Source organism: Candidatus Limousia pullorum (genome assembly GCF_057405065.1).
Genome location: NZ_CM171614.1, coordinates 1,436,265 through 1,493,501, shown reverse-complemented (window position 1 = coordinate 1,493,501; position 57,237 = coordinate 1,436,265). Strand labels below are relative to the sequence as shown.

Sequence of the window (57,237 nt, the reverse complement as noted above, 5' to 3'; positions counted from 1 at the left end):
GCCTGCAAAAACAGAAATCATCATTGCAAGGAACAGTACGAGAGATACAATTTTTGTTCTACTTTTCATTTTTAATACTCCTTAAAATATATTTTTCAATCAGGTATTCTTGTCAACCTGATGAAATTTCTTTAAGTTTCCTTTTTTAGCACTTCTCTTGTCCAGCTCTGCCATAACTTCTTCAAGAGTTATGCCCTGCTGAACCATCATAACCATAAGGTGGTAAATCAAATCAGAGATTTCAAGAACAGTTTCGCTGTTATCACCGTTTTTAGCTGCGATTATTGTTTCGCTGCACTCTTCTCCAACCTTTTTCAGAATCTTATCCAGTCCCTTTTCAAAAAGATAGCAGGTGTATGAACCCTCCTCGTTGTTTGCCTTTCTGTCAAGAACTGTTTCGTATAAGCTTTTCAAAACTTCGTCTGTCATTTATGTTTACCTCTCAATTACTTTATTTTAGTATAGAAACAACTGTGGTTTCCTGTGTGACATGCAGCTCCTGTCTGCTCAACTGTTATAAGCAAAGTGTCGTCGTCACAATCGGAAAAAATCTCACATACCTTCTGGAAATGTCCTGAAGTAGCTCCTTTGTTCCAAAGCTCCTGTCTGCTTCTGCTGTAAAACCATGTATAGCCTGTTTCAAAGGTTTTTTCCATGGACTCACGGTTCATATAAGCAAGCATCAAAACCTCACCGGTGGACTTTTCCTGAATAATCGCCGGAATCAATTCATGCTTTTTAAAATACTTATCAAAATCCATTTTCTACTCCGCTCTGCAGTCAACAGCTGTTATCTATTATATATATAGTATAGCGTGACTGCACTTTTATTTTAAACTTTACTGCAAATCTGAATTGCAAGGCGCAAATCCAAATCCCCTGTATAAATAGCCTTGCCGCATATTGCACCGAAAATATCAATTTCTGCAAGGTTAATAATATCCTTAAGATTGGCAACGCCGCCGCTTGCAATAATATTACAGGATACAGCATGTGCCAGCTGATCCAAATCATTGAGATTAGGGCCGGCAAGAGTTCCGTCCTGGTCTATGTCGGTGTAAATAATTGTATTAACGCCGAAGGACTCCATTCTTTTTGCAAGCTCTATATAATGAATCTCGGAAGAATCTATCCAGCCTTCCGCCTTAACCATTCCGTTTTTGGCGTCAATGCCAACGACGATTTTATCGCCGTAAACTTTCAAAGCTTCTTTTACAAACTCAGGTTTTTTAACGGCAGCAGAGCCGAGAATAACCTTTGATATACCGTTTGAAAGATAATATTCTATGGACTCCATATCTCTTATACCGCCGCCAAGCTCAATTTTAAGATCGGTATTTTTTGCAACATCAAGAAAAATCTGAGAATTAACCCTTTTTCCGTCCTTTGCACCGTCAAGGTCAACCATATGAATCCATTTTGCTCCTGCATTTTGGAACGCAAGTGCTGTTTCTACCGCATTTTCAGCAACTTTATGTACCGTTGAATAATCACCTTTAAATAATCTAACACAATTTCCATCCTTAATATCAATGGCAGGAATTACTATCATTTACAAAACTCCCTTCGCAGATAATACCTCATTACTTCCTCTTTGTTTTACGGCAAGTCTCATGGCATGAGCCACGGCCTTAAACATAGCCTCAACCATATGGTGAGAATTTTTTCCGTATTCAGCGGAAACATGAAGAGTTATTCCGCCGTTAAAGGCAAAAGCTCTGAAAAACTCTTCAGTCATACAGCAGTCATATTCTCCGCACCTGTCCTGCGGAAAATCGCCTTTAAAAACAAGATAAGGTCTGCCGCTTATATCGACGGCGGCAAAAGCCAAAGCTTCGTCCATAGGAACGTAAAAGCTTCCGAACCTTTCAATGCCTCCCTTGTTGCCCAAAGCCTGAGAAAAAGCAGAACCCAAAACTATTCCCACATCCTCTATTGTGTGGTGGCAGTCAACCTGCAAATCACCCTCAACCTTTACACAAAGTCCGAAACCTCCGTGAATTGCAAAGGAATTGAGCATATGGTCAAAAAAGCCAACTCCCGTGTTTATGGAAATTTCGCCTCCGTCCAAGTTAAGAGACAGATTTATTTTTGTTTCTTTGGTATTTCTTTCAATCTGTGCGGTTCTCATAATTTTCTCCTAAAGCTAAATATATTCAAAAATCAGAAATCAATTCTTCTTTAAATTTTTTAAATAGTTTTCAATCTCTGCAAGAACAAATGCAGTTTCTTCGTCTGTGCCGGCAGAAATTCTTATATATTCTCCCATATACCTTATAGCTACGGATTTCGACAAAAGGTATTTCCAAATGTCCAAAGCCATGGTTGTTTTTACAAAAACGAAATTGGTAACTGTTGGATAAACCCTAAAGTCATCGGTAAAACAGCTACAATTTCTCAATCCATTATACAGCAAATCTCTATTGTATACAATAGATGAAAGAGATTTTTTAAAATATTCCTTTTCCCTGTAAATTATTGTGCCTACTTTCTGAGAAACAGAGTTTACATTATATGGGGATTTTACAGCTTTCATGGCTCTTGTAATTTTCTCATTGGCAACAGCAAAACCAAGTCTTAAAGCCGCAGAACCAAAAGCCTTTGAAGCGGTTCTCAGAACAATCAGATTGTCGTAATTTTCTGTTTCGCCTATCATTGACTGATCCCAGAAATCCATGTAAGCTTCGTCGTCCACAATCAAAGCGTCAACGGATGAAACGATTTTTCTTATCGCCTCTCTGTCAAGTCCCTGACCTGTCGGGTTGCAGGGATTTGAGAAAATAACACATTTTGCGCCGCTGTCCTTAATTGCCTTTATCATTTCGTCGGCGGTGATTTCAAGTTCAGGATTTTTGTTAATCTGAACACATTCAGCCTCGCATATTGAGCTGTAAAATTTATACATAGAAAAATCCGGAGCAATAAAGAGAAGCTTTTCCCCTTTCATTAAAAAGGAAGTTTCAATAACGCTTATAAGCTCGTCTGAACCGTTGGCGGCAGTTACAAGCTTTTTATCAACTCCGTAAAAATCCGCAAAAGCTTCGCAGAGCTCCTCAGCCATAGGGTCCGGGTATCTGTTGTAATCAATAGTCTTTACGGCTTCGGCAATTTTTTCTTTGATTTCATCTGTATATGAAAAAGGACTTTCGTTAGCGTCCAATCTTATTTTATATGTACCGCTTATGGGTTCATAGGGTTCAAGGTCTTTGATTTTCTGATTAAGACTATATGCCATTTATATCACCTTCATAGTTTTTAATGTCACTGAATAAAAAGAAACCCGGCAGGAAAAAACTTTCCAAAGCAACTGCCTGCCGGGATAAATTTAAAATCAATCTTCAAATCTGACTGTAATACTGTTTGCGTGAGCGGTAAGTCCCTCTTTTTTCGCAAACTCCTCTATAAGCTCTGCGTCCTTTTTCAGAGCATCCTCTGTATAGTAAATAAAGCTTGACTTTTTAACGAAGCTGTCAACGGAAAGCGGTGAGAAAAATCTGGCTGTTCCGCTGGTTGGAAGCACATGGTTAGGGCCTGCAAAATAATCGCCCAAAGGTTCAGGACTGTAATTTCCCAAAAATACAGAACCTGCATTGTGAAGCTTTCCAACATATTCCATTGGATTTTCACAGCAAACCTCCAGGTGTTCAGGTGCAAGCTCGTTTGCAAAGTCCACAGCCTGAGTCATGTCACTGCATACAATTATAGCTCCGAAGTTTGAAAGGGAATATTCTATAATATCCTTTCTTGAAAGCTTTTCAACCTGTCTTAAAACCTCTTTTTCAGTTTCAACTGCGATTTCATCGCTGGTTGTAAGGAGAATTGAAGAAGCAAGTCTGTCGTGTTCGGCCTGGCTCATAAGGTCAGCCGCAAGGAATTTCGGATTTGCTGTTTTGTCAGCCACAATCAAAATTTCGCTTGGGCCTGCAATCATATCTATGTCAACCACTCCGTAAAGGAGCTTCTTTGCAGTTGCAACGAAAATATTTCCAGGGCCTACGATTTTGTCAACCTTTGGAACTGTTTCGGTTCCGTAAGCCAAAGCCGCTACCGCCTGAGCGCCGCCCATAAGGAATACCCTGTCAACACCTGCGATTTTTGCCGCCGCCATGATGTTGGGATTAGGTTTTCCGTCCTTACATGGAGGAGTAACCATTATAACCTCTTCAACACCGGCAAGCTTTGCAGGAATTGCGTTCATAAGAACAGATGATGGATAAGCCGCTGTGCCGCCCGGCACATAAATTCCCACTCTTTTAAGACCTCTTACACGCTGACCCATAATAACGCCGTTTTCCTTGGTGGTAAGCCAGCTCTGCTGAACCTGTCTTGCGTGGAAATCCTTAATATTTGCCGCCGCTTTTGTTATGGCTTCCATAAATAAAGGCTCGCAGTCTTTGATAAGCTCTTCTATTTCATCCTTTGTAATCTCTGTTTTTTCAGGGGCTTTGCCGTCAAACTTTACGGTGTAGTCATAAACCGCCTTGTCGCCGTTTTCCCTTACATTATTTATTATCTCTGAAACAGCAGGCACAACATCCTTGTCGGAGTTTTCAGCTCTCAGTTTCAGTTCTTTTATAAAGTCATATTCCTTTTTGCCGTCGGCAATAACCTTTGGTATCATTTGGAAATTTCCTCCTTTATCTTATCAACCAAACCTTCAATCTCCTGTTTTCTCAGCTTTAAGCTTGCAATATTTGCAATAAGTCTTGCGGAAACAGGAACAACGTCCTCAATAACCTCAAGTCCGTTTTCTTTAAGGGTAGAGCCTGTTTCAACTATATCAACAATTCCGTCGGAAAGTCCAACAAGCGGTGCAAGCTCCACCGAACCCTCTATTTTTATAATTCTTACGTCCATTCCCTTTTTCTCGAAAAAGTTCTTTGTGACGTTTGGATATTTAGTAGCTATTGTTTTTTCTGCGTAGCCCTGGTAAAAATCCTTTCCCTTTGGAGCCGCAAGGGCAAAACGGCATTTTCCGAATCCCAAATCCAGAAGCTCATAGAAAATTCTGCCCTGTTCCAAAATTGTATCTTTTCCTACAACGCCTAAATCACATACGCCGTGTTCAACATATGTGATAACGTCGGCAGCTTTGGCGAGAACAACCTCAATTTCTCCGTTTCCTATTGGAAGAATAAGGCGTCTGCCTTTATTTATAACCTGTGAGCAGTCATATCCGATTGCTTCAAAAAGCGCAATGGTGGATTTCTCAAGTCTGCCCTTTGTGAGTGCAATTCTAAGTGGTTTCATCATTTTATCTCCGTTACATCTTCGCTTACTTTAATTATTTTTCCTATATTGCCGGCTTTTGCATAGGCCTTTGCATCCTCTTCCTTATCAAAGGAGGAAAGCTCAGCTTTAACACCTGTCTTTCTCAAAGAACGGGCATACTTTACAGCTTCAACCTCATAGCCCTTTTCCGCAAAAACAAGAACCTGCGAAGGTGTTGAAGGCTCGAAAAATCCCGATTTAAACTTAACCTGAGCCATTTCGTCTATGTTCAGGGCAAAACCTGCCGCACCCATAGGAACTGAGAAATTATCAAGAAGTGTGTCGTATCTTCCGCCGGAAAGAATAGCCGCTCCGCTTCCGTCCACATATCCGGAAAATACTATACCGCTGTAGTAGTCGTTTCTCTGCACAAGTCCCAAGTCTATTGTAATTTTGTCGCCGTAACCCAGTTCACAAAGACCACGGTACAAATCCATTATATAGTTAAGCTCGCCGCTTGCAGGAGAAAATTCTTCCATTCCCAAAGCCTTTTCCAAAACATCAATTCCTCCGAAAAGCTTAGGAAGGCTTCTCATAGCTCTGACGCTGAGACTGTCCTCAAGTCCGTCCAAAATATCGTTAAGAGCAGGATAGTTTTTGCTCTCAATAGCAATTCTTATATCCTCTCTAATCTCCTCGGAAACATTCAGATTATCGGAAAGCACCTTAAACAGTCCTGCATGACCTATTTCAATTCTGAAATCCTCAAAAACAGAGGAAAGGCTCTCGATAGCCGCCGATATTATGTCAAGGTCTGCGCACTTTCCAACAGCGCCAAGATACTCAACGCCCATCTGCAAAACCTCGCAGCTTTTTCCCATAAGGGATGGCTTGTTCTGGTAAATCGCCTGTCTATAATAAAGCCTTATAGGCAATGTATGGTTTTTTAGTCTTGTAGCTGCCATTCTTGCGATTGGCAAAGTGGAATCCGGACGCATAACAAGAATTCTTCCCTTGCTGTCGGTGGCTTTGAACATATCCTCCTGAGGAATACCCCAGCTGTCCGCCGAAAACAAATCGAAAAACTCCACACCCGGAGTTATAACCTTTCTGTATCCGAAGTCCTCGAAAACATTTTGTATCTTGTCACAGATACTGTCAAACACATTACATTCCTCAAAGAGAAAATCCTTAGTTCCCTCGGGAGTTATCATCATATATTTTTTCATAACTTTCTCCTGACAGTTTATTTCCAATTATATAAAAAAGGCAGAACATACCTAAAACGCTTTAGCGTGCTAATATGATATCATAAAAAATTATCTTTGTCAACATTTATTCTTCATTATTTTCTTCTGTATCATTTTTAACATCAATCTTTTCTTCACTTTCAAGTCCGTGATTTACCACTTTGTATTTCAATCTTGTTTTTACATTCTTTCCCAAAAGATCGTAAATCACAGCAAACACCGGAACTCCCAGCACCATTCCGGAAACACCGAAAAGTCCGCCGCCTACCAAAACACTGAACATAATCCAGAAACCGGAAACACCTATCTGATTTCCCAAAATCTTCGGGCCTATTACGTTTCCGTCCAGCTGCTGCAAAACTATAATAAACACAACAAACCACAGGCACTGGATAGGGTCAATAAGCAAAAGCAAAAATGCGCTTGGGATTGCTCCGATAAACGGGCCGAACACAGGTATAATATTTGTAAATCCCACAATAACGCTGATAAGGGGAGCATATTCAAATCTGAAAATACTCATACCTATAAAGCAAAGAATACCTATGATAATTGAGTCAACTAATTTTCCTATTAAAAATCGTCCGCACATATTATTTGAAACGTTAACTATTTCAATAGCTTTATTCAAAGCCCTTTTCGGCATATAAGCATAGGAAACAGCCTTTACCTGAGCGCAGAGCTTTTCCTTGCAGGCGAGGAAATATACAGAAACGATAATTGCAATAAACCAGTTGTAAATATTTGAAGCTGTATTGATAGCAGCCGGGAAAATTGCATTTAAAAGATCCTTATAGAAATTCTGCATGTCACTGCCTGTAAACAGTGAAACCATTCTTTCAATGAATTTGTTTAACTGATTTTCGCTGATAAGATTTAATCCAAAGGTATTGTCAAAAAATTCAAGAACTTCGTTGAGCGTTTCCTCGGCGCCGTTCAAATACCCCTGCATATTTTGATACAGGGACTCAAAGCTTTTAGATACCTGAGGAACCAAAATCGCCACAAGGAAAGTGACAATACCGAAAGCCACAATGTACGTGCAAATCAAAGACAGGGTTTTATTAAGACTTCGCAGTTTTCTGTTTTTCTCTTCTATTTTGAAAAACACACGTTTCTCAAAAAACAGCATAAGGAAATTAAGAATATAAGCCAGCAAAAATCCGTATATAAAAGGCGTCATTATTGAAAAGAATTTCAAAATTATATCCCATACTGTCTTAAAGTTCAGCATTACAAATAATAGCAGAACTGCATATGTAATCCATAAAATAACATTTTTAAACTTATTGTCTTTCAAGTGAAACAACCCCGTAAAGAAAAATTAAAATACGGTTCTATCATATTACAATAATCACCATAATGCAAGAGTTTATCTACATTTTCTCACTTTATTCGACATAAATCTGTATATTTTGAGTAATATAAAAATTTAAAACCCCAAGCAGACATTTAATCTGCCTAGGGTTTATAAAATCAAAACAGTGACATCTGGGAGCTTTCCGGCAAATCCTTCAAGGCTCCCACCGCTCTCAGAGTTTCGATAACAGATTTTGAAACTTTTGTTATTCTCAGCATTTCCTCAACGGAAAGATACTTTTCTTTCTCTCCGCACTCCTCAAGGCTTTCGGCAGCCGCCATTCCAACGCCTGACAGAACACAGAAAGGAAGTCTTATTTTTCCGTCCTCGATAACAAACCTTTTCGCCTTTGATTTATAAATATCAATAGGCAAAACCTCAATGCCTCTTGCAAGCATTTCGTTTATTATCTGGAGCATAGGAAGCTCCGCCTGCTCCTTCATGGAGGCTTCCTTTCCCTTGTTCTTAATAAGCTGCATCTTATTTAAAACCGCCTGTCTGCCCTTTATAACTGTTTCACCGTCAAAACCGTCGTTTCGCACGGTAAAATATGCGGCGTAATATTCAACAGGCTTGTGAACCTTGTACCAGCCCAATCTCAAAGTGGCTATCATATAAGCCGCAGCATGGGCTTTCGGGAACATGTACTTTATCTTCATACAGGAGTCTATGTACCACTGGGGAACATTGTGCTCCTTCATTGCATTAAAATGCTCCTCTGTGAGAAGCTTTGTAGCTTTACCCTTTCTGACAATTTCCATTATTTTAAAAGCCATGCCCGGCTCCAGTCCCTTATGCATAAGATAGGTCATAATGGAGTCACGAGTACCGATAACCTCTGAAATTGTGCATGTGCCGTTGTGAATAAGGTCAGCGGCGTTTCCAATCCAAACGTCGGTACCGTGGGAAAGTCCGGAAACCTGCAAAAGGTCGGAAAAAGTTTTCGGCTGTGATTCAACCAGCATGTTTCTAACAAAGTGAGTTCCAACCTCAGGCAGTGAGAAAGTACCTGTCTGAGAGTCGATATCCTCGGGAGTTACACCCAAAGCTTTTGTGGAGGTAAACAAGGACATAACCTCGGGGTCACTCATGGAAACATCCATAACTGAAATTCCGGTAAATTCTTCCAAATAATGGTAAATTGTCGGAACATCGTGTCCAAGCTCATCCAGCTTACAAATTGTATCATGGATGGAGTGGAAGTCGAAGTGTGTTGTTATATTGTCTGATTTCATATCGTTGGCAGGGTGCTGAACCGGACAGAAGTCGTAAACCTCCATACCCTTAGGAACAACAACCATGCCTCCCGGGTGCTGACCGGTTGTTCTTTTAATACCGGTGCATCCTATTGCAAGTCTTGCCTGCTCCGCCTTGTGGAAAGCAATTCCCTTTTCTTCTTCATATTTTCTTACATATGCCAAAGCGGTTTTATCAGCAACGGTGGCGATAGTTCCCGCCTTAAACACGTTGTCCTTGCCGAAAAGCTCTTCCGTGTAGCGGTGAGAAAATGACTGATACTCACCGCTGAAGTTAAGGTCGATATCAGGAACCTTGTCGCCCTTAAATCCCAGGAATGTTTCAAATGGGATTTCGTGTCCGTCACGGTGCATTTCCTCGCCGCAGTTAGGACAGTTCTTAGGGGGCAAATCAAATCCGGAACCCACACTGCCGTCGGTAATAAATTCGCTGTGCTTGCACTTAGGGCAGACATAGTGAGGACAAAGAGGGTTAACCTCGGAGATACCGGACATGGTGGCAACAAAGGAAGAACCAACGCTTCCTCGTGAACCAACCAGATAACCGTGAGCCTCACTGTCGGCAACAAGCTTCTGAGCGGTCATATACAAAACGGAGAATCCGTATTTTGTGATTGAATTAAGCTCCTTGTCAAGTCTTTCCTTAACAATATCAGGGAGAGGGTCGCCGTATTTGTCCTTTGCCCTCTGCCATGTGATGCTTGTGAGCTGTTCCTCCGCACCCTCAATAAAGGGCGGGAAATTTCCCTCAGGAATAGGACGGACACGCTCTATCATATCGGCGATTTTATTTGTATTTTCCACAACAACCTCGTAGGCTTTTTTCTCGCCCAAATAGGAAAACTCCTTGAGCATTTCCGCTGTGGTTCTGAAATACAGCGGCGCCTGATTGTCAGCGTCGGTAAATCCCTTGCTGAACTGGAGTATTTTTCTGTATTCGCTGTCGTGAGGGTCAAGGAAATGGACGTCGCAGGTGGCAACAACCGGCTTGTTAAGCTCTTTTCCCAGCTTTACAACAGCCTTGTTAAAGTTCTGCAAATCCTCAACAGAGTTTACCATTCCGTCACGAACCATAAACATGTTGTTGCCTGTAGGCTGAATTTCCAGGAAATCGTAAAAAGAAGCTATTTCTTTCTGCTCGCCTATGGATTTTCCCTCGATTATAGCCCTCATAAGCTGACCCGCTTCACAGGCAGAACCGATGAGAAGTCCCTCTCTGTGCTTTATAAGCTCCGACTTAGGTATTCTCGGAGTTTTATAAAAATATGTGAGATGAGCCATTGAAATAAGCTTGTAAAGATTTTTAAGTCCAACCTTATTCTTTACAAGAATTATCTGGTGATAAGGCTTCAGCTTTTTAAAGTCGCCGCCGTTTATCTTAGTATTTATATCGCAGACATGAGTGATATTGTAGTCCGCCTCAAGACGGCTGCAAAGGGATACAAAAATCTTAGCCAAAATCATGGCGTCATCACAGGCTCTGTGATGATTAAAATCTCCCAAACGGAGATATTTAGCCACAGTGTCCAGCTTACAGTTTTTAATATCCTTTAAAACCGCACGTGAAATAGCCACAGTGTCTATATAGGTATAATCAAAGGCTTCCCCCATATTGTTGCAGGCGGCTCTGATAAATGATGTATCAAAACCGGCGTTGTGGGCAACCAATACATTTCCGTCGCAGAACTCAAGGAAGCTTCTCACAGCCTCCTCCTGTGACGGTGCATCCGCCACCATGGCGTCGGTAATTCCCGTAAGCTCCGTGATTTTTGCAGGGATAGGCATTTCGGGATTTGCAAAGGTGTTGAATTCATCGACAATTTCACCGTTAACAACCTTAACAGCACCGATTTCGGTAATCTTATCCCTTGCCGCAGAAAGTCCCGTTGTTTCAATATCGAAACAGATAAATGTGCCGTTTAAAGGCTCATCCCTGTTTCCTACAACAGAGTTTACCAGGTCGTCAATAAAATAGGCTTCCGTTCCGTAAATAACCTTAATATCGTTTCCGCTTTTGTTCAGAGCTTCAACTGTGTTCATAGCCTCAGGAAAAGCCTGGGCAACACCGTGGTCGGTGATGGCAACAGCCTTGTGTCCCCACTTGGCGGCTCTTTTTACAATCTCCTCAGCAGAAGAAACACCGTCCATAGATGACATGTTGGTGTGCATATGAAGCTCCACACGCTTTGTTTCTGCGTTGTCAACAACCTCTTTTTTGCTTACAGTGCCGATTGAGTCGGCGTTGAGAACAATTTCTCCGGCATACTTGTCATACTCCATGCTTCCGGCAACAACAATAGTTGCGTTTTTGCTTATGGAGTCCAGCACTTCGCAGTCTTTAATGGAATTAAAAACCTTTACCGTGGTTGAGCCGGTGTAGTCGGTTATGTTTATGGTTATGATATTCTTGTCGCCGGACTTGGTGGTTTTCTTTTCAAATCCGAAAACATCGCCCCACACAACGGTTCTTCCCGTATCTGCCGCCAGGGTTCTTATAGGCACAATCTTTCCCTTAATAACCCTGCCGTAAAGTGGTCTTATAGTTGAAGTGACAATACCCGGAGTAAGATCGTCCCCTTCTCTTATTTCTATGGTGGGATTTTCCACCGCTTTTTCTTTTACTTTCTTTTCGTGAACCTTGTTTCTGTTTTCCTCTTCCTCAATATAGAACTGAGCGGCTTTTGTTTCAGCCTCTCTTTTTATTGTTTCCTGGGCGTGCTGCTGTTCCTGAATGTAGACCTCGTTTTCTGCGTCCATTTCAAGAACACCTTTATATTCAATATCAAAGTGCTGGGAAAACTCCGCCTGCACCAGCTTTGAAAACTCCCTGTCAAAATTACAGGAGTCAAGCAGAGCCTTTCCCCCGTGCTTTAACTCAATGGTTATAACCTTTCTTTCATCGTCGCATTCCGCTTCGGCGTTTGCAAAGGTTCCGTTAATTCTTGGAATATGGCGTTTTAAAGCCTCCACCATATCGGGAAAATACTCTGCTTTAAAATTGTCGTTTATAAAACGTGGATTGATATTTGCACCCATAAGATTCAATCCGGTTTTCTTAATTTTTTCTTCCCCATTGAATATTGTTTTTCTCTCTATGTACTGAGAAAAAGAAACATACAGATTCAGTGTTCGCTTAGATTTATTTATTTTAACCCCGGTGATTTCTCCACGGGCAATTCTTTCATCAAACGGTTCTTCCAAATAATCGGAAAACACTCTTCCTAAAGTATTCATCAAACATTCCTTTTCTAAAAATTACAGCTTTTCAATTTCTTCAATCAGTGCATCTATAAGTTTATCCTCGGGAACCTTTCTCAGAATTTCGCCTTTTCTGAATACAAGGCCGTTGCCGTCGCCTCCGGCAATTCCTATGTCGGCTTCTCTTGCTTCTCCCGGGCCGTTTACAACACAACCCATTATGGCAACCTTGATATTTTTCTTGCAGTCCCTCAAACGTCTTTCCGCCTCGTCTGCAAGGCCGATAAGGTCAATCTTTGTTCTTCCGCAGGTTGGACATGAAACGAACTGTATACCGCTTCTGTCAATATCCAAAGCCTTTAAAATATCCTTTGCGGCATATATTTCCTTTACCGGGTCGGCGGTAAGGGAAACTCTTATTGTATCGCCTATTCCCTTCAAAAGCAGAGAGCCTATACCTGCGGCGGATTTAATAAGTCCCATTCTCTCAGTGCCTGCCTCGGTAACTCCCAAATGCAGAGGATAATCGCACTGTTCAGCCGCAAGCTCATAAGCCTTTACCATTGTTGCAACATCTGAGGACTTCATGGAAAGCACAATGTCGTCGAAATCAAACTTATTTAAAAGTGAGGCATGATAAAGTGCGCTGTCACAGAGTGCCTGAGGTGTGGGATGACCGTATTTTGCAAGTATCTCCTTTTCAAGAGAACCGGAGTTCACGCCTATTCTTATAGGTATATTTTTTCTTCTGCAAGCGTCAGCCACAGCCTTTACCCTGTCGTCAGAGCCGATATTTCCGGGATTGATTCTTATCTTATCAATTCCCGCTTCAACCGCCTCCAAAGCAAGACGGTAATCAAAATGAATGTCGGCTACAACAGGAATACTCACAGCTTCTTTCAAAGCCGGAATAAGGGCAACGGCTTCCTTGTTGGGAATAGCCGCTCTTATAATCTCACAGCCGGCTTTTTCAAGCTCAACCGCCTGCTTAACGCTGTTTTCAATGTCGCTTGCAGGAACATTCAGCATTGACTGAATGGTAATTTTTGCTCCGCCGCCTATTTTCACATTTCCCGCAGTAACCTGTTTTTTACTTGCCATAGCTCTAACCTCCTATTATCTGCCAGATATCCTTCATGGAAATAATCAGCATAAATCCTATCAATATAATAAATCCGGACGCATTTATTGCGTTTTGTATCTTCATAGAAACCGGTTTTTTTCTTATAGCTTCAATAATAAGCATAACAAATCTTCCGCCGTCAAGAGCCGGGAACGGAAGCATATTGAATATGCCCAAGTTTACCGTAATAAGAGCCATCATAAATATCAGCGTGTTAAGACCATCAACAAAGCCGCTTGAAGCAAGACTCTGTGAAGTAACCTGAGAAATTGCAGAAGCCGTACCTATTGGGCCTGAAAGCTCAGATAAACCGAATTTTCCCGTTACAATTCCCACAAGACTGTCCCATACCATCTTTCCTATGGAAACAGTCTGTTTGAAACTTTCACTGACAGCGGTCAAAAAAGTTCTCTCTACAGGAACCGTATAGAAATCCACCGCAACCATAGGCTGCTGTGTTTCTGAATTTAAGTAGGTGTAAAAGTCCACATCCTCCAAAAGCACCTGTCTGCCTGCTCTCTCCACAAGGATATCAACACGGAATCTGGTTCTGCTTTCCTTAACCTCTATCTGAGGAACCTGTGCTTCTTCATCGGAAACATAAGCATACAAAGACTTGTATCCATCTTCATATGCGCTCTGAGCCTCTTCCAGAGTTTCAGCGCTGTTCACGTTTTCGACAATCTGCAAATATTCGCTGTACATTGCCTGAGCGTCTTCATCGCTCATATAATCGGTTTCACCGTTTTTTATGGCCTCATTTCTTTCGGAAAGAGTTGTTCCCAAAAATGAGAAGAGATTTACAAGGCAGTCCTCCTGATAAACGGTAAGCTCTGTTCCGTCAACCTCAACGGGCTTTGTGGTGGCAAGGGCAAAGGAAATATCCCTGGAGCTTACAATAGAAGTTCCGTTTATCTTCAAAAGCTTGTCGCCCGCCTGCAAACCGCTGTTCTGTGAATAGGAAAGCTCCGGAAAAGAATCAATGGTGGTGGATGAATAGGTATACTGCTGAACAACCACAACAAACATGAGAATAAATCCCAAAAGTATGTTCATAACTGCACCGGCTATTACAACGATCATTCTTTTCCATACTTTAGCCTTTTCAAAGGACCTGGGGTTTTCGCTGTCCTCGTCCTCACCCTCCATGGCGCAGTAACCGCCTATAGGTATAAGCCTCAAGGAATACTGGGTTTCACCCTTTTTAAATCCGAAAATCTTCGGGCCCATGCCCAGCGCAAACTCGTTTACCTGAATTCCGCTTTTCTTTGCGGTTATAAAATGTCCGAATTCGTGAATACCAACTATCAATTCAAACAGTAAAACTCCGATAATAATAAGTATAACAGCTGTGATAAAATCATCTCCAATTTTATATAATCATTCACTCTTATTATCTACGGCAAACCTTAAAAAATTATGTCGGCATTGCGACGGTTTTCTTAAAATTCACCTGTAACCTTGCAGACATACTCTCTTGCTCTTTTATCTGCATCCAAAACCTCTTTCAAGGTTGTGTAGTCGCCGGCAGCCACATTTTCCACCGCAGACTCAACAAGGTTTCCGATATCCAAAAACTTAATCTTGCCTTTTCTGAACAAAGCGTTTGCCGCCTCGTTGGCTCCGTTTGCGATAGTCGGCGCAAGTCCACCTGCCTTTATGGCTTTTATGCAGGTTTTAAGGCACTTGAAAGTTTCATAGTCCGGCTGGTAAAAGGACATTGTTCCGATTTTAACCAAGTCAAGCTCCTGAGCCGGAGATTCAAACCTTTGTGGATATGTTATTGCGTACTGAATAGGTATTCTCATGTCTGCAACGCCAAGCTGAGCTATTACGGAATTGTCCACATATTCAATCATGGAATGAATAACGCTTTCCCTGTGAACTACAACGTCTATTTTCTCAACAGGCAAACCGAAAAGCCAGTAAGCCTCGATAACCTCAAGCCCTTTGTTCATCAGTGTAGCAGAGTCGATGGTAATTTTTGCTCCCATGCTCCAGTTAGGGTGATTTAAAGCCTGTTCCACAGTGACATTTTCAAGCTCTTCTTTTTTCTTTCCGAAGAAAGAACCGCCGGAAGCTGTTATTATAAGCTTTTTAATCTCCTTTTGGGAGTTTGCGCCCTGAATACACTGGAAAATCGCAGAGTGTTCACTGTCAACGGGAAGTATTGAAACTCCCTTTCTCTTTGCGGTTTCCATAACAAGCTTGCCGCCTGCCACAAGTGTTTCCTTGTTGGCAAGAGCCAAGTCCTTACCCTCTTCAAGTGCCGCCAAGGTAGGCTCAAGTCCCACCATTCCCACAACAGAGTTTAAAACTGCCTGTGCCTCTCTTACGCAGGCGGCTTCCATAAGTCCGTCCATTCCGGCAAGAACCTTTGTATTTGTGTCAGCAACATTCTGTTTTAGCTCCAAAGCCTTTTTTTCGTCAACTACAGCCGCAATTTTCGGCTTATACTTTCTTATCTGCTGTTCCAGCATATCAATGCGGCTGTTTACAGTAAGCGCCCAAACCTTTAAATTAAGCTTATCTACAACGTCAAGAGCCTGAGTTCCTATAGAGCCTGTAGAACCCAGAATAGAAATATTTCGCATCATAAATATCACCGTCTTTCGGATATAAAATAATATTCACTTTTATCTGTTACAATGCTGATTTAATTACTTAATAAAAACATCATAGCGGTCATCGAAAAACCGAAAACCGCTATCCTATAATACAAAAGCCTTATGAGCTTTTGTTTAATTTTTTAGTATGTTATATTGATACTGCCGGAGCGATAAGAACCGCATATCTGCAAAACAGATACACAAGGGGTGCTGTAAAAATAACACTGTCAAATCTATCAAGCAAACCGCCGTGTCCCGGCATAATTGTTCCATAGTCCTTTATGGAACAGCTTCTCTTGATAAGTGAGAAGCAAAGGTCACCCAAAATAGCTATAACGGAATTTAAAACTCCGATTAAAGCAAGTCCGCCGTAATTGATATAAACCTTGTCTGCTCCGTAAATAAAGGAAGAGAAAATCATTCCTGCCACAATACCGCTGAGCATACCGAAGATTATACCGCCCACAGCTCCCTCAACCGTCTTTTTAGGACTGATGTTCGGGCAGAGCTTATGCTTGCCCAAAAAAGTACCGGTAAAGTACGCACCTGCGTCTGAAATCCATGGAACACACAGACAAATAACAACATAAAAGGAAGTATACTGTCCGCCGACACACATAGCAGATATACTTGTCATTCCGCATGTAATAAGAAGGGTTCCCACTATGGCAAAAGCCGTATCATCGTAACTTAAGTGGTCGTGATAGAATATAAGCGAAATCATCATAACAAGAGCAAACGCATACATCACAACCATCAAATTCATATAATAAACAAGTACAGGGGTTACAAGAGACAAAGCTATACAAGGTATTGATATCATGTATTTTCTGTGAAGCTTTTTAGCACTCAGATACTCACCTGTCATTATTGCATTGACCAAGCCCAAAATTATTCCAATAAAAATAGGAAACATCTCTGCAACAAACAATACGCCGATAACCAGAACAATGCCCACAGCAGCAGATATTATTCTTACTTTCATCTTCATTACCCCTAACTTATATTTTAAACGCCGCCATAACGTCTGTTTCTGTTGGCAAATTCCAACAAAGCACGGTTCATGTCCTCTTTGGTAAAATCAGGCCAAAGCTTGTCCATAATAACGTACTCTGTGTATGCCGACTGCCACAGCAAAAAGTTTGAAATTCTGTATTCTCCGCTGGGACGAATAACCAAATCGGGGTCAGGCTGAAAAGCGGTATAAAGATTATCAGACACTGTCTGCTCGGTGATATCCTCAACCGAAAGCTCTCCCGACTTAACTTTCTCTGCGATTTTCTTAACCGCCATGGTTATCTCGGCACGGCTGCCGTAATTCATAGCGATATTGAGTACCATTCCGTCACGGTTTGCCGACTCCTCTTCGTTTTCTCTGATAAGCTCCTGAAGCTCAGAGTTAAAGCCTGTTTTGTCGCCGATAAATTTTACAACAATGCTGTCGTCCTTAAAATCCGTCAAAGCTTCGTTAAGATAAGACTTAAAAAGCGACATTAAAGCGGAAACCTCGTCTGATGGACGTTTCCAGTTCTCAGTAGAGAAAGCATAAACCGTCAGGTACTTTATTCCGATATCGCTGCAATATCTTGTGATGGTTCTGAAATTGTTGGCTCCCGCCTTGTGTCCTGCACTTCTGGGAAGACCTCTTTTTTTCGCCCATCTTCCGTTGCCGTCCATGATAATTCCCACATGCTTTGGAAGTTCAATCTGAGAGATATCGGTAAGTTCTTCTGTATTTTTCTGAGATTTTCCTATGCCAAAGATTGCCATAATCAGATCTCCATGATTTCCTTCTGCTTTGCTTCGGAAACCTTGTCTGTTTCTTTGATAAACTTATCTGTGATATCCTGAACTTTCTTTTCTGCCTGCTTCAGATCGTCCTCTGTAAGCTCGCCCTCTTTTTTCATCTTCTTGAGAGTATCCATGGTTTCACGGCGTACATTTCTAATCTGAACCTTTGTATCCTCAGCCATTTTTGCGGCTTCCTTAACGATTTCCTTACGTCTGTCCTCTGTGAGAGGCGGGAATACAAGTCTTATTGCACGTCCGTCGTTCTGAGGGTTGATACCGATATCGGAACACTGAATAGCTTTCTCAATGCCTCTGAGCACTGAAGAGTCATAAGGCTGAATCATAAGTGTTCTTGCCTCTGTTACGGAAACTGAAGCCAGCTGGTTAACAGGGGTAGCAACGCCGTAATAGTCTACAGCTACTTTATCCAAAACCTTAGGATTAGCTCTGCCTGCACGGATAGCGGCATAATCCTTAACAAGGTGATCAATTCTTCTCTGCATACGCTCAGAGCACTTGTTTATTTGTTCTTTCATGGTTAGTTCCTCCGTCAATTACAAAATTTAAAGTTACACAAAGGGACAAATGTCCTCAATTATTTTTTAACAAGGGTTCCGATTTCTTCACCGCAGGCTGCATAGTAGATGTTCATTGGCTCATCAACGCTGAACACAAGAATCGGTATATCGTTATCTCTGCAAAGTGAAGCGGCAGTGCTGTCCATAACAGCAAGTTCTCTGCTCAAAACTTCCTGGAAAGAAAGTGTGTCATACTTAATGGCGTCAGGATTCTTCTTAGGGTCAGAATCATAAACACCGTCAACCATTGTGGCTTTAAGGATAATGTCAGCCTCAATTTCAACTGCACGAAGAGAAGCCGCTGTATCTGTGCTGAAGAATGGATTACCTGTTCCGCATCCGAAGATTACAACTCTTCCCTTTTCAAGATGTCTTACCGCTCTGTTTCTGATGTAAGGTTCTGCAACCTGAGGCATGGAGATAGCTGTCTGAACTCTTACGTCAAGTCCAAGCTGCTGCTCCAAAACATCGGCAACAGCCAAAGCATTGATAACAGTTGCAAGCATTCCCATATGGTCTGCACGTGTTCTGTCCATCTTGCCTGAGCTTCTGCCTCTCCAGAAGTTTCCGCCGCCTACAACAACAGCAACCTGAATACCTGCGTCAACGCATTTTTTAATAGGCTCGCAGTATCTGTAAACTGTGTCGAAGTCTATGCCGTGGCCTGCTTTACCTGCAAGAGATTCGCCGGATAATTTCAAAAGAATTCTTTTATACTTTACGTCCATGGAAAACACCTCATTATACTTCATATTTAAGAACATAATACACTATTTTGCTAAATATGTAAATACAAATTACATATTTTAGTTGGATTATCGTCAATTATTTTTGCCAAAACCGCTGTGTTGACAGAATGAACAGCGGTTTACCATTTTCGCTATCAGTGAAAATTTTATACAATTAACACATTAAAGCTTTACAAGTTTAGCAAAGTTTGCCATAAGAATTTTAGTTCCAACCTTATCAAAGGCAATTTCCAGCATTGTATCGTTGCCCATTCTTTCGGTTTTCACAACCATTCCCTCTCCGAATACCTTGTGCTTAACCATATCGCCCACAGAATAGGAAGCAGATCCTGCTGCGCCTGCCGGCTGTTTAACAAATTCAGTGTGGCCCTTAAAGCCGGAGGTTTTTTCCGTTGCATAAGGCTCACGGTTTGCCATAGGCTCTTTTATCTTTCTTTCCATACCGGTAAGCTCTACAATCTCACCCGGTATTTCCCTGACAAATCTTGAAGGCATATTTCTATTTGTTGAACCGAACAACATTCTTGACTGACACTTTATAAGATAGAGCTTTTCTTTAGCCCTTGTAATGCCAACATAGGCAAGACGTCTTTCCTCGTTGAGTTCCTCCGGGTCCATTGTTGATGAAAATGACGGGAAAATTCCCTCTTCCATTCCCGGAATAAATACAACAGGAAATTCAAGACCTTTTGCGCTGTGCATTGTCATCATTACAACGCTGTCCGCCTCTTCATCGTAGTTGTCAATATCTGTCTGAAGAGCTATATCCTCAAGGAATGTGGAAAGGTCTGCTTCATCTCCGTAGTCCTCTTCAAAGTTTTTAATATTTGAAAGAAGTTCCTCGATATTTTCAATCTTAACTTCCGCATGGTCATCTTTTGTGGTTTTAAGATAGTTTATATAGTCTGTTCTGTCCAGTATTTCATTGTAAAGCCCCTCAAGGCTGTTGTACTCGTCCTGAGCATATTCGCTGAGCTCCTCAATCATATCGCAGAAGCCTTTAAGCTTTGAAGCCGCCTTTGAAATATCGGGATAGTCTGCGGCGTTTTTGATAACATTGAAAATACTCTCGCCCAAAGCGGAGGCAATGTCAGCCGCCTTATTGACGGTTGTGTCGCCTATTCCACGTTTTGGTCTGTTTATTATTCTCCTAAGTCTTACGTCGTCGTCCGGGTTGTTGATAACCTGGAGATATGCTGTCATATCCTTTATTTCCTCACGGTCATAGAAACGGTGACCTCCGATAATTCTGTGAGGAATACCGCTTCTGGACAGCGCAAATTCCACGGAGTTTGACTGAGCATTCATTCTGTAAAGCACAGCAAAATCGGAAAACTTTCTTCCCTTTGCCACCTCTTCTACAATGACCTTGGCGATATACGCAGCCTCGTCTCTTTCTGTGGAAGCTGTATGCAGAACAATTTTGTCGCCCACCTCGTTGTTTGTCCAAAGGGTTTTGCCCTTTCTTGATGTGTTGTTTGCGATAACATTGTTGGCGGCGTTTAAGATATTCTTTGTGCTTCTGTAGTTCTGCTCAAGTCTGATAACATTTGCCCCTTTAAAAGTATTTTCAAAGGACAGAATATTTTCGATGGTTGCGCCTCTGAATTTGTAAATACTCTGGTCGTCGTCGCCTACAACGCAGATATTGCCGTGTTTTTCAGCCAGCATACTTACAAATTTATACTGAACCTTGTTGGTGTCCTGATACTCGTCAACCATAATGTATTTGAAAAGGTTCTGATAATACTGCAAAATCTCCGGACATTTTTCAAAGAGCAGAACTGTATTCATAAGCAAATCGTCAAAATCCATTGCATTTCCGGACTTTAAACGCTCCTGATAAATAGCGTAAGCCTTTGAAATGGTTATTTTTCTGCTGTCACAGCCTGCCTCCGCCTTCATCATTTCAGGGGTTATCATCTTATCTTTCGCCCTTGAAATTTCATTGAGCACTGTTTTATGGGAAAGGATTTTTTCATCAACGGAAAGCTGTTTCAAAATATCCTTCATAAGTCTTTTTGTATCGTCGGTATCGTAAACGGTAAACTTATTGGTATATCCCAATCTGTCGCCGTATCTTCTCAAAATTCTCGAACATGTTGAATGGAAAGTAGCCGCCCAAATATCGTCGCCGCCCTCGTCAACCGCATTGCATATTCTCTCTTTAAGCTCCCCTGCCGCCTTGTTGGTAAAGGTTATAGCCAAAATCTGCCAAGGTCTGCAAAGTCCCGCCTTGAGTATATATGCTATTCTGTTTACAAGCACGGTGGTTTTGCCCGAACCTGCGCCTGCAAGAATAAGCAGAGGGCCTTCCGTACAGAAAACCGCCTTCTGCTGCATATCGTTCATTTTAGAAAACTGCTTTTGCAATTCTGTAAGTTCCATAGTTTCTCCTTAATTGCCTTATTATTTCGATTTATTATACCACACAGAGCGTGCTTTCACAACAGAAAATTATATGAAAAGAACCGCCGAAAAAACGACGGTTCTATAATTATAAAAATTAAATCTGTGATGAAACGCCGGCGTTGAAAATCATTCTGTATCTTGCCGGAGTTATGGAATATTCGCTTTTGAAAACAGCGGAGAAGTGACCGGAGTTTGCATAGCCCAAGGTTTTGGCAATCTCCTCTATAGACATTCTCGTTGTTTCAAGGTATTCCTTTGAAGCCTCAAGGCGCATATACTTGTGAAGCTTCTTAGGTGAAGTACCCAGGTAGTCATTGAAAATATTCAAAAGCGTTCTCTCGTTTATATTCAGATATGCGCTTAAATCGTCAACGGAAAATGTACTGAGGTTTTCCCTGATATAGTTTGTAGCCGAGGTAATAACCTTGTATTTTTTATCCATTACGCCACGTTTTATCTTGTCCAAAGCTATGTAATACAAAGAAGCAAACAAGGTAGACGCCAAAACACGGTTTTCCTCTTTCAAAGCCTCCAAAGCCATGGAGCTCATCATAAGCTCTTCTTTTTTCATAAAGAAATCGTAAACCACATTGGGCGTCAGGCTGTTTGTGCTGTTTTTGTACTCAAAGAGCCAGAAATTCCAGCACTTACCCGAACATGAATAACTTAAACTTTCCTTGGCATTGACAACGAGAAGCTGGTTTGCCACCACGTTAATCTCCTTGCCGTCAACATAGAACTTGCCCTTTCCCTCCATAGTATAAACAAAAATATATTTTTCGGCATCTATGATCTTATGCACAGACAGATAACCCGGGTCGGTATAAAGCTTGTAAATGACCTGAACGCTTATTCTGTCAGGATATTCCCAGACTTCGCTTCTGTGAAAATCAAAATACATAGACGAGTTCCACCTTTCCAATTAAACATTCAACTCAAATATTGCCGGAGTTATCTTCACAATGATTATTTTCCTCAATTTTTAAACAGCCTGCGCATTTGGAGCAGTCTCCGCAGCAGCTTTTGTTCTTTTTTGAGAAAAACAATCTGTAAATCGTATAAGCCACCATTGCCGCCGCAAGAATAGCAATAATAATATCAGCAGCCATAAAATACCTCCACAAAAATGAGAACTGTTTTTTAAATCTTATTCATCAATTCATCATTTATCAATAAATCCCTGTTATAGGGGAAATTCTGTTAAATAAACAAGCTTCCTATCTGGAACACGGCAAAAGACATAATCCAAGCCACTGCAAGCTGGTAAACTACAGAAACCGCCATCCACTTTCTGCTGCCGAATTCCTTTCTCATTGCGGTGAGCGCTGCCACACAAGGTGTGTAAAGCAGAACAAACACAAGGAAAGAAAATGCGGACAATGTGGAAAATGCGCCTGTAAGAGAACCGCCGTAAAGCACAGCCATTGTGGAAGCAACGCTTTCCTTAGCGGCAATTCCTGTCACCAGTGAAACCGAAGCTCTCCAGTCGCCGAAGCCGCACAGTGTAAACACAGGAGCTATCAGCATTCCGATTGAAGCCAAAATACTTTCGTCTGACTCCACCATTTGCAGGCTGAAATTAAAGCTCTGCAAGAACCAGATAAGTATTGAAGCGCCCATAAGAACAGTACCTGCACGAACCAAAAAGTCCCTTACCCTCTCCCAAATGTGGAGCAAAAGAGTTTTTGCAGACGGAAGTCTGTATGGAGGAAGCTCCATAACAAAGGGGGAATTTTTGCCTTTAAGAACCGTTGACTTAAACAAAAGTGCAGTCAAAATGGCAATCACAACTCCCAGAATATAAATGCCGAATATCACCAAAGGTCCGCTGTCCTTGAAAAACATTGAAACCATCAAAAGATAAACAGGCATCTTTGCAGAACAGGACATGAAAGGAGTTATAAGGATTGTAAGCTTTTTATCCTTTTCACTTTCGAGAATTCTTGTTCCCATAACTGCCGGAACGGTACAGCCAAATCCCATAAGCATAGGAACAAAGGCTCTTCCGGAAAGTCCTATACATCTCAAAAGCTTGTCCATAATAAAGGCGGCTCTCGCCATATATCCGCTGTCCTCAAGGAGTGAAAGCAGGGTAAACAGCAGAACAATTTGTGGCAGGAATGAAATAACAGAACCGACACCGCCTATAATACCGTCTATCACAAGGCTTTCCGCCCATTCGGAAGCATTTACATTATGCAAAAATGTAGTAAGTCCTCCGGCAAGCAAATCGGATATAAGCCACTCTGCCCCGTCCCTTAAAAAGTTTCCGATAGGGCCAAAGGTTATGGAGAACACCAAAAACATTGTCACCAAAAACAGAGGTATAGCCAAATATTTGTTGGTGGCTATCCTGTCAATCTTATCGGAAACCGTAAGCTTGCAGGGGTCATGATTTTTATGTACGGCACGGCTTGTTATTGCGCAGATATATTTATATCTTTCATCGGCAATAATCATTTCCCTGTCGATATTTTTGCTGGAGTTTACCTCCTCAATATGGGAAATAATATGTTCCCTTTGTTCTTTTGTGAAATCGTAATGATTCCATGTAACGCTGTCGCCCTCAAAAAGCTTAACGGCTGTCCAGCGTTTTCTGTGATACTTGCTCTGCTTTACCTCCTCCAGAGCGTCCTCTATATCCAAAAGCACATTGTTTACTGATTTTGAATAAATATTTTTAACCGGCACATATTTTGAAGCCTTGGCAAGCTCCACCGTTTTTTCTATCAAAGCTTCTATTCCTATATTCTTGCTGGCAGAAATAGGGACAACCGGTATACCCAGTTCCTTTTCCAAAAGCTTCTCGTCGATAGTGTCGCCGTTTTTTTCCAGCATATCTATCATATTCAGCGCAATAACCATAGGTCTGCCAAGCTCTGCAATCTGTGTTGTCAGATACAGGTTGCGCTCTATGTTTGTGGCGTCCACAATATCAATGATAACCTGAGGGTTATCGTGAAGCAGACAGTTTCTTGTAACTATCTCTTCAGGTGAATAAGGAGAAAGTGAATAAATTCCCGGTAAATCTATTATGGACATTTCCAAACCAAATTTATTTTTTATTTTTCCTTCTTTCTTTTCAACAGTAACTCCCGGCCAGTTTCCAACATACTGATTACTGCCGGTAAGCTGGTTAAAAAGAGTAGTTTTACCGCAGTTGGGGTTTCCCGCCAATGCAATCTTTATAACATTCAGGTTTCCGTCAGCGGAACCCCTCTCTTCATTTGCCATATAGTACAGCCTCCGTATTGTAAGATTGCTTGTTATCAATTGTTTTTTTCTGTATTTGTCCCCATACAGGCTTCGCATTTCTTAAAAATTTTAACATACTAAATCAAACCAAACGCAAATCAGCCGGTATTCAAGGTTATTAAAACAATCTCAGCAAAGCTCGACAAAAATTTCTTTCGCCTCGCTTCTTCTTATACTAAGCTCGTATCCTCTCACGTTTATCTCAATAGGGTCACCGAATGGCGCAGTTTTTCTCTTGTAAATAATTGCGCCGGGAGTAATTCCCATGTCGATAATTCTTCGTCTGAGCATTCCGGAGCTTCCAAGGCTTACGACCATGCACTTCTGTCCGATTTTAATTTCATCAAGCGTCATTAAAGATTACCACCTATATACAAAGTACAGTTTTCAATATCTAACCCACTTTAATAATTCTATTACATTTGAGAGAGAAAATCAACATAGAAAAGTAACATATAACAAAACAATCTTTCCTTTTTAACTTTTTGTACAATTTTTATTGTAACCGAGCTTTAAATATGTTAAAATATAAAAGTGAACTTTTATTAAGCGTATTTCAAATAAGAAAGGGAGTTTTTTATGGTTGTCAAAGACTTGATAGATATTTTGAAAGCAAAAGTTATCCTTCCGGGAGATTTGGACGCTGAAATAAAAACAGCCTGTGGCAGCGACATGATGAGCGATGTTTTAGCCTATGTAAAGGACCAGTCCGTGCTTCTCACAGGACTTGTAAACCCCCAGGTTGTAAGAACAGCCGAAATGATGGATATGCTTTGTATTATTTTTGTCAGAGGAAAAGAGCCAAACGAGGATATTATAAACTTGGCAAGAACCAGAGATATAACACTTATGTCAACACCGTACAGAATGTTTACAGCCTGCGGACTGCTCTATTCCAATGGTCTGCGAGGAGGCTGTGAAGTATGAGTGTAATACATCTTACATATGAGGTTTCCGGCGATGATTTTACAAGAGCCGGCGAAGCCTCAGGAATGGTAAAAAGCAAGCTTAAAAAGCTTGGATACAATAAAGACGCCATAAGACGTGTGGCAATCGCCATGTACGAGGCTGAAATAAATATGGTAATACACGCCGACGGAGGCGTGGTAGACGTTGATATTTACCCCGATAAGGTGGAGGTTGTCCTTGCTGATAAAGGACCTGGTATCCCGGATGTGGAAAAAGCAATGCAGGAGGGCTATTCAACAGCTCCCGACAATGTAAGAAACTTAGGTTTCGGCGCCGGCATGGGACTTCCAAACATAAAAAAATACACAGATGAAATGAAAATAGAAACCACCTTAGGCGTCGGCACAACAATGTATTTAACCGTACTTGTTAAACAATAAAATAGTATAAAAGAGGTCTTAATATGCCCGAGTATTTTCACTCCGTTGTTTTGGAGGAGGATAAATGCTGCGGATGCACCAACTGCATAAAGAGATGCCCCACCGAGGCAATTAGAGTAAGGGACGGAAAGGCTCATATAATAACAGAACGCTGTATAGACTGCGGCGAGTGTATCAGAGTCTGTCCTCACCATGCAAAAAAGGCACGCTCCGACAGCATCGAAGAAATAGAAAAATTCAAATATAAAATAGCTATACCTGCACCGGCTCTGTTCGGACAGTTTAACAATATGGACGATATCGACATAGTTTTAAACGGACTTTTAAAGCTTGGATTTGACAGTGTATACGAGGTTTCAAGGGGCGCTGAGCTTGTTTCTCAGGCAACAAGACGGCTCATAAGAGAAAACAAGCTGAAATATCCGATAATAAGTTCAGCATGTCCCGCCGTTGTAAGGCTTATAAAGCAAAGATTTCCGGACCTTTGCGAAAATGTAATGCCCATGAAAGCTCCAATGGAGGTTTCCGCTATGCTTGCAAAGAAATACGCCATGGAGGAAACAGGGCTTCCAATGGAGGATATAGGCGCATTTTTCATAACGCCATGTCCCGCCAAGGTCACCGAGATAAACCGACCAATGGATGTAAATAAACGCTCCTACTGCGACGGAGCTATTGCAATTTCAAAAATATACCCGAAGCTCACCTCGGCTATGGATAAGCTGACAAGCATAGAGCCTTTGGCAAATTCCGGAGTAATAGGCGTAGGCTGGGCTACCAGCGGCGGAGAAAGTGCCGCAATGCTTGGGGACAGATACCTTGCCGCCGACGGAATAGAAAACGTAATACGAGTACTTGAAGAGCTTGAGGACGAAAGAATAAGAAATGTGGATTTTGTAGAGCTTAACGCCTGCACCGGAGGATGCGTAGGCGGAGTTTTGACCGTTGAAAATCCATATGTAGCTCAGGCGAGAATTCATACCCTGAGAAAATATCTTCCTGTTTCACAAAACCACTTAAAAGACGGTGTTCCCGATAAAATGATGTGGGATAAACCTCTTGAATACGATGAAAACGTATTGAGCCTTGACAAAGACATAAACAAGGCTATGGAAATGATGGAGCAGATAGAAAAAATAGAAGCCAGTCTGCCGGGTTTGGACTGCGGTTCCTGCGGTGCGCCATCCTGCCACGCAATGGCGGAGGACATCGTAAAAGGCAGTGCAAAGGAAACCGAATGTATATTTAAGCTCAGAGAACAGATACAGCAGGTTTACCGTGACTTAATGCAGATGATGTAATCCGCAATAAAAAAGAGAGAGAAGGAAAAAATATGACAGTAAAAGAACTTGCCGAAAAATTGGGAGCAGAGATTATAACAGGAAAAAACAGCCTTGACAGAGAGGTTGACGGCTGTTATATAGGCGATTTATTAAGCTGGGTTATGGGCAGAGCTGAAATGGACAATGTATGGCTTACAGTTATGGGAAATATAAACACCATAGCCGTGGCAACACTTGCCGACGTGTCATGTATTGTTTTAACTGAAAATGCAGCCCTTGACGCCAACGCAAAGGCAAGAGCTGTTATGCAGGATGTGGCTATACTGAAAACGGAGGAGAACAGCTATCAGACTGCCATAAAGATTTACAAACTTTTTGAGGAAGAAGCATAAAAATGAAAGCCTTTTATGACCTTCATATGCATTCCTGCCTTTCTCCCTGCGGAGATCCGGACATGACGCCAAATAATATTGTAGGCATGTCCACCCTTTTGGGATTAAACCTTATAGCTTTAACCGACCACAACACCTGCCAAAACTGTCCGGCAGTTGAGGAGCTGGGAAAAGCCAACGGAATCTGTGTTTTAAGCGGAATGGAGCTTACCACCTCCGAGGAAATTCATGTGGTATGCCTTTTCCCCACCGCTGAAAAAGCTTTGAAATTTGAAAGCTTTGTTTCACAGCACAGAATGAAAATCAAAAACAAAAAAGAAATATACGGAGAACAGCTTATTCTAAATGCCCAGGATGAAAAAATCGGAGAAATAGAAGAACTTCTGATTTTAGCCACCGATATAAGTATTATGGATATAAAAAAGCTGTGCAGCGAATACGGTGGAACTGCTTTTCCCGCCCACATCAACCGTGACAGCTGTTCTGTTCTTTCCGTTTTGGGTGAGATACCGCCGGAATGTAACTTTTCCGTCGCCGAGGTTTCACAGAGCGGCGATATTGAAAAGCTTACAGCCTCTCACCCTATATTAGAAAACATGTACATAATAAGGGACAGCGACGCTCATTATCTCGAAAACATGCGGGATGCGGGCCCGTATATTGAGATTGATGAACTTACGGCTGAAAACGTGATGAACTTTCTCGAAGACCCCTTAAAATAGCGAAAACGCCCTGTAAGATTTTTTCTTGCAAGGCGTTTTCCCTTTCTATTTTATTTATTTCATTCTTTTGTATCGTAATAAAATTCTTCCAATGTATCAAGACAGATACAGCCAAGAGGATTTCCGAAAACCGCACCGCAGTCTATGGCGATGTGGTTGTTTTTCTGCCATATTTTCCCCGTATAACTCTCGTCAATAAATCCTGTGGGCGTGTGTCCGGTAACAAAAAATCTGTCCTTATCATAGACCTTTTCGTAATCCACCTCACTCATGAGAAAATCACTCATGCGGCAGTCATCAAAGCTGTCCATTTTTTCTTTTTCAGGAATGGTGTGAGAAAGAAAAAAGTTTTTTCCGTTTACGGTAATTTCCCTGTAATAAGGCAAAGTCGCAAGATAGTTTATTATCTTTCTTCTGTCCTGTTTGTTAAGCTTTTTAAAGGCTTTGTAGGTGGTATGTCCGCCGTCTGAAATCCACATTCTGTAGATTTCCAAAAGGCTCTCTGTGTCATAGGAGTCAACGGACATTCCCAGGTGTTTCAGCATAAGAAAAGCCGTGTGGTCGTGGTTTCCCCTTAAAGCTACTATATTTTTTCTGTCCATAAGGTCAAAGATCAGCTTTATTCCGTCCTTTCCCCTGTCCACCATATCACCGAGAATGTACATTGTGTCATCATCGGAAAACTTAATCAAATCCAGCAAACCCAAAAACTTGTCATAGCATCCGTGAATATCAGAAACCGCATAAATCATTTTTAACACCCCCGTTTTATTTATTATACCACAGTATATCACAGTCATTGTTCTTAAAAAGTAACATAAAAAGCTAAAACAGAGAACCACACAAGCAGTTCCCTGTTAGAATACAAATCTGTCCATGAAATAAAGATAAAATATTCAGCAGACTTTAAAAAGAGGTTGTATTTGTCGGCGGTTCAAAGCTTCTTCCAAAGCTTCCGTCAGAAGATTAAAATCAGCCACAAGTGAATTTGGTTTGTTCACACAGTCATCCTGAGCCATTGGCACAAAGTAGATGTTTTTCACATTGAACAACCTGCCGATATTCTGAGCAGAGCTTCCCAAAGCGTCGTTTGTTGCAGGCGCAAGCAAAACAGGTCTTTGAATTCTCAAATGGGATTTAACCGCCATAGTCACGCTGGTATCGGTAATCCCGTTGGAAAGCTTCGCCAAGGTGTTGCCCGTACATGGTGCAACAACCAAAATATCACACATTTTTTTAGGGCCGATAGGCTCTGCTCCGCTTATTGTGGAAATAATTTTCTTTCCCGAAATACCCTCTATTTTATCTGCAAAGTCTTTTGCCTTTCCGAATCTTGTGTCGGTGGAGTATGCGTTTTCCGACATAATGGGAATAAGGTCGTACCCCAGCTCCGACAAAAGCTCAAACTGTTTTAAAACCTTTGAAAAAGTGCAGTAAGACCCGCAAAAGGCAAAGCCGACAGTGGCCTTTTTCACATTTCAGCCTCCCTGAGCATATTTACAACAGTGTCTTTAATTATTTTTCCGGCTGTATCAGGCGACATTTTTCCCGGCAGGGACAGGGCATGTATGGTTTTTATTCCCAGTTCCTCTGCGGCTTGAAAATCCACGCCTCCGGGAACAGACGCCAAATCTATAATCAAAGTTTCTTTGTTAAGACGGGAAAGCAGTTTTCTGTCAAAGACCATATGAGGAACGGTATTGAAAATTATATCAAAATCAAGCTGGCAAATCTCCAAACCGTCGGTTCTAAGGGAATTCATGCCGTTTGCTTCAATCCAGCCTATATCCTCCGGCTTTCTTGCGCTTACCCAAACCGAAGCCCAGAGCCTTTTCAGCATAGGTGCCAGCACTCTGCCTATTCTTCCGCAGCCGCACACAAGACATCTGCTGGAACAAATGGTTTTCTCCGTATTGCCCATAGCCACATAAAGTGCGCCCTCGGCGGTAGGCATGGCGTTTCTCACGGCAAAATCCTCTCTTTCGCCGTAATCAAAAAGACTGCACTCCGAAAGCTTCGGATACAAAGCAAGAAGCTTTTCTTTCATAGGGGTAAAAACTTTCTTTCCTTTCAGAAAAGGCAGAATATCTTTCCCGAAATCAACGGTTTTTTCGCTGTAAACGCAGTTGAGATTTCCCTCTTTTACAGGAGGAACAGGAAGCAGAACAATTTCACTTTCCTCAATGTTTTTTTGAAAATCGCTGAGAAAAAAACTGAGCTGCTCAGGATATTTTTCAAACCCCGAAGCCAAAACCTTGTATCCCTCTTTTTCAAGATACTTTCCGGTGTATACCAGTCTTTTATCTCCGCCTAAAATTCCGATTGATGGCTTACTATCTATATTCATAAAGCTTCACCGTCTTTCAAAAAACTATTTTGATTACAAAACATACTATGATAATCACCTTTATATTGTGAATTATCTTTGACACTCTGTCCTCCACCTGCCAAAGTTTAATCACAAATCACTCCCCAAAACAACAAAAATTCTGCCGCAGACCCAATTGCATCAAAACCATTGTCATTTCTAATAGAAAACGTCTCGCCCGCTTTGAAACGACGTTTATCTCCAAAAACAACCTACGCAAGGCGGAAATAAAAGAAACAAGGCGGAGATAAAATATAAAAAAGACTCTGCCGCAAACTTAACTGCAACAGAGCCATTGTTATTTCTAAAAAGAAGGTCTCGCCCGCCTGGTAATGAGCTTCATTTCTAAATAAGAGTTTTGCAAGGCGGAGATAAAAAAGTCTCGCCCGCCTTGAAACGACGTTTATTTCCTAAAATAACCTTTGCAAGGCGGATAAAAAATTATCGGTTGAAGATTTTTATGTAGTCTTCGATTATGTCAACGCACTTTTCAAAACCAAGCTTGCTGGAATCAAGGGATAAGTCGTAGTTTCTTGCGTTGTCCCACTCTGTGCCGGCATAATATCTGTGGTAATCGGCACGTCTTTTGTCGGTTTTTGTGATAATTTTCAGAGCCTCTTTCTCGTCAACGCCGTAAAGCTCGCAGACATTTTTAACACATGCGTCCTGAGAAGCATATACAAACACGCTTATTACGTTTGGCATGTCTTTTAGAATGAAGTCTGCACATCTGCCTACGATAACGCAGCTGCTCTCCTCGGCTAAATCTCTGATTATCTTTGCCTGATAATTGAAAAGATTGTCGTCGGAAGTAAAGTCGCTGCTGTCAGGAGGAAGGATTTTGTGGTCATAAACAAAATTCTTCTTAAAGAAAGATTTTCTCAAATTTTCATCTGCCTGACCGAAAAGAGCCGCATTTATTCCGCTTTCCTCAGATGCAAGGTAGATAAGCTCCTTGTCGTAAAAATGAACTCCCAGACGCTCGGAAAGCATACCGCCTATTATACGTCCGCCGCTGCCGAAGCCTCTGTTTATGGCTATTACAGTTTTTTTGTCGCTCATAAAATCCACCCCTGTTCTTACTCTCCCAGATATGCTTTCTTAATCTGGTCGTTGTTCATAAGTTCCTTGGCGTCGCCCTCCAAAACAATTTTTCCTGTTTCGAGAACGTAAGCTCTGTTTGCTATTGAAAGAGCCTTTTTAGCGTTCTGCTCAACCAAAAGAACTGTGGTGCCGCTTTTATTTATTGACTGAATAATATCAAAAATTTCAGAAACAAGCAAAGGTGAAAGACCCATTGAAGGCTCGTCCATCAAAACGATTTTAGGATTGCTCATCAAAGCTCTGCCCATTGCCAGCATCTGCTGTTCGCCGCCGCTGAGAGTTCCCGCAATCTGCTTTTTTCTTTCCTCAAGACGAGGAAAACGCTTGTAAATCATTTCAAGATTTTCTGCAATTTCTTTTTTGTCTGAACGTGTGTAAGCGCCCAAAATAAGATTTTCATAAACAGTAAGCTGCTGGAAAATTCTTCTTCCTTCCGGAACATGAGCCATACCCATCTCAACAATTTTATGAGGCTGAGTTTTTGTAAGCTCCTTGCCGTTAAAGAGAATGCTTCCCTCTCTTGCCTTTAAAAGGCCTGAAACAGTGTGGAGAGTGGTTGTCTTTCCTGCGCCGTTGGCGCCGATAAGAGCGATAATTTCACCCTCTTCAACCTTGAAAGAGATACCTTTAATAGCCTGAATCATTCCGTAGTTTACTTTAAGATTTGATACCTCAAGCATCGCCATAAAAATACCTCCTTATTCTCCAAGATATGCGGTGATAACTTCCGGATTGTTCAAAACCTCGGAGGTTTCACCCTTTGCAAGTTCCATACCGAAATTCAAAACGGTGAGCTGTTCACAGATACCGCTTACAAGACGCATGTCGTGCTCGATAAGCAAAATAGTCATGTCGAATTCATCACGGACAAAGCGAATTGTTTTCATAAGCTCTTCTGTTTCATTTGGGTTCATACCTGCCGCAGGCTCGTCCAAAAGCAAAAGCTTAGGATGAGTAGCCAGCGCACGGGCAATTTCAAGCTTTCTCTGCTTTCCGTAAGGAAGATTTTCAGCGGTTACGGAAGCCTCTTTGTCAAGGTCAAAAACCTTTAAAATATCCATAGCTTCCTTGTTCATAGCCTTTTCCTGTTTAAAATAGGAAGGCAGTCTGAAAACTCCTGCAAAGGAAGAATATTTATTATTGTTGTGAAGTCCAACCTTTACGTTGTCCAGCACAGACATTTTTGAAAACAATCTGATATTCTGGAATGTTCTGGCGATACCCTTGTGGTTAATCTGAGCCTGTGATTTTCCGTTGAGAACCTCTCCGTCAAGGGCAAAAGTACCGATAGTAGGCTTGTAAACGCCTGTGAGCAGGTTAAATACAGTGGTTTTTCCTGCGCCGTTAGGGCCGATAAGACCATACAGGGTACCCTTCTCAATACGAAGATTAAGTCCGTCAACAGCTCTCAAACCGCCGAAAGAAATTCCGAGATTTTTTACTTCAAGCAATGCCATCAGACTTCAGCCCCCCTTTGTTTCTTTTGGTACTTTTTTCTTTTAAACTTGCTCCTAAAGATGTTCAATTTATCCTTAATAGTGTCGTTGTTGTTTATAATCATCATTATGATGAGAATAATAGCATATATAAGCATTCTGTAATTGTTGATATTGTCGTTGAACTGTCTTAATACCTCAGGCAAAGCGTAGAGGATGATTGTAGCTATTACAGAACCTCTGAGGCTTGCCATACCGCCCAGAACAACATAAACCAATACCATGATTGACATCATGTAACCGAAGTTCTTTGTTGTTGCGGAAAGTGAAGCTGTGTTGTGTGAATACAAAGCTCCGGCAACGCCTGCAAAGAAAGCTGCAAGTGCAAAAGCGATGAGCTTGTACTTTGTAACATTTATACCAACGGAAGCTGCTGCAATTCTGTTATCTCTGATAGCAGTGATAGCACGGCCTGTTCTTGAGTTTACAAAGTTCATGATAACAATGAGAGTTATCATAACAAGGATAAATCCGATTACAAAAGTTGAATCTCTCGGAGTTCCTGTAATTCCCTGAGGGCCGTTCAAAATCATCTTTCCGCCGTTTGCATAATCCAAATTGAGGTTAGCAGAATTTTCTATTGAAACATGTATACCATTGTTGTCAACGCCCACATAAAGAACGTTTACAATATTCTTGATAATCTCACCGAAAGCCAAAGTAACAATGGCAAGATAGTCGCCACGAAGTCTTAAAACAGGAATACCAACGATAATTCCGAAAACAGCTGCACAGATTCCGCCTATGAGAATTGCAAGGGCAAAGCGCAGAAGTGAATTGCCTATTGTATTCTGTGTCATAATTGAGAACATACTTGATACATATGCACCTACGCACATAAATCCGGCATGTCCCAGGCTCAGCTCTCCCAAATAACCTACAACCAGGTTAAGTGAAACAGCCATAATAATATAAATGCAGATAGGAACCAAAAGTCCCTGATAAAGACTTCCCATGCTTCCGGAAGCCTGCCAAATCTGAACAATAGCAAAAATAACAACGCACATCAAAAGTGTGATGAGATTTTTCTTTGTAAGAGGATTGAGATTTGAAACATTCTTTTTCATATCCAATCACCTACACTTTCTCTGCAATCTTTTTGCCCATAAGACCTGTAGGCTTAACAAGCAAAACGATAATAAGAACAGCAAACACTATAGCGTCGGAAAGCTGTGAGCTGATATAAGCCTTTGAAAGGTTCTCGATAATACCAATCAAAATACCGCCTATCATAGCTCCCGGAATACTTCCGATACCGCCGAATACCGCAGCAACGAAAGCTCTGATACCAGGCATAGCACCGATGTAAGGTGTAAGTGTTGTGTATGAAGAACACATAAGCACGCCTGCAACAGCTGCCAAACCTGAGCCGATAGCAAAAGTAAGGGAAATAGTTCTGTTTACGTTTACACCCATAAGCTGTGCAGCGCCTCTGTCCTCAGAAACAGCAAGCATAGCTCTTCCGGGCTTTGTTCTGTTTACGAAAAGTGTAAGCACAATCATAAGGATAACGGAAACTATAATTGTAACAATAGTTTCGCCGGAGATTGTAACCTGTCCGTCAAACAACGAAATAGGCTTCATGCTTACTACAGAGGTAAATGTCTTTCCGCCTGCTCCGAACACAATAAGTGCCAGGTTCTGGAGGAAATAGCTCATACCGATAGCTGTAATAAGAACAGCCAAAGAGGTTGCGTTTCTCAAAGGCTTGTATGCAACCTTTTCGATTACAACACCGAGCAAAGTACAAAAAACTATGCCGATTAAGATTGACACCCATGTGGGCATTCCCATAGTAGTCATAGAAGTAAATACAACATAACCGCCTATCATGATAACGTCGCCATGGGCAAAGTTAAGCATTTTAGCAATACCGTAAACCATAGTATAGCCCAAAGCAATAAGGGCATAAATACTGCCAAGGCTTATGCCGTTTACCAAATATGAAATAAATTCCATACTTTTTCTCCTTTCATACCCAATAAAATAACAATTTTTATTGTATCACACTTTTTTCACCAATACAATATTAAAACTGATTATTTTGCATTTTAAACGCCAAAAAGGTTAATAAGTTACAGCTTTAAACAGGTAAAAAGCGGAAAAATAAAAAAAGGAGTCTAACTCAATCAAAACAAAACCCCGCCCAAGGGTTTTATACCTCAGACGGGGAATTTTTAAATTTTAATTTACAAAAGTATTATACCGAAATTACATTGCTTTGTAAGCGCCGTCTTCGATAATCATACCCTTAGGCTCCTTGTTAGGCTCACCGTCAGCAGTCCAAGTGATTGTACCTGTAACGCCCTCAACAGTGATTTCTGTCATAGCAACCTTGAGGATATTGCAAAGGTCTGAATAGTTCATTGTTGGGTCTGTTACGTTGCCCTTCTCCAAAGCAGCCTTAATTGCATAGATTGCATCGTATGCGTCTGCTGCAAACTGGTTAGGAGTCTCGTTGAACTTCTCTTTGAAAGCAGAAACGAAAGTAACAGTCTTTTCATCCTGAGCGTCTGCTGCGAATGGTGTGAGGAGCATTACGCCCTCTGCAAGGCTTGTGTCGAAGTTATCCATAGCAAGGATACCGTCCAAACCGTCGCAGCCGAAGAAGAGTGGCTCATAGCCCTTGCTCTTAGCCTGCTGGAGGATAAGAGAAGCTTCCTGATAGTAGATTGGAAGGAATACAAGCTCTGCGCCTGCGCTCTGTGCCTTCTGGAGGTGAACAGAGAAGTCGGACTTAGCGTCAGATGTGAAAGCCTCAGCAGCTACGATCTCAAGACCGTCTTTCTCAGCCTCAGCCTTAAATGTGTTGTAGATACCTGATGAATATGGGTCAGAGCTGTCATAGATTACAGCAATCTTTGTAGCAAGACCCTGCTGTGAGATATACTCAGCAGACTTAGCACCCTGGTTAGGGTCAGAGAAGCAAACTCTGAAAGCGTTGTCTGTGTTGATGCTCTCTACTGCTGTAGCAGAAGGAGTCAAAAGGAACATGTTGTCCTGTGAAGCATAAGAGTTAACATTGATACATGGCTTACTTGTAACTGAGCCAAGGGAAATCTGCATACCCCAGTCCTTAAGAGCGTTGTAAGCTGTAGCAGCCTTCTCAACGTCGTTTTCGTCGTCCTGCATCTTGAACTCGAGCTGGTAGCCGTTTACGCCGCCTGCTGCGTTGATTTCGTCAACAGCCAGCTGTGCGCCGTTCTGAACAGCCTTACCGTAAACAGCAGTATCACCTGTGAGAGGGCCTGTTGCGCCGATCTTAATAGTACCGCCTGTTGCACCTGTGTTTTCAGAAGCACCGTCAGCTGTAGTTGTGTTTTCTGTAGCTGTGTTGTCTGTGTTGTCTGTGTTGTTTCCGCCGCATCCTGCAAGTGCGCCCACTACCATGAGTGATGCAAGTGCGAGGGCAATAAATTTCTTGAACACTTTAAATACCTCCATTTTATTCATTTTTATGCATAATCTTCGCAATGTTATTGCACTTTGAAATATACTACCATTTTCAGCTTTTGTCAATAAATAAGGTAAAAAATACAAGTGCTTTGTAAAAAACATGTAACCAAGATAAAAATTACAGCCTGAATATGTGCATTTTTATTCATAAAATTTCTTTTTCTTGCCATTACAAAAACAACACAATGATAAAACATCCGTCTCGGCCTTTTCATAAAAAGCTTTAGACGGATGTTTCTGCCCTTACTATTCAGTTGTTTTTAGCTTTCAGCCCGGATTTCCGTTGGTTTTTATTTTTGGAATGTGGTAAATTCTTCTGAGGAGAAAAGATAAAAACTTCGGTCTTTCAATAAGTATAACTTTCATAAGCTACCTCCTGCCACAGCTCAAAGCTATTATTATGATGGTTATGGCTGCAATCATGACTACACATTCACATTCAAATATACTCGCCACAATCAATCCGGCGCCGAAAGCAATAGCCACAGCGTTTGGGCCTCTTCTGCAGCGGCTCATAATCATCACCCTTTACCATAATATACAAAGGCGAAAAACTTGTTACATAAAATTCTTGAAGTGACATTCTTATCTTGGTATAATGATTACCGTAAAACTAACAGGACGGTGTAATATGAGAACCATTGAAATAAATAAAAACGACAGCGGACAAAGGCTTGATAAATTCCTTACAAAAAGATTTAAGACAATGCCTCTGCCATTGATGTACAAATATATAAGAACCAAATACATAAAGCTCAACGGTAAAAAGTGCGAAATATCCTCACGCCTTAAAGAGGGCGATGTTCTCACCCTCTATATTAAGGATGAATTTTTTGACGCTCCAGTATATGACAGCTACGACTTTTTGAAAGCTCCCTCAAAGCTTTCAATAGTTTACGAGGATGAAAACATACTTCTTGTGGATAAACAGCCGGGACTTATAGTTCATCAGGACGAAAACTACCACTTTGACAGCCTTATTTCAAGAATACAGCATTATCTTTACGACAAAGGCGAATACGACCCAAAGGATGAAAATTCCTTTGTTCCCGCTCTTGTAAACAGAATAGACCGCAACACAGGCGGAATTGTAATTGCCGCCAAAAACGCAGAAAGCCTTAGAATTTTAAATCAGAAGATGAAAAGCCGAGAGCTTGAGAAATACTATCTCTGCCTTGTTTTCGGGACTTTAAAGAAAAAAGAGGATTTGCTCATAGATTATCTTGAAAAGAACGAAAGCCAAAACCGTGTTTATGTTCTTAAAAAGCCAACGGAAAATTCCAAAACCATAAAAACAAAGTACAAGGTTTTAGACGAACAAAGAGGACTGAGCCTTGTGGAGGTGGAGCTTCTCACCGGACGAACCCACCAGATAAGAGCACATATGGCTTCAATCGGTCATCCCTTAGCCGGTGACGGAAAATACGGCTTAAACGCTCAAAACAGAGCTTTGGGACTTACTCGTCAGGCACTTTATTCCTACAAGCTTGTTTTTAAATTTGAAACCGACGGAGGAATACTTTCCTATCTTGACGGCAAAGAGTTTTCAGTAAAAACAATATGGTTTGCAAAAAACAGCAAAATCGACTTTACACCTTTTGAGAACATGAAAACTCTCCCCTCCTCAAAGGAAAACAACTCAAAAAAATCTGCTCCCAAAAGTCAGAAAAATAAAAACTACAAAAAACCGGACAACAGAAAAAAGCCAAGGAAATAAAATTCCTCGGCTTAGAAATTATTTAATACACATAAAGGCGCTCATTGTGCCTCTTTTACCGTTTGTGGCACGGTGGCTCCATAAAAGGTCGCTGTTGCATTTTGTGCAAAGGTCGCTCAAAACCACATTTTCGGGATTAACTCCGGCGCTCACCACAATCTGTCTGTTACATTCCAAAAGGTCAAGCATATACTTGCCCTCTCCCTTATCAAAGACAAATTTTGAGCTGTCCAGTCCCTCAAGCCCTAAAAACCTTTCAGCTACAGGACTGTCAACCTCGTAACAGCACTTTGAAATTGCAGGGCCTATACATACCTTTACATCCTGAGGGTTTGTGCCGTAGTTTTCTTTCATGGTTTTTAAGACCTTTTCGCCGATTCTGCCCACGGTTCCACGCCAGCCCGCATGGGCAAGGCCTATAACCTTCTTCTTTGTATCAACAAAGAACAGCGGTGTGCAGTCTGCGTAATATGTAACTAAGGTAACTCCCTTTTCATTTGTCACCACAGCGTCAACGCTCTGGATATCACGTGGTTTATAGATTCCCACGCCTTTATCCGCCTTAGTCACAACCCTTACAAAAGTATTATGGTCCTGAGCGGAAGCCACAAGGCTTTCATAGTCAAAGCCTGCTGCGTCGCAGAAAATCTTATAATTCTCAGTAACATTTTCATCCGGGTCGCCTCTGCCAAATGAAAGGTTCATGGATGTAAATTCATTTTCAGAAACTCCGCCTATTCTTGTAGAAAAGGCGTGATTTATAAAATCAATTTTTTCAAGCTCATTATATTTGAGAAAGCAAACACCTTTATTTTCTTTAAGTGTCATGGTCTTTGAATTTATACTGAACATTAAAACAACTCCCTTTAAGTGATTTGTTTGATTAGTTTATTTTACTATATAAGATTATCACTTGCAAGAAAAAATAATCGATGATATAATTTAATTATAAACAAAAACTATATTTTTCTGCCAAAACAATAAAGCAAAGGACGTGTAAACATGAAAACACCGCTTTTCGGAGCTTCAATAGAGGTAAACTGCGAATACTGCCAAAATTCCGTAAGCAACGGAAAGGAGTTTCTTTGTTCCGCAGGAAAAACAATCAAAAACGGAAAGTGCAGAAAGTTTAAATACAACCCAACCATGCGCAAGCCAAAAGGAGAACCCACCCTCTCCCAAACCTTCACCCCCGAAGACTTCATGCTATAATTTTTAGCTCCGGCTTGGATAGGTACTGCGAAAAATTAACTTTCGTTTTACGCCGGGCGAGACGTTTTGTTCAGTCTTTGGAATTGCTCGCTCTCATCCGACTTTTTTATTTCCTATCTGCCGAGGTTGGATATAAAAATCAACTTCTACACAGGTCGGACGAGACGTTTTGTTTAGTCTTTGGAATGGTTCGCTTTCATTTAGCTTTTTTATTTTTTATTTCCGATCTGCCAAGGTTTGATATATAAATTAACTTCTGTACAGGTTGGGCGAGGCGTTTTGTTTAGTCTTTGGAATGGTTCGCTTTCATTTAGCTTTTTTATTTTTTATTTCCTACCTGCCGAGGTTTGATATATAAATTAACTTCTGTACAGGTTGGGCGAGGCGTTTTGTTTGGTCTTTGGAATGATTCGCTCTTATTTAGCTTTTTTATTTTCATAAAAAATAACATTAAACGAAAGGGAAGCGTTGAAAAAAACACTTCCCTTTCTTCATATTTTAAAGTTCAATCAGATATAGTAATCCGCAATGTGGCGGATTTTTTTTCTTGCGTTTTGAATGTGTCTGCAAACAGTTGAAGGACTCAAGCTCATCTCCGTTGCGATTACCCTAATGGTTTTGCTTTCAAGATAATATCTTGTCATGCACACTCTTTGTTTTTCTGTGAGCTCTTCCCTCATTGCTTTTTGCAGGATTTTTTTCATTTTGTCCTTTCCGCAGGAAACTCCGCCTGAATTTGCGCAGTAATAATCAAAAAACACTGCGTCGGCGTTGTCGTCCTTAATATGAATTACATTATTCGGCATCTTGTTCCACTCTCCACACTTCTGTTTCTCAAAAATTCCGCTGTTTTAAGACTTTCGTAATATATGGTTCTGTATTTTCCCAAAAGCTCATAAAAAGTACTTTTTTTCTCTGGGGGCGCATTTTTAATTCTTTCCTGTATCTTGTCGATATTACTTTTTATGATTTCCGCATTTTCCATATATTCTTCAGACCACTTAATATAATCCACCACAACCATCCCTTTCACATAAAAGAAATATTTTTTATATAACTTCCAAACGAGTTTTGCGGGGCGTTCAAAACTCTAATAAAATTTTAGCAGGTAAGGAAGAATTTTACAATATTTTCATCGAACGGTTGTTCCATGTGAAAGATATTTAACATTCACTGTACCAAAAAAGGTACAGTACTGCGAAAAATGTAGAAATATGTAGAAAAAATTCCCAAAAACTCTTGACAAAAAAATCCTCCCCGAAGATTCCGGAGAGGATTTTGTAAATAAAATATTATGATTCCTGATAAAGTTTAGTAGCTGCCAGCTTCATTTTACGTTCTGTCTGAGGTTCTTCCTCATTGACCGGAGCAGGCTTTAAAAACTTCTTTTTAAACTTAACCCCGTCAAAGCAGAGCTTATAAACAAACATAGCTGTTCTCTTTTCTCCGCATGAGTCGCAGGAAAAATCGGCACGAAAACCTCTGTTGTGGAATTTCAAATCAGAAGTACGTGTCATCTTTTTTCCGCAAACAGGGCAGTCCATTTCAATAAGGGATTTATCCACCAACGGATTATCCAAATCCCTCAGATACTTGGGCTTGAAGCTCATTCTTCTGAAAAACTCGTCGTCAGTAACCGCAGTCTGAGAATCCAAAACATCACGGTTGTACACAGCTTTCAAGCACATTGCGCTGACTTCCGCATCGTTCACTGCTCTGTGGAGAGGAATTTCCGGTATCTCAATACCCATATGCTCACAGGCGGCGCTTAAACCCATCTGTTTTGATGCGTCGTACATATTCAAAGCCTTAGCGCAGTAAGTCTGCAAGTTGCAGTACTTTTTAACAAAGAGCGGTTTTGCGGTACCGAAATGCACACGGCAGTTTTCAGACAGCACCGACAAATCTGTGCTTCCCCAGGTCATAAGAACCGCATCTCCCAGAAAAGCGCCGAATTTTTTATAAACTGTCTTAAAATTCTCTTTTGCGCTGTTTAATTCCCACTGAGAAATGTGTGTAAGCTCCTGAACCCAAGGGTTAAACTTCATATTAAATTTCTGCATAACAATTTCAGAAAAGGTGTCAACTGTTTCAAGATTGCTGTCCAGCTTCACCGCTCCGATTTCGATAATCTCATTAAAATTTCTTTTAAGCGTTCTGCAAAAACCGCTGTTCCATTCAAGGTCCAAAATAACTATAAAATCTTTAACGTAATTATTCTCACTCATTCTTTCTTCTCAGCACTTTCGGTTAATTTTCTTGATAAGACAAAATTTACAGAACCAAATTCAAAACAAATTACTTCTTAAATGCTTTCTTCATTCTCAGTTCCTTGGAGAGAATTTTCTTGCGCATACGGATGCTCTTTGGAGTAACCTCAACAAGCTCGTCGTCTGCAATAAACTCAAGACACTGCTCAAGTGAAAGTATTGTAGGAGGTGTCAGCTTCAAAGCGTCGTCGGAACCTGAAGCTCTTGTATTTGTAATATGCTTTTTCTTACATACGTTAACAGTTATATCCTCTGATTTTGGGCTTGCACCGACAATCATTCCCTCGTAAACAGGAACGCCCGGGCCTACAAAAAGTCTGCCTCTGTCCTGAGCCTGGAAAAGACCGTAAGCAACTGTCTCGCCTGTTTCATGGGCAATCAAAGATCCCTGGTGACGTGTTATAATCTCGCCCTTAAACGGCTCGTAACCATCGAATACGTGGTTCATAATACCGTTACCGTTTGTATCTGTCAAAAACTCAGGGCGATATCCCATAAGGCCTCTTGCAGGGATTCTGAATTCAATATGTGTTATACCGCTTTCACGTGTGCCCATGTTGATAAGTTCAGCCTTTCTTGAGCCGAGCTTTTCCATAACTGCACCAACATAGCTGTCCGGAACTTCAATCATAAGATATTCGATAGGCTCGCACATAACGCCGTCTATCATCTTTGTGATAACCTGAGGACGGGAAACCTGGAACTCGTAGTTCTGTCTTCTCATCTGCTCAATAAGGATTGAAAGATGAAGCTCGCCTCTTCCGGAAACCTTAAAGGTATCTGCGCTGTCTGTCTCCTCAACACGCATAGCAACGTTTGTTTCAACCTCTTTGAAAAGTCTGTCTCTGATATTTCTTGAAGTTACAAACTTTCCTTCACGACCTGCAAATGGGCTGTTGTTTACCATAAAGTTCATAGAAACTGTAGGCTCGTCAATCTTTACAAAAGGCAAAGGCTCTACACAGTCCATGGAGCAAACTGTTTCACCGATATTCAGGTCTGCAATACCGCTTACGCAAACCAGGTCGCCAACAGTTGCACTTTCGCACTCAACTCTTTTAAGACCCTCAAACTGATAAAGCTTAGTAATTTTTACATTTTTGGTAACATCGCTTGAGCTGCTGCAAAGTGTCACTGTCTGACCTGTCTTTACAGTACCTCTTTCAACTCTTCCGATGCCTATTCTTCCCACATAATCATCGTAGTCGATGTTTGAGAAAAGAAGCTGCAAGCCTGCTTCCGGGTCGCCCTCAGGAGCAGGAATTTCTTTTATTATCTCTTCAAAAAGAGGTTTCATATCTGTACCCGGAACATCAGGGTCAAGAGAAGCAAAGCCGTCTCTTCCTGAAGCGTAAACCACAGGAAATTCAAGCTGGTCCTCATCTGCGCCCAGTTCGATAAACAGGTCAAGAACCTCGTCCACAACCTCGGCAGGACGTGCGCCGGGACGGTCGATTTTGTTTACAACAACCAAAGGCTTTTTGCCGAGACCCAAAGCCTTTTTAAGCACGAAACGGGTCTGAGGCATACAGCCCTCAAAAGCGTCAACCAAAAGTAAAACGCCGTCAACCATCATAAGAATACGCTCAACCTCACCGCCGAAATCAGCATGTCCGGGAGTGTCAACTATATTTATTTTTACGCCGTTGTACATAACGGCTGTGTTTTTGGAGAGAATTGTAATTCCTCTTTCACGTTCAAGGTCGTTGCTGTCCATAACACGTTCCGCAACATTCTCGTTTTGTCTGAAAATACCGCTCTGTTTCAAAAGCTGGTCAACCAAAGTTGTCTTACCGTGGTCAACGTGAGCGATAATTGCTATATCTCTAATATTCTCCATTTTGCTCATCAAATCATTCCCTCTTATAAGCATAAATTACTGTATCTCACAATCTGTAATTATAGCATAAGGCTCATTAAAAAACAAATAGTTTAACAATAGGGAAACTCAATTCTGTATTATTGTTAAATTTTACTCTTTTAAAGACAAAATTATTGTTTAGTTTAATTGATTTTCCGATACAAAGAAAAAAATACGGCAATAAAGGGTATTTTATATTTTACAAATGTTTTAATCTGTCTTTTCGGTGAAAAACTTTACTTTTTTACCCATATATAGTATAATAAGCAACGTAATTAACTAATTTGCACAAAATCGGGAGGTTATAATAATGGGCTACACTATAGCGCAGAAAATTATCAAAAACCATCTCCTTTCCGGCGAAATGGTAACCGGAACGGATATCGGTCTTAGAATTGACCAGACTCTTACTCAGGACGCAACAGGCACAATGGCTTATCTTGAGTTCGAGGCAATGGGAGTTCCCAGAGTAAAAACAGAAAAGAGCGTTGCATATATCGACCACAACACTCTCCAGACAGGATTTGAAAACGCAGACGATCACCGCTTTATCCAGACTGTCTGCAAAAAGCACGGCATCTACTTCTCACGTCCGGGAAACGGTATCTGCCATCAGGTTCACCTTGAAAGATTCGGCAAACCGGGCAAGACACTTATCGGTTCCGACAGCCATACACCTACAGGCGGCGGTATCGGAATGCTTGCAATGGGCGCAGGCGGACTTGACGTAGCTGTTGCAATGGGCGGCGGCGCATATTATATAACAATGCCTAAAATGGTAAGAGTAAACCTCACAGGCAAGCTCAGACCATGGGTTTCCGCTAAGGACGTTATCCTTGAGGTTTTGAGAATTATGTCCGTTAAGGGCGGCGTAGGCAAAATCATCGAGTACGGCGGCGAGGGCGTAAAAACTCTCACAGTTCCTGAAAGAGCTACAATCACAAACATGGGCGCAGAGCTTGGAGCTACAACCTCCATCTTCCCATCAGATGAAATCACAAGAGAATTTTTGAAGGCTCAGGGCAGAGAAGATGATTACACAGAGCTTTCCTCAGATCCGGACGCAGTATACGACGAGGTTATCGACATCGACCTCAGCGCACTCAAGCCAATGGCAGCATGTCCGCATAGTCCTGACAATGTAAAGACAATCGAAGAGCTTGCAGGCGGCAAAATCGACCAGGTTTGCATAGGCTCCTGCACAAACTCCAGCTATCTCGACCTTATGCGTGTAGCTGCAATCCTCAAAGGCAAGACAGTTCATCCTGACGTTTCCCTTGCAATCGCTCCGGGAAGCAAGCAGGTTTACAATATGCTGGCATTAAACGGCGCTTTGGGCGACCTTATCGCAGCCGGCGCAAGAATTTTGGAATGTGCCTGCGGTCCATGTATCGGTATGGGACAGTCACCTAACAGCAAGGGTATCTCCCTTAGAACCTTCAACAGAAACTTTGAGGGCAGAAGCGGTACAGCCGACGGACAGATTTACCTTGTTTCCCCTGAGACAGCAGCGGCTTCCGCAATTACAGGCGTATTCACAGACCCAACTACTTTGGGTGAAGAAGTTAAAATCGAGCTTCCTGAGAAGTTCCTCATCAACGACAACATGGTTACTCCTCCTGCTTCAGAAGAGGATATGGACAAGGTTGAGGTTTTGAGAGGTCCAAACATCAAGCCTTTCCCAACAACAAAGCCAATGGAAGACACAATCAAGGCAAGCTGCGCATTGAAGGTTGGCGACAACATCACAACCGACCACATTATGCCGGCAGGTGCTAAGATTCTCCCGCTTCGTTCAAATATCCCTGCTATCTCTAACTACTGCTTCACAGTATGTGATAAGGACTTCCCTGAAAGAGCAAAGATGCTTGGAAGCAGCGTAATCGTAGGCGGAGCAAACTATGGTCAGGGTTCTTCCAGAGAGCATGCGGCTTTGGCTCCTCTCTATCTTGGCGTTAAAGCAGTTTTAGTTAAGAGCTTTGCAAGAATTCACAGAAGTAACCTTATCAACGCAGGTATTTTGCCGCTCACATTCGTAAACGAAAGCGATTATGATAAGATTTCTCTCGGCGACGAGCTTGTACTTCCGGATGTTAAGAAAATCATCCTCGAGGGCGGCGACGTTGTAGTTGAAAATGTTACAACAGGCGAAAAGATTATGGCTAAGTGCGAGCTTACAGGAAGAACAAGAGATATCATCCTTGCAGGCGGACTTTTAAACTATACAAAGGAGAACAGCTAACATGGAAAAAATCAGAATGACCACTCCCCTTGTGGAGATGGACGGCGACGAAATGACCAGAGTTATCTGGCAAATGATAAAGGACATACTTTTGACACCTTTTATCGACCTTAAAACAGAGTATTATGATTTGGGTCTTGTTCACAGAAACGAAACAGACGATAAAGTAACCTTTGACAGTGCAGAGGCTACAAAGAAATACGGCGTTGCAGTTAAGTGCGCTACAATCACACCAAACGCTGCAAGAATGCCTGAATACAACCTGAAAGAGATGTGGAAGTCCCCTAACGGCACAATCAGAGCAATTCTGGACGGTACAGTTTTCAGAACTCCTATTCTCGTTAAGGGTATCACCCCATACATTCCAACATGGAAAAAGCCAATCTGCATTGCAAGACATGCATACGGCGACGTTTACAAGAACACAGAAATGGTTGTTGAGCAGGGTTCAAAGGCTGAGCTTTGCGTTACAAAGCCGGATGGCACAGTTGAAAAATCTCTCATCCATGAATTTAAGGATTCAAACGGCATAATCCAGGGTATCCACAACCTTGACAAGAGCATTGGTTCCTTCGCAAGAGCATGCTTCAACTTTGCACTTGACCAGAAGCAGGATATCTGGTTTGCAACAAAGGATACAATCAGCAAGAAATACGACCACAGATTCAAGGATATTTTCCAGGAAATCTATGACAACGAATACAAAGAGAAATTTGAAGCCGCAGGCATCGAATATTTCTACACCCTTATCGACGACGCAGTTGCAAGAGTTATCAGAAGCGAAGGCGGCTACATCTGGGCATGCAAGAACTACGACGGCGACGTTATGAGCGATATGATTGCAACAGCTTTCGGCTCACTTGCAATGATGACAAGCGTTCTTGTTTCTCCTGACGGAATTTACGAGTACGAAGCTGCACACGGCACAGTACAGCGTCACTATTACAAGCACCTCAAGGGTGAGGAAACCTCCACAAACTCAGTTGCAACCATCTTTGCATGGTCAGGCGCATTGAGAAAAAGAGGCGAGCTTGACAACATTCCTGAGCTTTCAGCATTTGCAGACAAGCTTGAAAAGGCTACAATCGACACAATCGAGGACGGCGTAATGACAGGCGACCTCTATCTCCTTTCAACTCTTGAGAACAAGAAGAAAGTAAACACAAGAGAGTTCCTTGAAGAGGTTGGCAGCAGACTTAAAGCAATGCTTTAATCAAAAGAGGTGGTAAAATGGCAAAAAGCAACGGGATTTCCATGTCCGTAATCAGGCGTCTGCCAAGATACTATCGCTTTTTGACAGAACTGCACTCTGAGGGAGTCTTAAAAATCTCCTCCACAAATCTTGCGTCAATAATGAATGTGACCGCTTCCCAGGTAAGACAGGATTTAAACTGCTTCGGCGGTTTCGGCCATCAGGGATACGGATATTGTGTGGAAGATTTAAAAAATGAAATTGAGAATATTCTGGGGCTCAACAACAACTATCAAGCGGTGTTGCTGGGCGCCGGAAATCTGGGCAAAGCCGTGGCACGCCATATAAATTTCAGCGAAAGAGGATTTCAGCTTACAGCTATATTTGACCGTGACCCTGAAAAAATCGGAACAGAGCTGGGCGGCATAATAATCAGAAATGACAACGAAATTTATGATTACTGCCGTCAAAACAAAACCGATGCGGTTTTCCTCTGTATTCCAAAAAACAGCGTTGAAAACGTCATTGATAAGCTTTACGAGCTGGGAATCCGCAATTTCTGGAATTTCAGCCACTATGACATAGCAAAGGTTTATCCCGACACAGTGGTTGAAAACGTCCACATGAGCGACAGTCTTATGACTCTCTGTTACAGAATAAACGACAGCCAAAAAGAAAATTGATTTATAAACATAACCCCGCACCTGCAATAACTGCAAGTGCGGGGATTTTTACTATATTAAACTTAAATACTTTGGCGGCACAGCTTTTGTAAGCCATACACCATTTTCTGACAGATAAAATTTAAAACCATCCTCAGCCATTTTCCCTGTTTCAATTTTCAAAACAGCCGGCTTTCCGTGGCGTTTTCCAACCTTCTCTGCGGTTTCCACGTCCTTTGAAAGATGAACATAAAGCCGTGATTTAGGAACAAGTCCCTCTTTCATAATCGACCCTAAAAATCTTTCCGCCGTTCCGTGATACAGAAGCTCCGGCGGAGTAAGCTCTTTAAGCTCCACATCAACATCGATTGAATGTCCCTGTCTTGCTCTTATTTTGCTCTTGTCATCGCTTAAAGAATATCTCTGCTTGTTGTCCGTTTTTACTATGTATTCAAGCTTTTCCCTGTTGAAATCAGGGTATTTCTTTTTTAATCCATTGATAAGCTCATCTACATTTGCCCAGCCGTTTTTATCCAGTTCAATCCCGATTATTTCGGGCTTGTGCCTTAAAATAAGGCATATATATTTTCCTATTTTTATATCATTCATTTTTATCACTTCCTATAAAAAATACATTGACACAGTTATATTATATGATATACTAAAAATAAAAAGCCAAGGAGATGAGCGGTAATGGCAAAGCTTGAAAAAATGCTCTATGATGATTTTAACAGAATTATCGGAAGAATTGAGGCAGAAATTCTTTCCGGAAGCAGTTCAGCCTCCCTTGAGGACACAAGTGATTTTGTAGACGGAGATGCAAGGTGCAGTGTCAGGGTTTTTGAACGCTATAGCGCATTCGGAGGCAACCGTGTAAGCCTTTCCGTCACTCTCTTTCAAAACGGAAACGGCCCTATACATCTTTCGGCAATCACCGCCGGCGGAAGCCAAGCTATGTTTTTTAAGCTAAATACCGTTGGCGAAGAAGCTTTTCTTGATAAGCTCCGTGAAATACTCTGATAAACAAAAAGTCACCGACTAAACCCAAAAGGCGCAACCGGTGACTTTATTTTTATTAAAGCTCCTTGTCGATTTTCTCCCAGTCAATCTCCTTTGAACAGTGACTGCAACTATCAGGTCTGTGATAAAGCATAGATTTCAAAGGCTTGTTGCAATGAGGACAGCGATAACGCAGATGCGTAAATAAAAACAGTGCGCCAAACACAAGGGTCACGCCCAAAAACATCAATGTAGGAATAAGCTTGGAAAAGTTGCCGTATTGCATAAAGAATGTAATAAAGAAATAGGCATAAGCCAAGATTAAAATAATTGAAATGTATCTTATGTTTTTAATATTTATCTTCATAAACTCTCACCTCTGTATTTGAAATCTATTATACAACAATCTCTATAAAAAAAGCAATATTATTTACAGAAAAAATCCCCGGGAAATTCCCGAGGATTTTTTTGCCTTTTTTACAGCTTTCCGCCTTTTGCAAATCTATCAACTAAACTTTCACTGGGCGTATCACTTTTAACTTTATTCTTATTTATAAGTTCCATTTTGATATCAGTTAAAAGCTGCAATCCTTCGCCTATTCCATAGTTTAACAAACCTGAAAACAATGCGGTAAAGAATACATAATACCAAAATGGATCTTGGTTGGCTAAACCTACTATAGCCCACAGTACACCTACAATAAATATAAGTACCGCAACTATCTTAAAAGCACTTGCCACCTTATTCTCCATAGCTTTTCCCTCCTGTCTCTTATTTTTTTAACAGCAATTAGAAAATGTCCTTTTTATTACTGCAATTTCATTATATCACATATAATTATAAATTGCAATTATTTTTATTTGCAAATATATTTTTTATAATTAAATTTATAATACAAAATGTGTTCTATTATTATAGATTAAAAAAATCTATACTATAAACAGAGGTGATGAATATATGAAAGACAAATTTATTATAAAGCCCAAAAAGACACGCTCAGTTACTATGACAATAAGAATAGACAGCGAAATCAGTGATAAACTGGATGAGCTGTCATTAAAAAGCAACCGTTCACGAAACGAACTAATAAATATGTCCCTGCGTTACGCTTTTGAAAATCTGGAATTTGTAGACGAACCGGAGGATAATAACCCATGAAAAAAGGCTGTGGTCGATAAAACCACAGCCTTAATAATTTTTTATTTAAATTAAGTCAAACCCAATTTGTAAGCGAGCCATTCTAAGTCGTTTAACAAATCGTCTCGCCCGCCTTGAAACGAACTTCATTTTCTAAAGGAAGCTTTGCAAGACGGAAATAAAATATTCAGATGAGAGCGAACCATTCCCAAGACTAAGAAAAACGTCTCGCCCGACCTGTGCAGTCGTTAATTTCCATAGCTAACCCTTGCAGGTCGGATATAAAAATCAAACGGGATGAACTTTGTTTTCCATGTCTGCTACGTCGGAGTTGATGCCAACTTTAGCGTTTCTTCTCTTCTCGAAGAAATCAAGTGATACCTTCGGGAACTGAGCGTAAGAAAGAACATCCTCTTCCTGCTCAAGATACTGTGCAGGGAACTCCTGTCTGAGCTTCTCAAGTTCTGGCTTGAGCAAGTCTGCCGGACGGCAGTTTACAGGCTTCATGTCGCCGATAATCTTCTTTCTGAACTCTGGGTCGATAGGCATTGGAGTTGTACCGTACTTGCCGGCAACAAGGTCCTTAAACTCGTTTGTGCACATCTTGTAACGCTGACCCATGATTACGTTGAATACAGCCTGTGTACCAACAATCTGTGATGTAGGTGTAACAAGCGGAGGATAACCGGAGTCCTTACGAACTCTTGGAACTTCGTTGAGAACCTCTGTAAGCTTGTCTTCCTTGCCTGCGTCCTTAAGCTGCTTCAAAAGGTTTGAAAGCATTCCGCCCGGTACCTGATAGATAAGAGCGTTTGCGTCTGTAGCAAGCATTTTCGGGTCGAGAAGTCCGCTCTTTATGTACTTCTCACGGAGAGTCATAAAGTAATCTCTGATTTCTGTAAGAGCAACAAGGTCAATACCTGTGTCGTACTCTGTACCCTGCAAAGCTGCAACGATTGACTCTGTAGGAGCATGTGATGTTCCGAGAGCAAGTGGGCTGATTGCTGTATCAACAATGTCAGCGCCTGCCTCGATACCCTTCATAAGGCACATTGATGCAAGGCCTGAAGTGTAGTGTGTGTGAAGCTGAACAGGAAGGTCAACAGCTTTCTTGATAGCCTTAACAAGGCTCTCTGTGTTGTATGGTGTCAAGAGAGCAGCCATATCCTTAATGCAGATTGAATCTGCGCCTGCGTCTGCAATTCTCTTAGCGTACTCAACATAGTATTCGTCTGTAAATACAGGGCCTGTTGTGTAGCTTATTGCAACCTGAGCATGAGCGCCCTCTTTCTTTGCAGCCTTGATAGCTGTTTTGAGGTTTTTAATATCGTTGAGAGCGTCGAAAATTCTGATGATGTCGATACCGTTTGCAACTGAACGCTGAACGAAATATTCAAGAACGTCATCAGCATAGTGACGGTAGCCCAGCATATTCTGTCCACGGAAAAGCATCTGAAGCTTTGTGTTAGGGCATTTCTCTCTTATAATACGAAGTCTCTGCCATGGGTCCTCGTTCAAAAATCTAAGACAGCTGTCGAAAGTTGCGCCGCCCCAGCACTCGAGAGAATAGAAACCAACCTTGTCCATTTTCTCAAGTATAGGAAGCATTTCCTCAGTTGTCATTCTTGTAGCAATGAGTGACTGATGAGCGTCACGCAATGCGGTTTCAGTAATCTTTATCTTTTTAGCCATTTTGTATCATCCTTAATATCCAGATTATTTCAAAGTAAGAAGAACCTTTCCTGAGTCAACTGCTTCGCCCTTGTTAACAGTGATAGAAGCAACTGTTCCGTCCTCAGGAGCCATGATTTCGTTTTCCATCTTCATAGCTTCAAGAATTACCAATACGTCGCCCTTCTTAACAGCCTGGCCAACAGATACAGGAACATTAACGATTGTTCCGTTCATAGGAGCTGTAATCTCTGTGCCGCCTGCAACAGGAGCAGGAGCTGCCTTTGGTGCCGGAGCTGCTTTAGGAGCCGGTGCTGCAACAGGAGCAGGAGCTGCACCTGCGCCAAGCTCTTCAACCTGTACGTCGTATGCTGTGCCGTTTACTGTAATTCTCAAATTTTTCATTGTAAAATCCCCTTTTCTAAACCCACGCAGTAAAATAATTTAATGCAGGAATATATTTTATGTCGTTATATGTTTAATCAGATTGTTGAATGTTTCTTTGCAAGTGTTGGAACTCTCTTGCCCTCAAGCATTTCAAGAGCAGCAGCAATCTTGCCTCTGAGCTCGTCCTCAGTGATAACATCCTCAACAAAGCCGTTTTCAGCAGCCTTAAATGCTGAAAGCTCTGCCTGTGCAAACTTCATTGCAGCTTCCTTCTGCTTTGCAGGAACAACGTTCATCTTCTCAGGAGCCATGATAAATGCAGCAGCCTCAGGAGTAACAGGAGAGATAATAGCCTGTGGAAGAGCAAAAGTAACATCTGTGTTTGCGCCGCTTCCAGCCATTGCGATGTACAAAGCGCCTACAGCAGTACCTGTAACAACAGAAATCTTAACAGTTGTTGCCTCAGCATATGCGCTTGTAACCTTAGAAGCAGTCTTGATTGAAGTAAATTCCTCGCTGTTTACAAAAGTGATAACAGGAATTGAGAAAGCGTCGCAGAAACGAACAAACTTTGCAATCTTGTCGCCTGCATGATAGCCAACGCTCTCGCCCTTTGTGCCAACAAAGCCTACAACTCTGCCGTCAACTCTGCCAAGACTTACAATAGCCTGTGAACCGTAGTTTGCATAGAGTTCAAAGAGAGTGTTCTCGTCAGCAACCATCTCAGCAGGGCACTTAGGAGCAGCAGCAGGTGCAGCCTCAAATGCAGCAGCTGAAGAGCTGAGGTTATTTGAAGGGAGATATGTAATAAGCTCTCTTGCCTTTGCAATAGCCTCTGCGTTGTTCTCTGCTGTAAGAGCGGAGATACCCTTCTTTGCGTTATCCTCAGCAGTTCCCTCTGTACCCATTGTGGAGAGAGAAAGTGTAGCCTTTTTATTCATGATGATAAAGTCAGCGTTAGCAGCTGTCAAAGCGCCTGTTCCGAGGCAGTTTCCGAGGATTACGGAAATCTGAGGAACAACACCGGAAAGCTGACCGGAAGCCTTCAAAACATCGCCGTAACCAGCCAAAAGCTCGTTACCCTCTCTGAGCTTGCCGCCGATGCTGTCGTAGAATCCTACAACAGGAGCGCCTGTCTTTAAAGCCAAGTCATATATCTTCTTTACTTTAGCAGCGTGAGCCTTGCTCATTGCGCCGCCGCATACGTCTCTGTTCTGAGCGAAAGCATAAACCGGCATGCCTTCTACCATACCAAAACCTGCAACAACTTCAGCATAGTTCTTGCCGGATTTTGCGAAGCCGTCTATTTCAGAAAAGCTGTTTTCGTCAAAAAACTTCAGCAGGTTCTTATATGCGGATGTATTCATTGCCGCTTCCCTTGCCTTGGTCATTTGTTCAATACTCATTTTAATATTCCTCCATTTAATTCTTTGTCAGAATTCATTCTAACGAGGCAATCTTTGAGTTAGATTACCCCCAAAATATCACAGTTTATATTATATTATAAATTTAGTCAAAGTACAAGAAAAAATTTCTCTTTTTGTTAATTTTTACACGGTTTAAATAATTGACTGAGATTTATCATCACTTTATCGTCAATTTGCTGAAAACCAAGCTGTACAAGCAAGCGGAACAATTCCTTTTTTTCACATTCCATAACGGATATATCCCTGTTCCACGCATAAGAGCCTGCCGCACGGACAAGGCAGTCACCGTCAATTCTGTCCTTTTGGCTCAGTTTTTCTGTATTCGGGCAGTAGTAAAGCTCCATTCCGATTATCTTTAAAAGGCTTCCAACCTGTTCTACACAGATATATCCTATTTCCTGACCCTTTTCCCTTGAAATGAGAGCCTCTGCACAATCTGTCTCTGGACAGCATTTTTCGATTATCTCACTGTCCTTAGATGGTAAAATAGTAAGCATAAAAATTCCCCGCCTTTATTTCTTGACAACATGCCTTGAGGGGTTCGGATTGGCGGTAAGCTTTTTAACCTCTTCTTTGGTAAGCTCACGCCATTTTCCCGGCTGAAGCATACCAAGCTTTACCTGACCAACCGCTGTTCTTTTCAGTCTTGCAACCTCAATTCCCAGCTTCTCGCACATCTTTCTAATCTGACGGTTTCTGCCCTCTCTAAGCACGATTTCCAGAACCGCTCTTCCCTCCTGCTTTTGAATAACTCTAACCTCAGCAGGAGCAGTTTTGTAGCCGTCGATTTCCATTCCCACAGACATTTCCACAATCTGGTCCTCGGTAATTCCCGGGCGCACTGTTACTCTGTAGACTTTATAAATATGTTTCTTAGGATGTGTGATTATGTTTGCAAATTCGCCGTCATTGGTCATCAGAAGCATTCCCTCTGAATCCCTGTCAAGTCTGCCAACAGGATATATTCTTTCCGGAATATCCTTTATAAGCTCCGCAACGCACTTTCTGCCTCTTTCATCGTTCATAGTTGTGATATATCCTCTTGGTTTATGGAGCATAATATATCTGTATTTCGGCTTTGCGGCGGCGGTAAGCTTTTTACCGTTTACAAAAACCTTATCGTTATAGGGGTCAACCTTATCCCCTATTTCCGCAACAACTCCGTTTACCTTTACTTTTCCCTGTGCGATAAGCTCTTCACACTTTCTTCTGGAAGCCACACCGCAGTCAGCCATCATCTTCTGTAATCTGATAATCATTCATTTCCTCCTTCTTGAAGGACTCCGTCCTCCAAACCTCCTGCCAAAGGGACGGTGGTTCCTTTGGCATCCCGGTTTTGCTCACATATGCGTTTTCATTTAGAAAACTGCTTCATTATTCATTTGAGTTATTTTCCGGAAACAGCAAAAAGCTTTCCAATTTATTATTTCCGAGATAAACAACAGCTTTTCCGTAAGGTTCATCCCACATTACGGGCTGATAAATAAATTTAGGTATATAATAACGTACATTTTCTTCTATGTCAAAGTCCTGACCGCCGATTTTTCTCACAAAAGTCAAATTTTTATCGGGAACGAGCTTAATTTTCTCTCCTGTTCCGGCGACAGGCACTTCCACCGAAAGACTTTCCTTTGAAATCTCCACACTTTCCAACAGGGAAAAACCGTAATTGTAAAGGTTAATATGGTCATTCCAGTCAGATGGGGCATTTAATGTTACGGCTATTAAAGTCACTCCGTCTTTTTCGGCGGCAGTCACAAGACATCTTCCGGCGGCTTTGGTAAATCCTGTTTTCCCTCCGATACAGTATTCATACAAGCTCAAAAGCTTGTTATGGTTTGTATAGGAAAGGATTTTACCCTCCGGATAAATAAGCTCCACAGAGCCGTTTTTCATCTTAGCGATTTCCGCAAAGTCCTGATTTTTCATAGCCTCGCCCATAAGCAAAGCCATATCGTAGGCGGTGCTGTAGTGATTTTCGTCGTCCAAGCCGCTGGGAGTTACAAAATGGGTATTGTTCATACCTATTTCTTCCGCTCTTTTGTTCATCATTTCGGCAAATTTTTCAGCACTGCCGCCGATGGTTACAGCCGCCGCATTTGCACCGTCATTTCCGGAAGCCAGCATCATTCCCACTGCCAAATCTGAAAGCCTGAGCTTGTTGCCCTCCTGTAAATACATGGAACTGCCCTCAGCAGCCATATCGAGAGTAAACTCAAGGACTTTATCATCCTTTTCCGCCTCTTCCAGCGTCAAAAGGGTGGTCATAATCTTGGTTGTGCTGGCAATTTTCATTCTATCATTGGCGGATTTTTGAAAAATCACCTCACCGTTGTCCGGACAAAACAGTACCGCCGACTGAGCGGAAAGTTCAGGTTCGGCGGGATTTTCTGCGGCGTCCGCATAGGACGTTTTTATAACCAAGGTCAAAAACATCAACGACAACGCCAAAGCTCCGATTTTTCGCATTATCATAAAATCACCTCACATATTTGTTCACAAATATGCTTTGAAAAATAATTTTATGATAATTTTCAGACATCAAAATTATATTTCAGGGTCGTCAAGCTTTATATCTGCAAAATCTTCCTTTGCAGGCTTGTCCTTTTTAAATATAGCCCCTACCTTGCTCACCATATCGGGAACCATTCCTATTACATTTTCTATGGTTCCGTTATTGTTTTCAACAGTAACCATTCTTACATCGCCCTTACAAACGGTAAGAAATCCGATAGGTGTGATTGAAACGCCTGCGCCGCTTCCTCCGCCGAAGTTATCTCTGTTTTCTCTTTTTGACGGGAAATCTGTTCCGCCTGCGGCAAAGCCGTAGCTTACCTTTGAAATCGGAATAATTGTTGTTCCGTCAGGTGTTGTTATAGGGTCGCCGATAATTGTGTTTACATCCACCATTTCTTTAATTTTCTGCATGGTGGTGTCCATCAGTTTGTTAATTGGATGTTCTTCCATGTTGATTACTCCTTTTTCTTTGAATTATTTTCATCAGACACAGTATTATTTTTTATTTGACTTTCCCGGCTGTTTGCAGGTTTTTTGCCTTTTCTCTCTCCTCTGATAATAGATGGGATAATTCTGTTTTTATAGATTTTCAAAAGCTTCAAACCGTAAACAACCGCTGTTTTTATAATAAAAAACAGTTTTACTCTTCCCTTAAAGTCCACCGATATTTTACTTTCCGATTTATCATCAAAATCGGGATATATGTTTATATCGTAACTTCTGCATTTTGTATTTGAAACAATTATGCCGGCGCAGGGATAAACTCCGGCGCATACCTGTCCGTAACGTATCGCAGTTTTTGCGGCGTCGCCGCAGGCGACAGATATATCTATATAAAATCTTTTTACAATTAAGTGTTCAAAAACATATTTTAATGCGCCTTGGGCAATCTGTGATACATCACGAAGTATATCTATTATACCCGTCAAACCTTCCCCTTTATACAGATTTTTTAAAAAAGAAGATTTCGGTTTTTCCGG

General features: G+C 41.5%; 61 protein-coding genes (2 of these 61 running past the window's edge). 12 read left to right on the top strand and 49 right to left on the bottom strand.

Features of this window, described 5'->3' with window-relative positions:
* The 23 genes from CGICJO_RS06680 to CGICJO_RS06570 all read right to left on the bottom strand — a co-directional run.
* Positions 1–69 carry the 5' end (the start) of a hypothetical protein gene (locus tag CGICJO_RS06680; protein ID WP_486498297.1) on the bottom strand. The gene continues 438 nt to the left of window position 1, outside the view, so the window shows 69 of its 507 coding nt (coding positions 1–69); the start codon lies at positions 67–69; its stop codon lies off the left edge, out of view.
* Positions 70–99: 30 nt separating this feature from the next.
* Complete coding sequence (gene hisE, locus CGICJO_RS06675; protein WP_087377408.1) at positions 100–429, bottom strand: phosphoribosyl-ATP diphosphatase; 330 nt, start codon at positions 427–429, stop codon at positions 100–102.
* A gap of 17 nt (positions 430–446) precedes the next feature.
* Positions 447–761: a phosphoribosyl-AMP cyclohydrolase gene (hisI, locus tag CGICJO_RS06670; RefSeq protein WP_486498296.1), complete on the bottom strand. Its 315-nt coding sequence runs from the start codon at positions 759–761 to the stop codon at positions 447–449.
* Between the two features lie 71 nt (positions 762–832).
* On the bottom strand, positions 833–1,552 hold the full coding sequence (gene hisA, locus CGICJO_RS06665; protein ID WP_087377404.1) for a 1-(5-phosphoribosyl)-5-[(5-phosphoribosylamino)methylideneamino]imidazole-4-carboxamide isomerase: 720 nt from the start codon (positions 1,550–1,552) through the stop codon (positions 833–835).
* Positions 1,553–2,131, bottom strand: coding sequence for an imidazoleglycerol-phosphate dehydratase HisB (gene hisB, locus CGICJO_RS06660; RefSeq protein ID WP_486498295.1), 579 nt, complete (start codon positions 2,129–2,131; stop codon positions 1,553–1,555).
* A 39-nt stretch (positions 2,132–2,170) separates the two neighbouring features.
* On the bottom strand, positions 2,171–3,235 hold the full coding sequence (gene hisC, locus CGICJO_RS06655) for a histidinol-phosphate transaminase (protein WP_486498294.1): 1,065 nt from the start codon (positions 3,233–3,235) through the stop codon (positions 2,171–2,173).
* A 96-nt stretch (positions 3,236–3,331) separates the two neighbouring features.
* Complete coding sequence (hisD, locus tag CGICJO_RS06650; RefSeq protein WP_486498293.1) at positions 3,332–4,621, bottom strand: histidinol dehydrogenase; 1,290 nt, start codon at positions 4,619–4,621, stop codon at positions 3,332–3,334.
* Positions 4,618–5,253 carry an ATP phosphoribosyltransferase gene (hisG, locus tag CGICJO_RS06645; protein ID WP_087377396.1) on the bottom strand — a complete coding sequence of 212 codons (636 nt, stop codon included), beginning with the start codon at positions 5,251–5,253 and terminating at the stop codon, positions 4,618–4,620. Before hisG ends, hisD begins: the two co-directional genes overlap by 4 nt.
* Positions 5,250–6,440: an ATP phosphoribosyltransferase regulatory subunit gene (locus CGICJO_RS06640; RefSeq protein WP_486498292.1), complete on the bottom strand. Its 1,191-nt coding sequence runs from the start codon at positions 6,438–6,440 to the stop codon at positions 5,250–5,252. Before CGICJO_RS06640 ends, hisG begins: the two co-directional genes overlap by 4 nt.
* Positions 6,441–6,546: 106 nt before the next feature.
* Positions 6,547–7,761 (bottom strand): AI-2E family transporter, encoded by a 1,215-nt coding sequence (locus CGICJO_RS06635; RefSeq protein WP_486498291.1) that lies wholly within the window; start codon positions 7,759–7,761, stop codon positions 6,547–6,549.
* Between the two features lie 176 nt (positions 7,762–7,937).
* The gene (locus tag CGICJO_RS06630) at positions 7,938–12,311 is read right to left on the bottom strand and encodes a PolC-type DNA polymerase III (protein WP_486498290.1); all 4,374 of its coding nucleotides are present in this window, start codon (positions 12,309–12,311) and stop codon (positions 7,938–7,940) included.
* A 21-nt stretch (positions 12,312–12,332) separates the two neighbouring features.
* Positions 12,333–13,376, bottom strand: a complete 1,044-nt coding sequence (gene ispG, locus CGICJO_RS06625) for a flavodoxin-dependent (E)-4-hydroxy-3-methylbut-2-enyl-diphosphate synthase (protein ID WP_486498289.1) — start codon at positions 13,374–13,376, stop codon at positions 12,333–12,335.
* Positions 13,377–13,380: 4 nt separating this feature from the next.
* A complete protein-coding gene (gene rseP / locus CGICJO_RS06620) occupies positions 13,381–14,733 on the bottom strand; it encodes an RIP metalloprotease RseP (RefSeq protein WP_486500003.1) in 1,353 nt (450 codons plus the stop codon).
* 107 nt (positions 14,734–14,840) lie between these two features.
* The gene (locus CGICJO_RS06615; RefSeq protein WP_486498288.1) at positions 14,841–15,995 is read right to left on the bottom strand and encodes a 1-deoxy-D-xylulose-5-phosphate reductoisomerase; all 1,155 of its coding nucleotides are present in this window, start codon (positions 15,993–15,995) and stop codon (positions 14,841–14,843) included.
* A 160-nt stretch (positions 15,996–16,155) separates the two neighbouring features.
* Positions 16,156–16,992: a phosphatidate cytidylyltransferase gene (locus tag CGICJO_RS06610; RefSeq protein WP_486498287.1), complete on the bottom strand. Its 837-nt coding sequence runs from the start codon at positions 16,990–16,992 to the stop codon at positions 16,156–16,158.
* A gap of 23 nt (positions 16,993–17,015) precedes the next feature.
* Entirely contained in the window at positions 17,016–17,777 is a 762-nt protein-coding gene (gene uppS, locus CGICJO_RS06605) for an undecaprenyl pyrophosphate synthase (RefSeq protein WP_087377380.1), read from the bottom strand.
* Positions 17,778–17,779: 2 nt separating this feature from the next.
* A complete protein-coding gene (gene frr, locus CGICJO_RS06600) occupies positions 17,780–18,334 on the bottom strand; it encodes a ribosome recycling factor (protein WP_087377378.1) in 555 nt (184 codons plus the stop codon).
* A gap of 59 nt (positions 18,335–18,393) precedes the next feature.
* The gene (gene pyrH, locus CGICJO_RS06595) at positions 18,394–19,104 is read right to left on the bottom strand and encodes a UMP kinase (protein WP_486498286.1); all 711 of its coding nucleotides are present in this window, start codon (positions 19,102–19,104) and stop codon (positions 18,394–18,396) included.
* Between the two features lie 183 nt (positions 19,105–19,287).
* Complete coding sequence (locus tag CGICJO_RS06590; protein ID WP_486498285.1) at positions 19,288–21,513, bottom strand: ATP-dependent helicase; 2,226 nt, start codon at positions 21,511–21,513, stop codon at positions 19,288–19,290.
* 118 nt (positions 21,514–21,631) lie between these two features.
* On the bottom strand, positions 21,632–22,438 hold the full coding sequence (locus CGICJO_RS06585; RefSeq protein WP_486498284.1) for an AraC family transcriptional regulator: 807 nt from the start codon (positions 22,436–22,438) through the stop codon (positions 21,632–21,634).
* Positions 22,439–22,472: 34 nt separating this feature from the next.
* The gene (locus CGICJO_RS06580) at positions 22,473–22,646 is read right to left on the bottom strand and encodes a FeoB-associated Cys-rich membrane protein (RefSeq protein ID WP_486498283.1); all 174 of its coding nucleotides are present in this window, start codon (positions 22,644–22,646) and stop codon (positions 22,473–22,475) included.
* 91 nt (positions 22,647–22,737) lie between these two features.
* Positions 22,738–24,771 carry a ferrous iron transport protein B gene (gene feoB / locus CGICJO_RS06575; protein WP_486498282.1) on the bottom strand — a complete coding sequence of 678 codons (2,034 nt, stop codon included), beginning with the start codon at positions 24,769–24,771 and terminating at the stop codon, positions 22,738–22,740.
* 150 nt (positions 24,772–24,921) lie between these two features.
* Entirely contained in the window at positions 24,922–25,146 is a 225-nt protein-coding gene (locus tag CGICJO_RS06570; protein WP_087377365.1) for a FeoA family protein, read from the bottom strand.
* Positions 25,147–25,371: 225 nt separating this feature from the next.
* Between CGICJO_RS06570 and CGICJO_RS06565 the strand changes: the two genes are divergently transcribed.
* From CGICJO_RS06565 to CGICJO_RS06545, 5 genes are read left to right on the top strand one after another with little or no spacing between them, the layout of a single operon-like run.
* Positions 25,372–25,719 (top strand): DRTGG domain-containing protein, encoded by a 348-nt coding sequence (locus CGICJO_RS06565; protein WP_087377363.1) that lies wholly within the window; start codon positions 25,372–25,374, stop codon positions 25,717–25,719.
* Complete coding sequence (locus tag CGICJO_RS06560; protein WP_486498281.1) at positions 25,716–26,141, top strand: ATP-binding protein; 426 nt, start codon at positions 25,716–25,718, stop codon at positions 26,139–26,141. The genes CGICJO_RS06565 and CGICJO_RS06560 overlap by 4 nt, the downstream gene beginning before the upstream one ends.
* A gap of 23 nt (positions 26,142–26,164) precedes the next feature.
* Positions 26,165–27,442, top strand: a complete 1,278-nt coding sequence (locus tag CGICJO_RS06555) for a [Fe-Fe] hydrogenase large subunit C-terminal domain-containing protein (RefSeq protein ID WP_486498280.1) — start codon at positions 26,165–26,167, stop codon at positions 27,440–27,442.
* 32 nt (positions 27,443–27,474) lie between these two features.
* Complete coding sequence (locus CGICJO_RS06550) at positions 27,475–27,816, top strand: DRTGG domain-containing protein (protein ID WP_087377357.1); 342 nt, start codon at positions 27,475–27,477, stop codon at positions 27,814–27,816.
* Between the two features lie 2 nt (positions 27,817–27,818).
* Positions 27,819–28,538, top strand: coding sequence for a PHP domain-containing protein (locus CGICJO_RS06545; protein WP_486498279.1), 720 nt, complete (start codon positions 27,819–27,821; stop codon positions 28,536–28,538).
* Positions 28,539–28,597: 59 nt separating this feature from the next.
* Here CGICJO_RS06545 and CGICJO_RS06540 read toward each other — a convergent pair whose 3' ends face one another.
* From CGICJO_RS06540 to CGICJO_RS06495, 10 genes are all read right to left on the bottom strand, one after another.
* A complete protein-coding gene (locus CGICJO_RS06540) occupies positions 28,598–29,290 on the bottom strand; it encodes a metallophosphoesterase (RefSeq protein ID WP_486498278.1) in 693 nt (230 codons plus the stop codon).
* Between the two features lie 144 nt (positions 29,291–29,434).
* The gene (locus CGICJO_RS06535) at positions 29,435–30,013 is read right to left on the bottom strand and encodes a dipicolinate synthase subunit B (protein ID WP_087377351.1); all 579 of its coding nucleotides are present in this window, start codon (positions 30,011–30,013) and stop codon (positions 29,435–29,437) included.
* Complete coding sequence (gene dpsA / locus CGICJO_RS06530; RefSeq protein WP_486498277.1) at positions 30,010–30,885, bottom strand: dipicolinate synthase subunit DpsA; 876 nt, start codon at positions 30,883–30,885, stop codon at positions 30,010–30,012. Before dpsA ends, CGICJO_RS06535 begins: the two co-directional genes overlap by 4 nt.
* Before the next feature lie 462 nt (positions 30,886–31,347).
* Entirely contained in the window at positions 31,348–31,968 is a 621-nt protein-coding gene (locus CGICJO_RS06525) for a cytidylate kinase-like family protein (protein WP_087377347.1), read from the bottom strand.
* Between the two features lie 17 nt (positions 31,969–31,985).
* The gene (locus tag CGICJO_RS06520) at positions 31,986–32,696 is read right to left on the bottom strand and encodes an ABC transporter ATP-binding protein (protein ID WP_087377345.1); all 711 of its coding nucleotides are present in this window, start codon (positions 32,694–32,696) and stop codon (positions 31,986–31,988) included.
* 12 nt (positions 32,697–32,708) lie between these two features.
* Entirely contained in the window at positions 32,709–33,467 is a 759-nt protein-coding gene (locus tag CGICJO_RS06515) for an ABC transporter ATP-binding protein (protein WP_087377343.1), read from the bottom strand.
* A complete protein-coding gene (locus CGICJO_RS06510) occupies positions 33,467–34,573 on the bottom strand; it encodes a branched-chain amino acid ABC transporter permease (protein WP_486498276.1) in 1,107 nt (368 codons plus the stop codon). The genes CGICJO_RS06515 and CGICJO_RS06510 overlap by 1 nt, the downstream gene beginning before the upstream one ends.
* Positions 34,574–34,583: 10 nt before the next feature.
* Positions 34,584–35,465 (bottom strand): branched-chain amino acid ABC transporter permease, encoded by an 882-nt coding sequence (locus tag CGICJO_RS06505; protein ID WP_087377339.1) that lies wholly within the window; start codon positions 35,463–35,465, stop codon positions 34,584–34,586.
* A gap of 252 nt (positions 35,466–35,717) precedes the next feature.
* Entirely contained in the window at positions 35,718–36,935 is a 1,218-nt protein-coding gene (locus tag CGICJO_RS06500; RefSeq protein WP_442856062.1) for an ABC transporter substrate-binding protein, read from the bottom strand.
* A 396-nt stretch (positions 36,936–37,331) separates the two neighbouring features.
* Positions 37,332–37,478 carry a hypothetical protein gene (locus CGICJO_RS06495; RefSeq protein ID WP_158096234.1) on the bottom strand — a complete coding sequence of 49 codons (147 nt, stop codon included), beginning with the start codon at positions 37,476–37,478 and terminating at the stop codon, positions 37,332–37,334.
* Between the two features lie 115 nt (positions 37,479–37,593).
* Between CGICJO_RS06495 and CGICJO_RS06490 the strand changes: the two genes are divergently transcribed.
* The gene (locus CGICJO_RS06490) at positions 37,594–38,679 is read left to right on the top strand and encodes an RluA family pseudouridine synthase (protein WP_486498275.1); all 1,086 of its coding nucleotides are present in this window, start codon (positions 37,594–37,596) and stop codon (positions 38,677–38,679) included.
* An 18-nt stretch (positions 38,680–38,697) separates the two neighbouring features.
* Here CGICJO_RS06490 and pgeF read toward each other — a convergent pair whose 3' ends face one another.
* Positions 38,698–39,531 (bottom strand): peptidoglycan editing factor PgeF, encoded by an 834-nt coding sequence (pgeF, locus tag CGICJO_RS06485; protein ID WP_486498274.1) that lies wholly within the window; start codon positions 39,529–39,531, stop codon positions 38,698–38,700.
* Positions 39,532–39,681: 150 nt separating this feature from the next.
* Here pgeF and CGICJO_RS06480 point away from each other — a divergent pair, with 150 nt between their 5' ends.
* Positions 39,682–39,891: a hypothetical protein gene (locus CGICJO_RS06480; protein ID WP_087377334.1), complete on the top strand. Its 210-nt coding sequence runs from the start codon at positions 39,682–39,684 to the stop codon at positions 39,889–39,891.
* Between the two features lie 509 nt (positions 39,892–40,400).
* On the opposite strand, the gene CGICJO_RS06475 is transcribed toward CGICJO_RS06480, so the two are convergent.
* The 4 genes from CGICJO_RS06475 to typA all read right to left on the bottom strand — a co-directional run bounded on the left by CGICJO_RS06475 (position 40,401) and on the right by typA (position 44,010).
* Positions 40,401–40,697 (bottom strand): sigma-70 family RNA polymerase sigma factor, encoded by a 297-nt coding sequence (locus tag CGICJO_RS06475; protein WP_087377332.1) that lies wholly within the window; start codon positions 40,695–40,697, stop codon positions 40,401–40,403.
* A complete protein-coding gene (locus CGICJO_RS06470) occupies positions 40,682–40,906 on the bottom strand; it encodes a hypothetical protein (RefSeq protein ID WP_143256362.1) in 225 nt (74 codons plus the stop codon). The genes CGICJO_RS06475 and CGICJO_RS06470 overlap by 16 nt, the downstream gene beginning before the upstream one ends.
* A gap of 277 nt (positions 40,907–41,183) precedes the next feature.
* Entirely contained in the window at positions 41,184–42,119 is a 936-nt protein-coding gene (locus tag CGICJO_RS06465; RefSeq protein ID WP_087377329.1) for a 3'-5' exonuclease, read from the bottom strand.
* Between the two features lie 70 nt (positions 42,120–42,189).
* Complete coding sequence (gene typA / locus CGICJO_RS06460; RefSeq protein ID WP_486500002.1) at positions 42,190–44,010, bottom strand: translational GTPase TypA; 1,821 nt, start codon at positions 44,008–44,010, stop codon at positions 42,190–42,192.
* 322 nt (positions 44,011–44,332) lie between these two features.
* On the opposite strand from typA, the gene CGICJO_RS06455 reads away from it, so the two are divergent.
* Genes CGICJO_RS06455 through CGICJO_RS06445 form a run of 3 tightly spaced genes read left to right on the top strand, consistent with a single transcriptional unit; the run spans position 44,333 to position 48,139 of the window.
* A complete protein-coding gene (locus tag CGICJO_RS06455; RefSeq protein ID WP_486498273.1) occupies positions 44,333–46,264 on the top strand; it encodes an aconitate hydratase in 1,932 nt (643 codons plus the stop codon).
* Position 46,265: 1 nt separating this feature from the next.
* Entirely contained in the window at positions 46,266–47,477 is a 1,212-nt protein-coding gene (locus CGICJO_RS06450; RefSeq protein WP_087377323.1) for an NADP-dependent isocitrate dehydrogenase, read from the top strand.
* A gap of 17 nt (positions 47,478–47,494) precedes the next feature.
* Positions 47,495–48,139, top strand: coding sequence for a redox-sensing transcriptional repressor Rex (locus CGICJO_RS06445; RefSeq protein ID WP_087377321.1), 645 nt, complete (start codon positions 47,495–47,497; stop codon positions 48,137–48,139).
* Between the two features lie 51 nt (positions 48,140–48,190).
* Here CGICJO_RS06445 and CGICJO_RS06440 read toward each other — a convergent pair whose 3' ends face one another.
* Entirely contained in the window at positions 48,191–48,727 is a 537-nt protein-coding gene (locus CGICJO_RS06440) for an RNA 2'-phosphotransferase (RefSeq protein WP_486498272.1), read from the bottom strand.
* 84 nt (positions 48,728–48,811) lie between these two features.
* Here CGICJO_RS06440 and CGICJO_RS06435 point away from each other — a divergent pair, with 84 nt between their 5' ends.
* Positions 48,812–49,138, top strand: a complete 327-nt coding sequence (locus CGICJO_RS06435; protein WP_486498271.1) for a DUF6054 family protein — start codon at positions 48,812–48,814, stop codon at positions 49,136–49,138.
* A 55-nt stretch (positions 49,139–49,193) separates the two neighbouring features.
* On the opposite strand, the gene CGICJO_RS06430 is transcribed toward CGICJO_RS06435, so the two are convergent.
* A complete protein-coding gene (locus CGICJO_RS06430) occupies positions 49,194–49,484 on the bottom strand; it encodes a hypothetical protein (protein ID WP_486498270.1) in 291 nt (96 codons plus the stop codon).
* A gap of 110 nt (positions 49,485–49,594) precedes the next feature.
* On the bottom strand, positions 49,595–49,870 hold the full coding sequence (locus tag CGICJO_RS06425; RefSeq protein ID WP_486498269.1) for a hypothetical protein: 276 nt from the start codon (positions 49,868–49,870) through the stop codon (positions 49,595–49,597).
* A gap of 205 nt (positions 49,871–50,075) precedes the next feature.
* Between CGICJO_RS06425 and CGICJO_RS06420 the strand changes: the two genes are divergently transcribed.
* Positions 50,076–50,276 carry a ribbon-helix-helix protein, CopG family gene (locus CGICJO_RS06420; protein WP_486498268.1) on the top strand — a complete coding sequence of 67 codons (201 nt, stop codon included), beginning with the start codon at positions 50,076–50,078 and terminating at the stop codon, positions 50,274–50,276.
* Between the two features lie 267 nt (positions 50,277–50,543).
* Here the strand turns inward: CGICJO_RS06420 and CGICJO_RS06415 are convergent, their stop codons facing one another.
* From CGICJO_RS06415 to CGICJO_RS06380, 8 genes are all read right to left on the bottom strand, one after another.
* Positions 50,544–51,947: an oxaloacetate decarboxylase subunit alpha gene (locus CGICJO_RS06415; RefSeq protein ID WP_486498267.1), complete on the bottom strand. Its 1,404-nt coding sequence runs from the start codon at positions 51,945–51,947 to the stop codon at positions 50,544–50,546.
* 24 nt (positions 51,948–51,971) lie between these two features.
* Positions 51,972–52,331: a biotin/lipoyl-containing protein gene (locus CGICJO_RS06410; RefSeq protein WP_486498266.1), complete on the bottom strand. Its 360-nt coding sequence runs from the start codon at positions 52,329–52,331 to the stop codon at positions 51,972–51,974.
* Between the two features lie 77 nt (positions 52,332–52,408).
* Positions 52,409–53,719, bottom strand: a complete 1,311-nt coding sequence (locus tag CGICJO_RS06405; protein WP_486498265.1) for a carboxyl transferase domain-containing protein — start codon at positions 53,717–53,719, stop codon at positions 52,409–52,411.
* 137 nt (positions 53,720–53,856) lie between these two features.
* The gene (locus CGICJO_RS06400) at positions 53,857–54,237 is read right to left on the bottom strand and encodes a hypothetical protein (RefSeq protein WP_486498264.1); all 381 of its coding nucleotides are present in this window, start codon (positions 54,235–54,237) and stop codon (positions 53,857–53,859) included.
* Positions 54,238–54,252: 15 nt separating this feature from the next.
* Complete coding sequence (locus tag CGICJO_RS06395) at positions 54,253–54,999, bottom strand: pseudouridine synthase (RefSeq protein ID WP_486498263.1); 747 nt, start codon at positions 54,997–54,999, stop codon at positions 54,253–54,255.
* 115 nt (positions 55,000–55,114) lie between these two features.
* On the bottom strand, positions 55,115–56,215 hold the full coding sequence (locus CGICJO_RS06390; RefSeq protein ID WP_486498262.1) for a D-alanyl-D-alanine carboxypeptidase family protein: 1,101 nt from the start codon (positions 56,213–56,215) through the stop codon (positions 55,115–55,117).
* Between the two features lie 72 nt (positions 56,216–56,287).
* Positions 56,288–56,707, bottom strand: a complete 420-nt coding sequence (gene ytfJ / locus CGICJO_RS06385; RefSeq protein ID WP_087377301.1) for a GerW family sporulation protein — start codon at positions 56,705–56,707, stop codon at positions 56,288–56,290.
* 5 nt (positions 56,708–56,712) lie between these two features.
* Positions 56,713–57,237, bottom strand: partial view of a DUF2953 domain-containing protein gene (locus CGICJO_RS06380; protein ID WP_486498261.1) — the 3' portion only. 195 nt of this gene lie beyond the right edge of the window; only the last 525 of its 720 coding nucleotides appear in the window; its start codon lies beyond the right edge, outside the window; the stop codon is at positions 56,713–56,715.

Excerpts from the sequence above, each read along its gene's own strand:
- hisC (WP_486498294.1), bottom strand. The coding sequence starts at position 3,235 with ATGGCATATAGTCTTAATCAGAAAATCAAAGACCTTGAACCCTATGAA.
- CGICJO_RS06545 (WP_486498279.1), top strand. The coding sequence starts at position 27,819 with ATGAAAGCCTTTTATGACCTTCATATGCATTCCTGCCTTTCTCCCTGC.
- CGICJO_RS06455 (WP_486498273.1), top strand. The coding sequence starts at position 44,333 with ATGGGCTACACTATAGCGCAGAAAATTATCAAAAACCATCTCCTTTCC.
- CGICJO_RS06425 (WP_486498269.1), bottom strand. The coding sequence starts at position 49,870 with ATGGAGAATAAGGTGGCAAGTGCTTTTAAGATAGTTGCGGTACTTATA.
- CGICJO_RS06580 (WP_486498283.1), bottom strand. The coding sequence starts at position 22,646 with ATGGCTGCTGATATTATTATTGCTATTCTTGCGGCGGCAATGGTGGCT.
- hisI (WP_486498296.1), bottom strand. The coding sequence starts at position 761 with ATGGATTTTGATAAGTATTTTAAAAAGCATGAATTGATTCCGGCGATT.
- CGICJO_RS06550 (WP_087377357.1), top strand. The coding sequence starts at position 27,475 with ATGACAGTAAAAGAACTTGCCGAAAAATTGGGAGCAGAGATTATAACA.
- CGICJO_RS06560 (WP_486498281.1), top strand. The coding sequence starts at position 25,716 with ATGAGTGTAATACATCTTACATATGAGGTTTCCGGCGATGATTTTACA.
- CGICJO_RS06440 (WP_486498272.1), bottom strand. The coding sequence starts at position 48,727 with ATGAATGATATAAAAATAGGAAAATATATATGCCTTATTTTAAGGCAC.
- CGICJO_RS06400 (WP_486498264.1), bottom strand. The coding sequence starts at position 54,237 with ATGCTTACTATTTTACCATCTAAGGACAGTGAGATAATCGAAAAATGC.
- CGICJO_RS06640 (WP_486498292.1), bottom strand. The coding sequence starts at position 6,440 with ATGAAAAAATATATGATGATAACTCCCGAGGGAACTAAGGATTTTCTC.
- CGICJO_RS06445 (WP_087377321.1), top strand. The coding sequence starts at position 47,495 with ATGGCAAAAAGCAACGGGATTTCCATGTCCGTAATCAGGCGTCTGCCA.
- CGICJO_RS06505 (WP_087377339.1), bottom strand. The coding sequence starts at position 35,465 with ATGGAATTTATTTCATATTTGGTAAACGGCATAAGCCTTGGCAGTATT.
- CGICJO_RS06610 (WP_486498287.1), bottom strand. The coding sequence starts at position 16,992 with ATGAAAGTAAGAATAATATCTGCTGCTGTGGGCATTGTTCTGGTTATC.
- CGICJO_RS06565 (WP_087377363.1), top strand. The coding sequence starts at position 25,372 with ATGGTTGTCAAAGACTTGATAGATATTTTGAAAGCAAAAGTTATCCTT.
- CGICJO_RS06430 (WP_486498270.1), bottom strand. The coding sequence starts at position 49,484 with ATGAAGATAAATATTAAAAACATAAGATACATTTCAATTATTTTAATC.
- CGICJO_RS06415 (WP_486498267.1), bottom strand. The coding sequence starts at position 51,947 with ATGGCTAAAAAGATAAAGATTACTGAAACCGCATTGCGTGACGCTCAT.
- CGICJO_RS06405 (WP_486498265.1), bottom strand. The coding sequence starts at position 53,719 with ATGAGTATTGAACAAATGACCAAGGCAAGGGAAGCGGCAATGAATACA.
- CGICJO_RS06525 (WP_087377347.1), bottom strand. The coding sequence starts at position 31,968 with ATGAGCGACAAAAAAACTGTAATAGCCATAAACAGAGGCTTCGGCAGC.
- ytfJ (WP_087377301.1), bottom strand. The coding sequence starts at position 56,707 with ATGGAAGAACATCCAATTAACAAACTGATGGACACCACCATGCAGAAA.
- CGICJO_RS06420 (WP_486498268.1), top strand. The coding sequence starts at position 50,076 with ATGAAAGACAAATTTATTATAAAGCCCAAAAAGACACGCTCAGTTACT.
- CGICJO_RS06570 (WP_087377365.1), bottom strand. The coding sequence starts at position 25,146 with ATGACGCTTGATGAAATTAAAATCGGACAGAAGTGCATGGTCGTAAGC.
- hisG (WP_087377396.1), bottom strand. The coding sequence starts at position 5,253 with ATGATGAAACCACTTAGAATTGCACTCACAAAGGGCAGACTTGAGAAA.
- CGICJO_RS06435 (WP_486498271.1), top strand. The coding sequence starts at position 48,812 with ATGGCAAAGCTTGAAAAAATGCTCTATGATGATTTTAACAGAATTATC.
- ispG (WP_486498289.1), bottom strand. The coding sequence starts at position 13,376 with ATGGCAAGTAAAAAACAGGTTACTGCGGGAAATGTGAAAATAGGCGGC.
- CGICJO_RS06480 (WP_087377334.1), top strand. The coding sequence starts at position 39,682 with ATGAAAACACCGCTTTTCGGAGCTTCAATAGAGGTAAACTGCGAATAC.
- CGICJO_RS06540 (WP_486498278.1), bottom strand. The coding sequence starts at position 29,290 with ATGATTTATGCGGTTTCTGATATTCACGGATGCTATGACAAGTTTTTG.
- CGICJO_RS06520 (WP_087377345.1), bottom strand. The coding sequence starts at position 32,696 with ATGGCGATGCTTGAGGTATCAAATCTTAAAGTAAACTACGGAATGATT.
- CGICJO_RS06585 (WP_486498284.1), bottom strand. The coding sequence starts at position 22,438 with ATGTATTTTGATTTTCACAGAAGCGAAGTCTGGGAATATCCTGACAGA.
- CGICJO_RS06630 (WP_486498290.1), bottom strand. The coding sequence starts at position 12,311 with ATGAATACTTTAGGAAGAGTGTTTTCCGATTATTTGGAAGAACCGTTT.
- CGICJO_RS06450 (WP_087377323.1), top strand. The coding sequence starts at position 46,266 with ATGGAAAAAATCAGAATGACCACTCCCCTTGTGGAGATGGACGGCGAC.
- CGICJO_RS06590 (WP_486498285.1), bottom strand. The coding sequence starts at position 21,513 with ATGGAACTTACAGAATTGCAAAAGCAGTTTTCTAAAATGAACGATATG.
- CGICJO_RS06410 (WP_486498266.1), bottom strand. The coding sequence starts at position 52,331 with ATGAAAAATTTGAGAATTACAGTAAACGGCACAGCATACGACGTACAG.
- feoB (WP_486498282.1), bottom strand. The coding sequence starts at position 24,771 with ATGGCAAATGAAGAGAGGGGTTCCGCTGACGGAAACCTGAATGTTATA.
- CGICJO_RS06390 (WP_486498262.1), bottom strand. The coding sequence starts at position 56,215 with ATGATAATGCGAAAAATCGGAGCTTTGGCGTTGTCGTTGATGTTTTTG.
- pgeF (WP_486498274.1), bottom strand. The coding sequence starts at position 39,531 with ATGTTCAGTATAAATTCAAAGACCATGACACTTAAAGAAAATAAAGGT.
- CGICJO_RS06515 (WP_087377343.1), bottom strand. The coding sequence starts at position 33,467 with ATGGCATTGCTTGAAGTAAAAAATCTCGGAATTTCTTTCGGCGGTTTG.
- CGICJO_RS06615 (WP_486498288.1), bottom strand. The coding sequence starts at position 15,995 with ATGATGCGAAATATTTCTATTCTGGGTTCTACAGGCTCTATAGGAACT.
- uppS (WP_087377380.1), bottom strand. The coding sequence starts at position 17,777 with ATGGCAATCTTTGGCATAGGAAAATCTCAGAAAAATACAGAAGAACTT.
- hisA (WP_087377404.1), bottom strand. The coding sequence starts at position 1,552 with ATGATAGTAATTCCTGCCATTGATATTAAGGATGGAAATTGTGTTAGA.
- CGICJO_RS06490 (WP_486498275.1), top strand. The coding sequence starts at position 37,594 with ATGAGAACCATTGAAATAAATAAAAACGACAGCGGACAAAGGCTTGAT.
- CGICJO_RS06555 (WP_486498280.1), top strand. The coding sequence starts at position 26,165 with ATGCCCGAGTATTTTCACTCCGTTGTTTTGGAGGAGGATAAATGCTGC.
- CGICJO_RS06395 (WP_486498263.1), bottom strand. The coding sequence starts at position 54,999 with ATGATTATCAGATTACAGAAGATGATGGCTGACTGCGGTGTGGCTTCC.
- hisD (WP_486498293.1), bottom strand. The coding sequence starts at position 4,621 with ATGATACCAAAGGTTATTGCCGACGGCAAAAAGGAATATGACTTTATA.
- CGICJO_RS06510 (WP_486498276.1), bottom strand. The coding sequence starts at position 34,573 with ATGAAAAAGAATGTTTCAAATCTCAATCCTCTTACAAAGAAAAATCTC.
- pyrH (WP_486498286.1), bottom strand. The coding sequence starts at position 19,104 with ATGGACGTAAAGTATAAAAGAATTCTTTTGAAATTATCCGGCGAATCT.
- CGICJO_RS06475 (WP_087377332.1), bottom strand. The coding sequence starts at position 40,697 with ATGCCGAATAATGTAATTCATATTAAGGACGACAACGCCGACGCAGTG.
- hisE (WP_087377408.1), bottom strand. The coding sequence starts at position 429 with ATGACAGACGAAGTTTTGAAAAGCTTATACGAAACAGTTCTTGACAGA.
- frr (WP_087377378.1), bottom strand. The coding sequence starts at position 18,334 with ATGAAAGAACAAATAAACAAGTGCTCTGAGCGTATGCAGAGAAGAATT.
- CGICJO_RS06495 (WP_158096234.1), bottom strand. The coding sequence starts at position 37,478 with ATGAGCCGCTGCAGAAGAGGCCCAAACGCTGTGGCTATTGCTTTCGGC.
- hisB (WP_486498295.1), bottom strand. The coding sequence starts at position 2,131 with ATGAGAACCGCACAGATTGAAAGAAATACCAAAGAAACAAAAATAAAT.
- dpsA (WP_486498277.1), bottom strand. The coding sequence starts at position 30,885 with ATGAATATAGATAGTAAGCCATCAATCGGAATTTTAGGCGGAGATAAA.
- typA (WP_486500002.1), bottom strand. The coding sequence starts at position 44,010 with ATGAGCAAAATGGAGAATATTAGAGATATAGCAATTATCGCTCACGTT.
- CGICJO_RS06465 (WP_087377329.1), bottom strand. The coding sequence starts at position 42,119 with ATGAGTGAGAATAATTACGTTAAAGATTTTATAGTTATTTTGGACCTT.